This window comes from Rhodoferax sp. GT1R46 (assembly GCF_056521285.1).
The window spans coordinates 109,661-167,331 of record NZ_JBWMBC010000006.1 but is presented as its reverse complement, the minus strand read 5'-3'; the positions used below and the strand labels follow the sequence as shown (position 1 = coordinate 167,331).

The window sequence follows — 57,671 nt, the reverse complement described above, 5'->3', positions numbered from 1 at the left end:
CGCTGGAGCCGATGAAGGTCTCCACGCCCAGGCTAAGGGCCCATGCACGCACGGCGCTGGGATCAAAGCCATTGAGCAGGGACTCGATGGCCGTGCGCCGGGAGCCAAAGCGCTCGGCAAAGGCATCGGCACCTTCAGAGTGCGTGAGGTTGAGGCCGCCTTTGCCCGCCAACAGGAACTTGCGCCCGATGGAGGGCATGGCGTCATACAGGTGCACGGGCAGACCGGCATCGGCCAGGACTTGGGCGGCCATCAGGCCAGCGGGGCCGCCACCGATAACGACGACGGGGAGTTCAGAGTTCATGGATTCAGTTCTATCAAAGTGCCTTGGGCGGTCAAAAACGCAGCGCGGACGGGTTGTCCGGGTTGCGCCTGCGCTACCGCTGCGCGGTAGGCCAGAAGCTGCGCACGCAGCTCGGGTTGGAGGTGTGGCTGGGCGGTTGACTTGTAGTCCAGCACCCACCATTGTCCCTCACTGTGCTGCACCAACCGGTCGATGCGCAGCATGCGGCCCTGATGGACAAGCCCCACCTCGTTGCCCTGCCAGAGCAGTTGGCTAGCGTCCCACGCCCAGGCACCCTCGCCGCGCAGAATGGCCTGGGCCATGCCCTGGGCCACTTCGACCTGCGCTGGCTCCAGGGAAAACTCCCGCGCAACCGCATCCCGCTGCACCGCAGACCACAGGTGCGCAGCGGTGGCGGTACCCCGCGATGGCAGGCGTTCCAGCAAGCGGTGCATGGCCTGGCCGATGCGGGAATCGAGGCTGTCTTGCGCTGCATCCGGTTCGCCGGCCACGCCGTATTCCGCTATTGATTTAATAGCTTCTTGCGCATATTCCACGGGGGCTACAGGCATTTTTGGCAATGAAAGCAGCGTGTAAATGCCTTGAACAGGTGCCACCGCGCCTGCGGCACCCGGGTCGGCTCCGGCATGCAGCCCAGACTGCCACGGTGCGTCTTGCGCATGCTCCTGCAAGCGCTGCCACCAGCTCGCCGGGTTGGCCATGTGCGGCTCCAGGCTGGATACCACCAGCGTGCGCTGGGTACGGGTCAGCGCCACATACAGGGCGTTGAGTTCTTCCCGGCTGCGGGCCGTTTGCTCGATGGCCAGTGCATCGGCTACGCAGGCCGGTGGCTTCGATTCACTGGCCAGAAACACAAAACGCTGCGGGTACAGGGCTTCCCCAGGCCAATCCACCAGCACACCCATGGTCTGGGATTTGAGGGATTCGCTGTCGGTATCCAGCATCAGCACCAGCGGTGCTTCCAGCCCCTTGGCACCATGGATGGTGAGCAAGCGCACGGCATGGGCATCGGCCCGCACCGGTGCCTGGATGCCCCCCGCACGCAGCGCGCGCACCAAGGCATAGGCGGTAACGTATCGCCCACCGTCCACCTGCAAGGCGGCCGCCAGTAACGCACGCACATTGGCGAGCACGCCTTCGCGCTGGTTGGCGGGCGTGGCCGCCGCGTAGCGGGCCAGTACATCGCCCTGCTGGTAGATGGCGCTCAGCGCGTCGTGCGGCGGCAGCGTATCCACCCAGGTTTTCCAGAGAGTGAGCACAGCGCCCACAGAGGCTACCGCCGGTGGCAAATCGGTGGCGGTCTGCAGCACCTGCATCCATGGCACCGTGGGTGTGCGTTCGTCGATCTTTTCCGCGGCGCTGCGCAGGGCACGCTGGCGCAATACGATCTGCACCAGATCCGAATCGCGGATGCCGAACACCGGCGACTTGAGCGCGCGCGCCAAGGACAGATCGTGCGCGGGGGACACCAGTGCGTCGAGCAAGCCCACCAGATCCTGTACCTCCGCCATGTCGGCGAGCTCATTTTTTTCGGGCTGCTGGGCAGGGATGTGCAGCGCAGCCAGTTCGGCCTGCATCAGGCCCAGTCGTTCGCGCTTGCGGGCCAGCACCATGACATCGCGGGCTTGGAGCGCGCCGGACTGCAATTGCTGCGCAATCCAGCGCGCAGCCTGGCGGCATTCCATGACTTTGCGGGTTTCTTCCGCGATCAACCGCGGGGTGGTGAGCGAGTCACGCCAGCCAGCAGGGTCGGAATGGGGGGAAGGGTCGGAATCACCAGCCGCATCGTCTGCTGCTGCCTCACGGTGGATGCGGGGCAACTTCAAGATGCTCCCTCTTTCGTGCGACTCCGTGCTGTGTGCCCGAAAACCGTCAAACTCACCGGCCGTCTGGGCCTTCAGCATCACCTGGTTGACCAGTCCGATGATGTCCGGCGCGTTGCGCCGTGTGTGGTCGCAACTGAGCAAGTCACCGCCCAGACCCTGCGCCACAAAGCGCTGTGCCGCCTTGAACACCTGCGGCTCGGCCCGGCGGAATCGGTAAATACTCTGCTTGGGGTCGCCCACCAAAAACACGCTGGGCGCATGGCCCGCTCCGGCGTAGCCCGAAAGCCACGCGCTCAGGGCCTGCCACTGCAAGGGGTTGGTGTCCTGAAACTCGTCGATCATCAGATGGCGCACCCGCGCATCCAGGCGCTCCTGCACCCAGCCGCTGAGCACGTCGTCCGACATCAGCACCAGTGCGGCGCGCTCCAGGTCACCCATGTCGATCCAGCCTCTCTCCCGCTTGAGGTCGGCATATTCCACGACCAGCACGCGGACCAGGCGCGCCATGCGCTGCTGGTGCAGCCAGGCCTGGTGCTGGCCTTGCGCGGCCACGACTTCCAGCAACTGGTCCTGCGCTTGGCGCACGGTTTCGATGCCCTGCACCTTGTCGCTGAACTTGCGCGGTGTGCCGGCTTTGGTCATCATGGCGTCCACCATGGCGTTGGCATCGCCTGCTGTGACGGCCTGCTCCAGCGCCCCAGCCGCCGCGATGCAGGTGGCCTGAGAGGCGGCACCGAGCACGCGCGCGGCGTCCAGCAACAGGCTGCGCACAGCGGGCGTGGTCAGCAGCGCGTGGGGCGTGTCCACCCCGGCAAACGCCGGGTATTGCTGCCCAAAGGTTTGCACCGATGCGTCAACCACACCCTGGGCATCGGCCAGCGAAAATTCCACCCGCTTGTTGAGCGCGGCCTCCAGCGCCTTCTGGGTCTGGTGGCGGCCAAAGGTGGCGACCGCAGCCAGGTAGTCTTCGCGGCCCTGCGGGTCGCGAGCCACACGCATTTGAAAACGGGGCCAGGCTTGGGCCACGGCCCGCACATCGTTCTCCAGCAGCTCGTAGTTGGATGGCAGACCGAGATCATTCAACGCCGCCAGCGGTGCGCTGCGCACCAAGGCCGCAAACCAACTGTGGAACGTGCGAATCTGCACCGGCCTGCCGCTTTTCAGCAAGGTGTGGTGCAGGTGGCGCAGGGCATCCAGTTGCCCGGCTGTAGGCTCCTGGCTCAAACCCCGGTTGCGCAGTTCCTGGCGGAGTTCAGCATCACTCTGGGTGGCGAACTGCAACAGCCACTCGTGCAGACGCTGGCGCATCTCGCCTGCGGCTTTCTTGGTGAAGGTGATGGCCAGAATTTCGTGTGGCGCGCAGCCCTCCAGCAAGGCCCGCACAATGCGCGACACCAGCATCCAGGTCTTGCCCGCACCGGCACAGGCCTCAACCGCCACGCTGCGCCGGGGGTCACAGGCAATGGCGTAGAAGCGGCTGCGCTCCACCGTCGCGCCGTTGTGTTCAAAGGCCGCTACTTCGGACATGCTGGCTCGCTCCAAAAGTCTTTGCGGCAGAGGCCCCGTGCCTGGCAATAGTCACAGGCGCTGCCCTCGCCCAGCGCGGGTAAGGGCGCACCCTGAGCAATGCGCGCCATGTCATGCAGGATGCCTTCAATCAGCGCATCCCGCGCGTCCACCACATCCGGCTGGGCGTAGGTTTTGGTTGCATCGCGCTCGCCCACATTCACGTAAGCGGCTTGCAAAGTGTCTTGTGGCAACAGGGCCGCGTAGAACGCTATCTGGGTGTCCTCCAGTGGCTCTTTCACGCGGGCACTGGTTTTGGCCGTGGGCTCGGTTTTGTAGTCGAGCACCAGCAAGGTGCCGTCAGGCAGCTTGTCGATGCGGTCGATACGACCGACCAGTTTGAGGTCGCCCAGTCGCTGGGTCTGCGCCGATTCGGCACTGACAAAGACCGCGCCGGTGGCTTCGTGCTGTGAGAGCCAGCGCAGGTAACCGTCGCGCACGGCCGGCCACGCGGCAACAAAGGGCAAGAACTCGCCTTCGCCCAGGCCCATGGCATCGGTCGTGGCCGCGGCGGCATCATCGAGTAGCAGCTTCTTTTCAGTGGTGGTAGGGTCTAGCAAAGCCAATGTTTCATGAAAACGGGTGAGCACTTCATGCAGCCACAAGCCGAAGTCGCGCTTGCCGATCTCGGCGTCCAGTTCGTCCACCGATTTGAGGCCGAGCTGGCGCAGGGCGAAAAATCGGTACGGGCAGTGCCGAAGATCGTCATACGCACTGGCGGATAACTGACTCACGGGCACCAGCTCACCGATGGGCATTGGAGGAAGTACCGGACTGGGCGCAATGGAGCGCCCCGTGCGCGGGTCGACCGCCTGCACCGCTGACTCTGCATGACCCGCATGATCCGCGGCCCCCGATCGGGTCCTGGCCCATTGCATCAATTGCACCAACGGGCTTGGCAGCAAGGTTTCACCCGTATCGTCACTGCAGCGCCACAGCACATCGCAATACGGCGTAAGCAGTGCATGGTGCCAGGCGGACTCTGTCGCGGCCTGCAGCGCCTCACGCGATGGCAACGCCAGCGCTGCGCGCTGCTGCGAAGTCCAGCCGCCAGGGGGCTCTGGCGAGGGGTTGAAACGCACTTCATCACACCCGGCAAGCACCAGCGCGGCAAATGGACGCGCCAGCATCTGACTCATGGGCAAAATGACCACCTGTTCGTGATCCGGATAGGGTGGTGAAAAGCTGGCCCCCTCCAGCGCCTGGTTAACCCACCCCGTGAACTCAGCGAGGTCCATGCGCCGGGAGGCCCACAGAGCCTGACCCAGAAGATGCTCCCAAGCGGGCATGGGTGGCGTGGTCAACCGCAGCGCTGCCAGCACTTTGATACCTGCGCCATCGGTCTGCAGGCCCTCCCATAAACCACTGGACTGCAATGCGGTGCGCAGCACGTCCAGCCAGCCCGCCAGGGGACGGCTGCCGCGTAGCGGCTCCAGCACGGCAGCCACCTCCGCGCACGCCTGCAAAACGGCGGAGGATTTTTTGACGCTGGGTGCGTTGGCTGCACCGCGCCAGTCCCGAACCTGATCCTGGCGCACAGCAGCTTCCAGTCCACTCACCTGCGCAGCAAAAGCCGGAGCGCCCTTGAGCCAGCCCAGCACCCCGTCGGTCGACGCATTCCAGACACCCGCTTTCAGAAGCGCCACCACCTGGGCTGCTGCGTGACTGGTTGACAGCTTCCAGCCGTTTTCATCACGGATCTGCACTCCAGCGCCTTCCAACATGGAGCGCACGCGTCGGGTCAGGGCCCGGTCAGTGGAGACCAACGCCAGCGGAAAGCGCCCGGCAGCAATGTGCCCAATGGAGCAAGCTGCTGCGCGCTGTGCCTCGTCCTCAGAATCCCCGCAAGCGTGCCATGCGATGGCGCTTGCGCCGCCATCCGACTGGAGTGCCTGTTCGGATGCCAGCGACAAACCGGCCAGCTTGCTGCCCCAAAATTCCTGCAAAGCGGGTGTGAGTGCGTCGGCTGCAAAGCCTTGCACCACCAGCAGGCAATCCAGCCCGTCACGCACGGCTGTATCAAACAAGACATCACTGGCGTAACTCGACAGCGCGGCCCACTCCACCGCAATGCGGGCAACAGCGGCCTCCATCGCCAGCACAGGGCCGTCCATGCCCATGAGAGCCGACTGGCGGGCGACTTGCGCCCAGGCCATGCGTTCTGCAGGGCTTCGGGCCGCTGCCAAAGGGCCCAGTTGTTGTGCCGCCTGGACCAATAGTCCCGCCAACGCGTCTTGCTGGGCGCCAAGGCCTGCGCTGCGTAACAGGGCTTGCGCAGTCAGGGCGTCCAGCGCCATGTCGAAAGCGATATCTGTCGCGCCGGGGTTGAATGCGCCCAAGGCCGCGCTCCAGTTCATGGTGGTCTGAAACTGCGGCGCAAAACCATCGGGAAAACGCTGAACCCATAGACGCGTCGCCAACGGAATCAACTGCGCGTACGGCAACAAGACCACCGTGCGCGCAGGGTGCGCTGCGCGCTGGTTTATTTCAGCCGCAATACGTATCAGTAAACCGCTCGCCGAATCGAGCCACAGTGCCAGCGACGGATGTGCCAGAGCCTGCGGATCAACGAGTCCGGTGGAAAGATCAATTTTCGCTATGCTCTTCATAGCAACCGGCAGCCCGGCGGGTTCTTGGTTTCTGTCACAATGCCTCCAACTTTAGCTGTATCGCAAACTCCCAGAGGAATCACTATGGCCAGCGCCCTGATTAAACATGTAACCGACGCTACTTTTGAAGCGGATGTGCTGAAAGCAGCTCAGCCGATACTGGTGGACTATTGGGCCGAATGGTGCGGCCCCTGCAAGATGATTGCGCCGATTCTGGACGAAGTGTCCACCACCTACGAAGGCAAACTCCAAATTGCCAAGATGAATGTGGACGAAAACCGTGAGATCCCCGCCAAGTTCGGCATTCGCGGTATCCCGACCCTGATGTTATTCAAGGATGGGCAACTGGCAGCCACCAAAGTCGGCGCTTTGAGCAAAGCCCAGTTGGTCGCCTTCATTGATCAGCAACTGGCCTGATTTCGAGCACGCGACCGTGTCACCGCTACACGGTCGTTTTTTCCTGTCATAATTAACCCCGTTCATCAGCGCCTCCCAAGGGCTGGTCCCAATTGCCGGGTTAAGAACGCCGAGGCCGAGTCACTGGTCTTGCCTCAACCCCCTCTCCCTGTATTTCTCCAAAAACTCCGAATTTCGGTCAACTCCCCCACGGGACCATTTCCATGCACTTAAACGAACTCAAGGCACTGCACGTGTCGGAAGTCCTCAAGCAGGCTGAAGAGCTTGAGATCGAAAACACCGGCCGCATGCGCAAGCAGGAACTGATGTTCGCCATCATCAAGAAGCGCGCCCGCACCGGTGAGCAGATCATTGCCGATGGTGTGCTGGAAATTTTGCCTGACGGATTTGGCTTTTTGCGCAGCCCCGACACCAGCTACACCGCCAGCACGGATGACATCTACATCAGCCCGAGCCAGGTGCGTCGCTTCAATCTGCACACCGGCGACATGATCGAAGGTGAAGTACGCACCCCGAAAGACGGCGAGCGCTACTTCGCACTGAACAAACTTGACAAGGTCAACGGTGGTGGTCCTGAGGAGAACAAGCACAAGGTGATGTTCGAAAACCTCACGCCCTTGTTCCCCAAGGAGCAGATGAAGCTCGAACAGGACATCAAGGGTGAAGAGAACATCACCGGTCGGGTCATCGACATCATTGCCCCCATTGGAAAAGGCCAGCGCGCCCTTATCGTGGCGCAGCCAAAAAGCGGTAAAACCGTGATGATGCAGCACATTGCTCATGCGATTTCAGCCAACTACCCTGACAGCTATCTGATGGTGCTTTTGATTGACGAGCGCCCGGAAGAGGTTACAGAGATGCAGCGCACGGTCAAGGGCGAGGTGATTGCCTCCACTTTTGACGAGCCGGCAGCGCGCCACGTGCACGTCGCCGAAATGGTGATTGAGCGCGCCAAGCGTCTGGTCGAGCTGAAAAAAGATGTGGTCATTCTGCTGGACTCCATCACCCGCCTGGCTCGCGCTTACAACAATGTGGTTCCCTCGTCTGGCAAGGTCTTGACGGGCGGTGTGGACTCCAATGCCCTGCAACGCCCCAAGCGCTTCCTGGGTGCCGCCCGCAATGTCGAAGAGGGCGGCTCACTGACCATCATCGCCACCGCCTTGGTGGACACCGGTAGCCGCATGGACGAAGTGATCTTTGAAGAATTCAAGGGCACTGGCAACTCGGAAATTCACCTGGACCGACGCCTCTACGAGAAGCGCGTGTTCCCGTCGATCCAGCTCAACCGCAGTGGCACACGCCGCGAAGAATTGTTATTACAGCCAGAAATTCTGCAAAAGACCCGCATCCTGCGCCAATTCCTCTACAACATGGACGAAGTGGAAAGCATGGAGATGGTCTTGAAGCAAATGCGCGCGACCAAAAACAACAGCGAGTTCTTCGACATGATGCGTCGCGGAGGCTGAGACAGTCGAATTTGACGACTAAGCTATAATTGATGGTTTCGCGACAAGTACGCCGAGTTTTGAATTGCGCAATGGTTTGCCCAAGGGCTCGACGCGGCTGACGCATCTGATGGAGATAGTATGAAAGAAGGAATTCACCCCAATTACCGCGAAGTTTGCTTCCAGGACATGTCCAACGGATTCAAATTCGTGACACGTTCGTGCGCAAACACGAAGGAAATGATCGACATGGAAGACGGCCGTAAACTGCCGTTGTACAAGCTGGACACCACCAGCGAATCTCATCCTTTCTACACTGGCACACAAAAATCCGTGGACAACATGGGTGGACGTGTTGAGCGCTTCCGCAATCGTTTCGGCAAGACCGCGGTCAAAACTGAAGTCAAAACAGAAGCCGCATAATCCGGATTCAGGTTTTGGCCTGAACCGTCGCAAGAAAGCAGCCCGGAGCTCCGTGCTGCTTTTTTTTCGACCGCATTTCATTTCCTTTCTTTTCCGTGAACCACCCTAACCCAGCCATCGTTACCCAGGCGGCCGCCAGGCGCTTCCCCAGACTGGCTCTTCTGCTGTTTTGCTGCGCCTATGTGTTGCCGGGATTCCTGGGGCGTGATGCGTGGAAAAGTGCGGATATGACCGCATTGGGCTACATGGCTGAGTTGGTACATGGCACCTCAAGCTGGTTGGCTCCAACCTTGATGGGAGTCACTGCCGACAACCCTGCACTGCTGCCCTACTGGCTGGGTGCGTGGGCCATGCAACTCGCCCCACCGGGACTGGCGTTGGACTTTGCCGCGCGCGTACCCTTTGGCTTGCTGCTGGCACTGGCGATGGTATCCACCTGGTACGGTACGTATTACCTGGCACGCAGCCCCAGGGCTCAGCCCGTCGCCTTCGCCTTCGGAGGCGAGGCACTGCCTGCCGACTACGCCCGCGCCATGGCCGACGGTGGGTTACTGGCATTCATCGCCTGCCTGGGATTGGCGCAGCTGTCCCACGAGACCACGCCCGCGCTGGCACAACTCGGCTTCGCTGCGCTGTTTTTCTACGCCTTCGGAGCGTTACCTTATCATCGTGCCGCCCCAGCCATTGCGGCAACGGTGGGCCTGAGTGGCATGGCCCTTTCTGGCGCGCCGACTATGGCGGTACTGCTTGGGCTCGGTAGTGCCGTGGTTCACTACCTTGACCAGCTACGGGACCAGAAAAGCACACGGGAACCTGGCGCTGCAGCCAGAGAAAGTATGGCACTTTTGGTGGTGACTGCAGCAATCGGTGGCATGACCATGGCGCTGGGATTGTGGCGCTGGAAAATTGAACTGCCACACGCTCTCTGGGTCGACTGGAATGGATTTTCCCAGTTACTGCTGTGGTTCACTTGGCCCGCCTGGCCTTTGGCCCTGTGGACCACCTGGCGCTGGCGTCACCAACTATTCAGTCGTCAGGTCAGTCGCCATATTGCGTTGCCGGTCTGGTGGCTAGTGGTGTGTGTTGTCGCGAGCCTGACCACAGGCTCCTCAGATCGAACGCTGCTGCTGTCATTGCCCGCACTGGCGGCGTTGGCGGCATTTGCGCTGCCCACGCTCAAGCGCCCGGTAGCATCATTGATTGACTGGTTTACTTTGCTGTTTTTCTCTGGTTGTGGACTGACCATCTGGGTGGTATGGATTGCCATGCAAACCGGTTTCCCCAAGCAACCGGCCGCCAATGTGGCACGCCTCGCACCCGGTTTTGAGGCGAGCTTTTCAGTGTTGACATTTGCAATTGCCGTAGTCGCCACATTAGCATGGGCATGGCTGGTGAAGTGGCGGGTGGGGCGACAACGCGCGGCCATCTGGAAAAGCCTGGTTCTGCCGTCGGGCGGCGCGGCCCTGTGCTGGCTGCTGCTGATGACCCTGTGGATGCCCCTGCTCAACTATGCGCAAAGCTACACCGCCTTGGTGAAGCGCACCGTCAATCAGATGGGCAAGCCTGGATGCGTGGAGACCCGTGGGCTTGGGCAAGGCCAGATTGCCGCCTTCCAGTTCTATGGCCAGCTGCAACTGCGTGCTTCGCAATCGTCTCCGCGTTGTCCCTGGATGCTGCTAGAGCCAGGCCCCACCATGTCGGTTCCGGGCAGCGTCGATGCTCAACAGTGGGCGTTGAAAGCGAGCATCCGGCATCCCGTCGACGCCGGCGAATCCGTGCTACTTTTCCAGCGAAAGTAGGGGTCTGGCAGACTCTGGAAGCGCATCCAGCGAGGCACGTATGCGCGAAGCCGGGAAGGTCATCGAGAAGGTTGAACCCTTGCCCGGCACGCTCTCTATTGCCAATTCAGCGCCATGGCGTTGCGCCACGTGCTTGACAATGGCCAAGCCCAGACCGGTACCACCCGTTTCGCGGGACCGGCTTCTATCCACACGGTAGAAACGCTCGGTCAGACGAGGAATGTGCTCAGGTGCAATGCCTGGGCCCGTGTCCTTGACTGAAAAAACGGCGGTCCCGTCGGGCCGCAGCTTGAAGACGGCATCAATCCGCTGCTGGACCGGTGTGTAGCGGATGGCGTTGCCGATCAGATTGGACAAGGCACTGTGCAGTTCTGCAGCGGAACCAGCAATTTCGCACCCACCCCTCACCTCAAAGTGCAGGTCATGCGACTGCACCCACAAGACCTGTGACAGATCATGGGCGTCCTGCTCGCACTGGGCCATCAGCGTATCAACCGACGTCCATTCGTGTGATGGCGGCGGGGGCCGGCCTTCCAGCCGGGAGAGCGTGAGCAGATCGCTCACCAGCGTTTGCATGCGTTGCGCCTGCTGCGACATGAGACCTAGGTAGCGCTGGCGCTCCTGGTCATTCAGAGGCAGCGCCTGCAAGGTTTCCACAAACCCGGCCAATACCGTCAGGGGTGTGCGGATTTCGTGCGATACATTGGCGACAAAATCGCGCCGCATAGCTTCCGCCTGCTCGACCGACGTGATGTCAATCGACAACACAAGACTGCGCCCCTCGCCGTAGGGATGCAAATGCACCGACAGCTTGACCGGCTTTGAGCTGGAACTGTCGCGCCCCGGCATGATGACCTCGTGGCGAAAATCTCGCGCCGCAAAATAAGCGGCAAATCCCGGGTCACGCACGAGGTTGCCAAAGTGCTGCAGCATGTCACGCCGCGAATCAAAGCCAAAATGGGTGGCCGCGGTCTGGTTGAACCATTCAATACGCGCTTCCGAGTCCAGCAGCACCACGCCGTTGGGCGATGCCTGCAAGGCAGCCAGAAAGTCCTGGAGGCGCGTTTCGCTTTCAATCGTAATCCGCTCACGCGCACGGACGAGACGGCGAATGCGGTCCGACGCTTCACCCCACAGCCCGCTACCCAAGGCAATATCGGAGGTTGATCCCTCGCGCAGCCAACGCAACAAACGCACTCCGCGCACCGCGTCCACCAGCAACCAGAGGTAGCCGCCCAAAAGCGCCAAAACCAGTGATTCAACGACCTGGTTGGCCGTCGACGCCCAGTACCACCCGAAGCCTGCCGCTACAGCCTGGAACAGGACAAAAGAGAAAAACCGCCAGAGCATGCGCGCTTGCAAGATGTGTCAAACGCCCGCTTTTTCGGTCACCGGCACTGCGGACACAGGATTCGCCGTCAAACGGTAGCCTGCTCCCCGCACGGTTTCCACCATGGACCCGGCCTGGGCCAATGCTTCACGCAGACGCTTCACGTGCACATCCACTGTGCGCTCTTCGATATACACATGGTCGCCCCATACCTTGTCCAGCAGTTGCGCCCGGCTGTGCACGCGCTCGGAGTGCCCCATCAGGAAGTGCAGCAACTTGAACTCCGTGGGCCCCAGTTTCAAGGGCCGCTCTTCAAAGGACACGCGGTAGGTCGCGGGGTCCAGTACAAGCGCCCCAATGGTAATGACCTCTCCGACCTGCTCCGGGGTGCGGCGCCTGAGCACAGCACGGATTCGGGCCAGCAACTCTTTCGTCGAGAACGGCTTCGCTATGTAGTCGTCGGCCCCCGCATCCAGACCTGCCACGCGGTCGGATTCGTCGCCCCTAGCCGTCAGCATGATCAATGGCACCGCCTGGGTCCGCGGGTCGGCGCGCCAGCGCTTGGCCAGCACCAGGCCGCTCTCGCCCGGCAACATCCAGTCCAGCAAAATCAGGTCCGGTAGCGCAGCATTCATTTCGCGCTGGGCAGTGACACTGTCCATCGCCCAGATGGGACGAAACCCGTTGTGTCGCAGGTTCACGGCGATGAGTTCTGCGATTGCAGACTCATCCTCCACCACCAGAACCGTGGGCATGGTTCTCATTTCACCACCGATTCAATTTTTTCCATCGTGGTGTGCCGTATGTCTTCGCCCTTCACCACGTAAATGATGAACTCTGCAATGTTCTTGGCATGATCCCCGATGCGCTCAATGGCCTTGGCCAGGAACAGCAAGTCCAAGCTGGGTGAAATCATGCGCGGGTCTTCCATCATGTAGGTGATGAGCTTGCGCACAAAGCCGTCAAACTCGGCGTCGATCAGATCGTCTTCCTTCAGGATCGAAACTGCTGCCGCCGTGTCCAGGCGGGCAAATGCGTCGAGTGCCTTGTTCAATAGTCCGGATGCCAGATCCGCCGCAACACGCAGCTCCAGAGAGGGCAAGGCACGTGGCGCCCCGCTGTGAATGATCGAGCGCACCATGCGCGCAATTTTTTCGGCCTCATCGCCCACCCGCTCCAGGTTAGCGGTGGTCTTGGAGATAGCGATCAACAGGCGCAAGTCACGTGCAGTGGGCTGACGACGGGCAATGATGGAAGAGAGATCGCGATCGATCTCAATCTCCATGGCGTTCACACGTGCTTCGTTTTCCGAAACCTCGTTGGCAACTTCCACACTGAAATGCGACAGCGCGTAGATGGCGCGTCGAATCTGCGACTCCACCAAACCGCCAAGCTCCATCACCTGTGAGGAAACGGATGTCAGTTCGCTGTCAAACTGGGTGGATAAATGTTTCTCGGGCATGGTGCTTCCTCTTAGCCGAATCGGCCTGTTATGTAGTCTTCTGTTTCCTTGCGGGTGGGCTTGAAAAACATCTGTTCAGTCGCACCAAACTCCACCAGATCGCCCAGGTACATATACGCCGTGTAGTCACTGCAACGGGCGGCCTGTTGCATGTTGTGGGTCACGATCACTACCGTGTAATCGCTCTTCAACTCAACGATCAACTCCTCCACTTTGGCGGTGGAAATGGGATCCAGCGCCGAGCAGGGTTCGTCCAGCAACAGCACTTCCGGTTTGATCGCGATGCCACGCGCAATACACAAACGCTGCTGCTGACCGCCCGACAGACTGGAGCCGCTTTGGTGAAGCTTGTCCTTGACCTCACCCCACAGCGCAGACTTGCGCAAGGCCCACTCCACCCGCTCTTCCATATCCGTGGCGTTGAGCGACTCGAACAACTTCACACCAAAGGCAATGTTGTCGAAAATCGACATGGGAAACGGGGTCGGCTTCTGGAACACCATCCCGACCTTGGCACGCAAGAGGGCAACGTCCTCCTTGCTGGTCAACAGATTCTCACCATCCAGCAGAATCTGCCCCTCCGCCCGCTGCTCGGGATAGAGCTCGAACATGCGGTTGAAAACGCGCAACAAGGTGGACTTGCCACACCCTGAGGGGCCGATGAAGGCGGTGACCTTGTTTTCCGGAATTTCCAGATTAATGCCCTTCAAGGCGTGGAACTTGCCGTAATAGAAATTCAGGTCCTTGACCGAAATTTTGGTTCTTTCGGCTGCAGTAGAGGTGTTCAGCATGGAATGTCTTTTCAGATGAATGACTACAAAAGCGGTTAGATCTTGGTACGGGTGAGTACCCGGGCCAGAATGTTCAGACCCAGAACCGCCGCCGTAATAATGAAGACGCCCGCCCATGCCAGCTTCTGCCAGTTTTCATAGGGACTCATGGCAAACTTGAAGATCGTCACCGGCAAGCTCGCCATGGGCTCACCGAGGTTGCTGGTCCAGAACTGGTTGCTCAGAGCCGTAAACAGCAATGGCGCTGTTTCACCCGCAATGCGGGCCACCGCCAGCAAGACGCCGGTAATCACACCGGTTCTGGCGGCTTTGAGCGTAATGCTCAGGATGACCTTCCATTTGGGAGCACCGAGGGCGTAAGCCGCCTCACGCAGGCCGGGGGGAACCAATTGCAGCATGTTTTCCGTAGTGCGAATGACCACTGGAATCACCAGCAACGACAGTGCGAGCACACCGGCATAGCCAGAGAAGGACTTGAACCGCGAGACCACCACCGCGTAGACAAAGAGCCCGATCACAATGGAAGGTGCCGACAGCAGAATGTCATTCACAAAGCGCGTCAACGAGGCCAACCAGCTCTTGGTATCAAACTCGGCCAGATAAATGCCTGCCATGACGCCAATGGGGGTACCCAAACCGGTCGCCAGTGCCACCATGACGAATGAACCATAAATCGCGTTGGCCAGACCGCCTTCATCGTTGGGAGGAGGTGTCATCTGGGTGAAGGTGGCAATTGCCATGCCACCAATGCCCAGCCGCACCGTTTCCCAGAGAATCCAGAACAACCAGAACAGCCCAAAGGCCATCGCGGACAGGGCCAAGCCCGTGGCAACCTGATTGACGCGCTTGCGATGGGCGAATTTGGCAGCCCGGAGTTGGTGTGCGGACGCGCTCATGTTTTGGCTCCTTCGTTTTTGCGCAGTTGCGCAAGCAACAGCTTGGAAAGCGACAGGATTACAAAAGTGATGAAGAAGAGAACCAGGCCTAAATACATCAGCGAGGCTTGGTGCAGACCTTCGCCGGCCTCGGCAAACTCATTGGCCAATGCCGAGGTAATGCTGTTGGCGGCCTGGAACAGACTCAGAGAATCCAGCTGGTTGAAATTGCCGATCACGAAGGTCACGGCCATGGTTTCACCAATGGCGCGACCCAGACCCAGCATGATGCCGCCGATGACGCCGGACTTGGTATAGGGCAACACCACTTTGGACACGACCTCCCAGGTCGTGGCGCCCAGTCCGTAGGCGGACTCCTTGAGCAGCGGAGGTGTCACTTCGAACACATCCCGCATCACCGCAGCGATGAAAGGAATGATCATGATGGCCAGAATAATGCCAGCGGACAAAATACCGATACCGACGGGGGGACCGGACACAAAAGCGCCCAGATAAGGCACCCCCGCGAAGGCAGCTTGCAAAGGCTGCTGCACATAGGTTGCGAGCACGGGTCCAAAGACCAGCAGGCCCCACATGCCGTAAACGATGGAAGGAACGGCAGCCAGCAGCTCAATGGCCGTGCCCAGAGGCCGCTTGAGCCACGCGGGAGACAACTCGGTCAAAAACAGGGCGATGCCAAAACTGACCGGCACTGCGATCAGGAGCGCAATGAAGGACGTTGCCAGCGTTCCATAAATCATGACCAGGCCGCCAAACTCTTCCTTGACCGGGTCCCATGTGGTGCTGGTCAGGAAGCCCAACCCGTACTTGTCAATCGCGGGCCACGCGCTGATGGTCAGCGACCCCAGAATGGCGATCAGCATACCCAGGGTAATGAGCGCCGCACCCTTGGCCAGCAAGCCAAATATGACGTCAGCCAGGGGGCCCGACCGGGCCTTTTTAACAGGTGGAGGTTGGCTCATTGCGCGGGATGGCTGTTTTGCAGATTGGCTGGACGGCAAATCGCCGTGCACAAGTGTAGATGACATGGTTACTCTCCCGTCCAAAGCCATTCTGTGGTGAAACGATTTACTTGAACGCGACTGGCTTGCCAGCTGTGTCCTTGATCTCGCCCCACGACTTCTCGATCGCAGCAATCACTGGCTTGGGCATGGGCACATAGTCCAGATCCGCAGCAATCTTGTCGCCATTCTTGTAAGCCCAGCTGAAGAACTTGAGCACTTCAGTCGCGTTGGCTGGCTTGTCCTGCTTGGTGTGCATCAGGATGAAGGTCGCACCCGAAATGGGCCATGCATCTTTGCCGGGCTGATTCGTCAGGATCTGGTAGAACGACTTGTTCCAATCAGCACCCGCAGCAGCGGCCTTGAACGTATCGTCTTCCGGCTTGACGAAGTTGCCAGCCGAGTTCTGCACGATGGCGTAGGTCATCTTGTTCTGCTTGACATACGAGTACTCCACGTAACCCATGGAGTTGGGCAGGCGCGCCACAAATGCCGCCACGCCTTCGTTGCCCTTGCCGCCCGCACCCACTGGCCAGTTCACAGCAGTGCCCTCACCCACTTTGGACTTCCACTCTGGGCTTACCTTGCTCAAGTAGTTGGTGAAAATGAAGGTCGTTCCGGAACCGTCGGCCCGGCGGACCTGGGCAATCGCTGCATCAGGCAAAGGCAATGTGGGGTTCAGAGCCTTGATGGCGGGGTCGTTCCAGCGGGCAATTTTGCCCAGGAAGATGTCGCCCAGCACGGGGCCTGTCAGCTTCAGTTGCCCAGGCTCAATGCCTTTGACGTTGATCACGGGCACCACCCCACCCATCACCGTGGGGAACTGCATCTGGCCCTTGGTTTTCAGGACTTCGTCGGTCAAAGGCATGTCGGATGCACCGAAATCCACCGTCTTGGAGTCAATCTGCTTGATACCACCACCGGAGCCGATGGACTGGTAATTCACCTTGACGCCCGTTGCCTTGTTGTAGTCAGCGGCCCATTTGGAATAGATGGGCGCAGGAAACGTCGCGCCCGCACCGGTGATTTCCTGGGCGCTGGCAATACCAGCAAAACCCATTGTGGAAGCCATGGCCAATGTGAGCATCGGCAATTTGAACGAGATTTGCATTCGGAATCTTTTAGTGGTTGGTTAAGGAATGAGATGACTTTAAGAACTTTTTATGACATACATGTGACAAGACCACCTATTTTGCAGCACCCCTGCCCAAAAAAAATACCCAGAGCATCGCCAGATTTTCAAGAAAATGTCACAAACTTGACATAAAAAGTTTCTACGCTTGCATCTTTCAACTTGCGAGAAACGCCATGACAACGTTTACCTTCCTCTCTGCTACACGCCGCACCGTTTTGGCCGCTGCCTTCGCCGCGACCATGGCGGGCTGCGCAACCACGACTACACCGGTCAACCTGGCGGAAACCATCGCAAAGACCCCCACTTTGAGCACCCTGAGCAGCCTGGTCGCCAAGGCCGGCCTGACCGAGACGCTTAAAACGGGTGGTCCGTTCACCGTCTTTGCCCCTACCGACGAGGCGTTCAAGGCAGTGCCTGCCAGCACCATGGACGATCTGGCCAAGCATCCTGAGAAACTGAAGGATGTTTTGACCTACCACGTCATCCCCGGCAAAACCATGGCCGCTGATGTGAAAAACAGCAATGCCAAGACCGTGAATGGCGCCAGCGTGGCACTGTCCAAGGCCGGAGAGTTCGTCACTATTGAGAGCGCAGCGGTGGTTAAGGCGGACATTGGTGCTACCAACGGTGTCGTGCACATCATCGACACCGTCTTGCTGCCACCCAAGAAGTAACGCGGATTCCGTCCGGCGCCGCTGCCCTGCGCCGGACTTTTGAATGAAATTGGCATCTAGCCCTCGTGGATACTGCGCAAGCAGCTATTAAATTCATAGCATTCCAGCTTTCTCTCTGTGTCTCCATTTGCTCAATACCCTTTGAGCCGCAATCCATGCCTTTTCCCCAGAACCCGAATCGCCGTCTATTGATGGGTGCTTTGGCCACCATGTCCGTCGCAGGTGTCAGCCCGGTTTGGGCCCAGCCGTCGAAACCCTCCTCTCTATCGCGCCACACCACGGTAGCGCAAATCGCTGACATATCAGTGAGTCAAATTGATGTATCCAAAGATTTCCTGGTGGGCTCCCGGGCCGCCTGGCAGGACATCAACTCCCGGGGCGGGCTGCTCGGAAAACCCGTCAACCACCTGGTCATTGAGGTGGACGGTAGCGCAGCCAGCCTGCGTGCGGCAACGGAAAGTCTGAAAGCCCAGAGCCAATGCATCGCCCTCTTCGGCAGTGTGGGCGACCGGGCTGCATCGCAGCTGGCGGGCATGGTGGGCCGCGAGTTGCCCGACCTGGCCCACGTTGCGCCCTGGCTCCAGAATGTGGATTCGGATTCAAGCTCCAACACTTTCCCGATCTTCGCTTCGCGCCAGGACCAGATCGCCCATGCGGTCAAATCCCTTTCGGTCATGGGGGTGACACATGTGGGCGCGGTGTACGGTTCAGTTGCAGAACATGCGGCCTACCGCGAGGGTCTGGAACAAATTTCCAGAACCCTCAAGCTTCCGCTCACGTCCTACAACCCGGCCGCCGACTTGCAGTCCGTAGGCAAGTCCCTCGGTGCCACGAGCCCGCGGGTCCTGCTGTTTGTCGGCGGCACACCGGAACTGCTGCGGTTTACCCAAGGCATTGAAAAGCAGGCGACACAGCGCTACATCATTGCCATGTCCGACGTGAATCTGCAAAGTATTCAGCAAATGGGTGTCACGCGGCTCACTCCGGTGATTGCCACTCAGGTCGTGCCCATGGTGAACTCCAGCCTGCCGGTCGTGAAGGCTTACCGGGACACGCTGGGCCGCCTGTTTGACGAACCGCCAACGCCGCAGAGTCTGGCGGGCTACATTGCCGCGCGTTACACCTACGAAGTGCTGCAAGGCGTTGATGCTCCCCTTACCCGCCTCAGCGCCCTACAGGCGTTCCAACGACGCAGCACCGTGGATCTGGGGGGATTTCGCATTTCGCCGGATCCCAAGGGCCGCAACGCTGCCTATGTCACGCAAAGCATGATTTCTCCGGACGGCCGTCTGATCGGGTAAACCCTGTAAAAATACGGGCGGCGCATGGCCCAGTGCTATGCTCTCGCCCGACCTATCACTCTTACCAGAACACACCGATGCAAAACGGAATCCGCCTCGCTGCCGTGGACTTGGGGTCCAACAGCTTTCGCCTCGAAATCGGGCGGGTAGAACACGGCGACTTTCAGCGCACGGAGTATCTGAAAGAGACGGTGCGCCAAGGCGGCGGGCTCGACGAAGACCGCAATCTGACGCACGAGGCCATGCAAAGCGGCTGGGACTGTCTGGCGCGCTTTGGAGAACGCCTGGCCGGCTTCAAACCCGGTGAAGTCCGCGCCGTGGCCACGCAAACCCTGAGGGAGGCCCGGAACAGAGACGAATTTTTGATACGAGCCCATGAGGTTCTCGGCTTCCCGATCAACGTGATCTCGGGCCGGGAAGAAGCACGCCTGATTTACCAGGGTGTTGCCCACATGCTTCCGCAATCGGGCGAGCGGCGTCTGGTCATTGACGTCGGCGGCCGCTCCACCGAGCTGATTCTGGGCGAAGGGCTGACGCCCCATGTCATGGAATCGTTCCGGGTTGGCAGTATTGCCTGGTCCAAGCGCTACTTCCCGGACGGGAATCTGTCCAAAAAATCGTTTGAAATAGCCGAAATTGCAGCAAAAGCCGTCCTCGACGAGGCCCTGGAAGCGTATCGTCCGGATCGTTGGGACGTTGCCTATGGCTCCGCAGGCACGGTAGGTGCCATTGGCGATGTGCTGGTCGCCGCTGGCTGGCCAGCGGGAATCGTCACGCAGGATGGACTGGACTGGCTGCTTGACAAACTGGTCTCCGCCCAAAGCGTGGACCGCCTACGGCTGGCAGGCATGCGCGAAGACCGCAAGGCCATCATTGGTGGCGGTGTCAGTGTCATGCGTGCCCTTTTCAGTTTGTTGGGCATCCATTCCATGCAACACGCTGCCGGCGGTCTGCGCCATGGCCTGATTTGCGATTTGCTGGGAACAACCAACACCGAAGACGACTTGCGGACCAAAACCGTGCGACGCCTGGCGACCAAATTCGGGGTAGATACGACCCATGGCGAGCGCGTGGGCCGCGTAGCCACGCAACTGTTCGGCAAGCTGATGGCCGAACAGCCCAATGGGATGCACCCAGAGCACGACCGCCTGGTGCGCAAATTGATCTGGGCTGCGCAATTGCACGAGATTGGCAGCCATATTTCCCACAGTGATTACCACAAGCATGGCGCCTACATTCTGGACAATGCGGATGCATTGGGATTTTCGCTCTCAGAAATGCACCGCCTCAGTCTGTTAGTCCTGGGGCACCGCGGCAAGTTACGCAAACTGGAAGCTGCGCTGGAAGACGATGACCTGGTGACCCAGCTGCTGACCCTTCGGCTTGCCGTCATTCTGTGCCATGCCCGACGCGACCCCGACCTCAATGGCATGTCCATTGAGCGCCTGGATCCTTCGGGTCGCAATCTGCAGCTACGCTACCGACGCGGCTGGTCCGATGCGTTTCCGCAATCGGCCTATCTGCTGCGCGAAGAGGCATTGGCCTGGCAGAGAACCCCGTGGGCGCTGAGCATCATAGGTGACTAGACCTGGCGCTCGTACACGCCAGCCCGGGCCTGCTTTGCGTCGTGCTTGGCAAGCGCCGCCAAGTTTGCAACATCTTCCGCCCGTGAGAACCGGCTGCCATCAATTGCGACCGCACCGATAGACACGGTGGTGAATGGGAAAAACCGGTGTACGCCATGGCGATCCTCCGCCTCAATGCCGCCCACTGCCCGCACGGCCTCGTCATACATGCCCATGGCCCGGGTGTTGAAATCCAGAACAATCCGCTCACAGCGCACGCGCCAGTCGGGGCTCTGGAACAGGAGGATGAAGTCATCCCCTCCGACATGGCCCAAAAAGTCGAGCTGGGAATCGCAATGTTCCATACAGACCTGGGCAATCAGGCGAATCATTTCATCGCCACGCCAGTATCCGTAGTAATCGTTAAAAGGCTTGAAATTGTTGAGGTCTGCATAGCAGGCAACAAACCGCACATCCTTCCTGAGCAATCGCTCCATGTGCTGGCTGATGGGAATGTTGCCTGGCAGAAAAGTAAGCGGATTGGCATGGCGGGCCGCTTCAATGCGTGTCTCGGTGACGGAACGCACCAACTGATCTCCGGTACCCAGACCCACATACCGCCCATTTTCGGTCACGATAAAACCGTCGCTCAAATAGCGCTGGTCCTCTGAGGTCAGAATGCCCACCAGTTCATCCACGCTGTGGTCGCGCTCGATCAATCGTGGTCTGAAATTGGCGTTTACCGAGCAGGACCTTCGGCCCCACACTTCACGGTAGTACAGTTTGCTGTATTCGTTCATGAACTGCGCGCGGTTGATGATGGCCACGGGCCGGTCATCTTCCAGCATGGCAATGGCATGCAATGAAGGTGCTGCCAGAAAATGGGCGGCCAGCGCGTCGTTTGTGGAGTCCGTTGTCACCGTGGGCGCATGCACCAACGCAAGGCTGCGCAAATGCCCGCCGGCTTTGGCCCGGCTCAATTCCGGAAAGACAACAATCTGCCTCTCGGCCAACGTTCGCTGGGCATCTGTTCCCAGGTGCTGCAAAGGGGTTCGGTCGGGATGACCCAGGAAATAGCCCTGTCCATAATTGATTCCCAGATCCCTCAGGACCCGCAAATCTTCCTGGGTTTCAATGCCTTCGGCGACCAGTTCGGTACCAAAAATAGCGGCAATTTGCTGGAGCGCCTGAATGGTCTTCAGCTTGTCTCCATGCTCACTGATGTTCTTGGTGAAGTACTTGTCAATCTTGACGACCTCTGGCTTCAGTTGCGACCACAGGCGCAGGCTGGAGCGTCCATCTCCAAAGTCATCCAGCGCCAATGAAATGCCGGCAGACCGTACCTCCTGCACCACCGCGGCCAGCGCATCCATGTCGTCTACCCGTTCGTGCTCGGTGATCTCCAGAACCAGCATGCGCGACAGAACGCCCAGATTGCTGATGAGGTCCAGCAACTCGTCTCGTCCACGCGATGTGAACAACTGTGTCAACACTGCGGCACTCATATTGACGTACAAACGTCCAGGCGCTCGCAGCTGCCCCCAAGTCTTGAGTGCCGACACTACGCAAGCCAATTCAAAATCAAAGCCCAGGGCTTCTTGTGCCGCAGCACGCAGCAGGGCATCTGGCGTATGCAGGGCGGTACCCTGGGGGCCGCGAATCAAGGCCTCATGGGCATGAATGGCACCGTCAGCCAGATTGGCGATGGGCTGAAACACGGGATACAACAGCCCGTTCTGCAAAACCTTTTCAAGTGGACTCTGGCCCGCGGTGACGTAATTCGCGTGCGAGCCGAATTCCCATCCCGCCAATAGCGGCGTGCGGCCCATTGCCATCATGCCGCTCACGCAATGCCCCCTATTCGTTCCACGCTGGCTTGCGGGCAAAAAGCTCGTTTCAAAAATTGACGCAACATAAACACCATCCAAGAAAAGTCCAACGCCCTAATCTAGTGTGTCGCGATGACAGAGATGTGACAGAAGAATTACAACCGCATGACGACGTGCATTAAAACGTCCAAAGCGCGTCTTTTGCAGGGTGAATATTCAACGTTTTATCATTGATCCCACCATTTAAACGATATAAACTATATATATCAATACTCCAGGATTAAAGTCATGACCGTCACCGAAAAGAATGTTGTTCCAGTTAAAACTGCGGCGGCCGATGTACCCCAAGTAGCCGCACCGGCAGTGCTGGTCAAGCCTGTTGTGGCTAAACCCGTTGTTGCCAAGACTGCGACGCGCAGGCCCGTTGCCACAAAGTCCACTGCAGCCAAGCCCGCGGCAAAAGCAGCGCCCAAATCCGCGCCAAAGGCAAAAAATCCGGCTGCACCAAAACCTGCAACCAAGCCCGTTGTCGCGAAGCCGGTTAAAGCAAAGAAACCCAAAATGGTCCGCGACAGCTTCACCATGCCCAAACCCGAATATGTGGTGATGGATACACTGAAATTGCGCGCTGCAAAGTTGACTATTTCTGTCAAAAAGACCGAATTGTTGCGTGCGGGCATCAAAGCCCTTGCGGCGATGGCCGATGCGGCGTTTCTCGCGGCCGTGCAAGCTGTGCCGAACCTGAAAACTGGTCGCCCAGCCAAGTCAAAAGCAAAAGCAAACTAGGCTGCGTTACAGCACTTCGGGAGACTGGACGGTAACGACGACCGTCTGGGCTGTCGCTTCGCGCTCACGGTGGCGTAGCCACCACAGCGCGCCTTTCTTTACCGCGCATTCACTGGCATTCAGGCCGAGCAATTCTGCGATAGCCTGACCTAATAGAGGCTGGTGCCCAACCACCAGTACGCATCCCTTGGCTTGAGGCCATAGGACCAGTTGAAGCAACTCCTCCACGGTGCCGTGCGGGCCCAGTGCCGGGCTCGTTCTGAATTTGCGCCCCAGGGCGAGCGCAGTCTGTTCGGTACGTTTCGCTGGGCTCACCCATATGCGGGCACTGTCTGGCAACTGCCGGTCCAGCCACGCTGCCATACGGGCCGCCTGCTTTTCCCCTCGCGAAGTGAGGGCCCTGGCCATATCATCACCGCCCAGCGGGATCTCAACCGCCTCGGCGTGACGCCACAGAATCAAGTCCATATTCGCCTCAGCTTCCTTAATAACCTTCGCCGTTGAGTGAGTAGCGCGCCATGAGTGCCGCCTGCGCCCCATATGCAGCAGTCGTGCCGTCTCTCTGGATATGGGTATAAGTTCCATCTGCACCCATGTCCCAGGCGTCCACGCCATCGTGCAGATAGGCCACGAGGCACTCATCAACAATCCGCTGGCGTTGCACAGGGTCAGTGACAGGCCAAGCCAATTCCACACGGCGCACCATGTTGCGATTCATCCAGTCGGCACTGGAGAGGTACAGATCCTCGACCTCGCCCATGCGAAAATAAAACACCCGCGAATGCTCCAGAAACCGGCCAATAACGGAGCGCACACGTATGTTGTCGGTATGCCCGGGAACCTGAGCCGGAAGCATGCAAGCACCTCGCACAATCAAGTCAATTTTCACACCGCGCTGGCCAGCCTGGATCAGACCATGGATCAGCGCTTCGTCCGTCAGCGCGTTCATCTTTGCAACAATGCGCGTTGACTTCCCCCGGCTGGCTGCCAGCCCCAATGCGTCGATTTTGGACAGGAGGTTGCGTTGCAAGTGAAACGGCGCCATCCACATTTTTCGCAGCCGGGGGAGCTTGCTTTGACTGGCCAGATGCACAAAGACATGCTCCATGTCGGTAGTCAATGCTGCGTCGGCGGTGATGTGGCTCAAATCCGTATACAAGCGCGCCGTTCGCGGGTTGTAGTTGCCTGTGGACAAATGGCCATAGCGCTTCAGCAGCTTTCCCTCGCGCCGGGTCACCAGCATCATTTTCGCGTGGGTTTTGAGACCCACGACGCCATACACCACCTGCGCGCCAATGGACTCCAGCATTTCTGCCCAGTTGATATTGGCTTCTTCATCAAAACGGGCCTTGAGCTCCACGACCACCGTGACCTCTTTGCCACGTCGTACGCCTTCACGCAGCAAGTCCATCAGCGCCGAGTCCGCGCCCGTGCGGTAGATGGTCTGCTTGATCGCCAATACCTGCGGATCGTTCACCGCTTCGCGCAAAAATGCCAGCACGCCATCAAAGCTTTCAAACGGCTGGTGGATCACGATATCCCCCAACTTGAGCTGCTCGAAAATCGACTGTCCGGGGTTCATCTGCAAGGGATAGCTTGCCTTGTAGGGCGCAAACCCCAAGTCAGGCCGGTCCACCAGATCAATCAATTGGGTCAGGCGCACCAGATTCACGGGGCCCTGCACGCGGTACAGCGCCTGCGCAGGCAATTCAAACTGATTGAGCAGCAGTTCAGACAAATGCTCCGAGCAGCCCGCCGACACCTCTAACCGGACCGCCTGCCCATAGTGGCGGTGCACCAAGCCCTGGCGCAGGGCCATTCGCAGGTTTTTCACGTCTTCTTCGTCGACCGCCAGATCGGAATGGCGCGTCACCCGGAACTGGGAAAACTGTCCGACGTGACGACCTGCAAACAAATCCGCCAGATGCGCGCGAATGACACTGGACAGCGAAACAAACAAGGTACGACCACCCGACACCTTCTCGGACATGCGGATGAGCCGTGGCAGCACCCGCGGTACCTTCACGATGGCGATTTCGTTTTCTCGTCCGAATGCGTCGCGCCCACTCAAACGAACGATGAAGTTCAGCGACTTGTTGGCCACTTGGGGGAAGGGATGGGAAGGATCCAGCCCCACAGGAATCAACAAGGGGCGTACTTCTCTCTCAAAGTACAGCTTGACCCACTTGCGCTGTGCCAGGTCGCGGTCACCATGGGAAATGATCTTGATGCCTTCCCGCTCAAATGCCGGCATCAACTTTTCGTTGTAGAGGGCGTATTGCCGATCGACCAAGCTGTGCAAAGACGCGGCCAGCCGCTCAAAAGACTTGACCGAATAGGGACCCTTGCGGTCGTTGGCCTGGTTGGCCAGCAGATGCGGTTCGGCCCGCACCTCAAAAAACTCATCCAGGTTGGATGACACGATGCAGAGGTAGCGCAAGCGCTCCAAAAGCGGCACGTCATCGCGTACGGCCCAATCCAGAACCCGCTCGTTAAAAGCCAGCAGGCTGTGATCGCGGTCCAGCAGATCCGGCATCCCCAAGGGTTGCTGCATTGTTTGGCTGCGAAGAAGGGACAACATGGACACGACCTTGACTATGACACGACGGTGACGAATTGTTTACGAATTTGATGACATTCGTGTGACAACTCCATGAAGCTCATTCAATCGACCCAACGCAGCACCCGGTCGGGCAGGCACCAGATATCTCAAAAACTGCTGCGAGGCTTGTGTCCAGCTGAACTTCAATGCCCGCGCTCTCGCCTCGTGTCTGGGAATGGCCAGCGCTGCATACCAGGCAATGGACAGATCCGGATGGAGTGCTCCGCCAGTCTGGGGCGAGCCAATCACCTCCAGTGGTCCTTCAACGGGAAATGCTGCTACAGGCGTACCCGTTGCCATGGCCTCCAGCATGACCAGGCCGAAAGTCTCTGTCCGGCTCGGCATGACAAAGACGTCCGCCGCCGCATACACGCGCGCCAGGTCATCGCGCGGCAAGAGCCCTAACCAGCGTACGTGTGGATAGCGCGCACGCAGTGAAGACTCCAAGGGCCCCACACCACAGACAATCTTGGTACCGGGCACATCCAGCTGAAGAAACTCCTCAATGTTCTTCTCGTACGACACACGGCCGACAAACAGGGATACCGGTCTGCACAGAGTACCCAGCGCAGGGTAAACCTCTGGCAATTCCTGGTAGCTGAACAGCTGCACGTCGACGCCGTGAGTCCAATTGCGCAGATTGCAAAAGCCCCGCCCTTCGAGCATTCGCAGAACACTGGGTGTGGGAACCAGCACCCCGGATGAACGCTTGTGAAAGTGACGAAACAGCGCATAACCCATCCAGAGCGGCACCTTCAGGGCAGCCTTCAAAATCTCCGGAAATCGGGTATGAAACGCCGTGGTGAACGCCAAGCCGCGTTGCAGACAATACCGCCGAGCGGCCCAGCCCAAGGGGCCTTCCGTGGCGATGTGGATGGCATCCGGAGCAATGGCATCGAGTTGAAGCGCCAGAGACTTTGCGGGCCGCACGGCAAGGTGAATGCCGACATAGCCCGGGCATGGCCGGGTCGAAAACAGGTCCGGATGAATCACCTCCACCTGATGACCCAATGCCTCCATTTCCCGCACCAGCTCCACCAGCGTGGTCACCACCCCATTGACTTGCGGCTGCCACGCGTCTGTCACCAGCGCAAGCTTCACGCAGGGACCTCCTGCAGCGCCTGTGCAATGACAACCCGGGTGTTGGTGTCATTCCAGTACAGTATTTCCAGCCAGCCATCAAAATGCTCAACCAAAGCGGTGCGGCTTTCAACCCAGTCTCCATCATTGCAATACAGCGTCCCGTTGATCTCACGCATCTCTGCACGGTGAATATGGCCACACACCACACCATGGTGACCGCGGGCACGGGCTTCGTTCGCGACGGCCACTTCAAAATCGGTGACGTAATTCAGTGCTGACTTGACCTTGTCCTTGAGATAGGCCGAAAGCGACCAATACGGCAAGCCCATGCGCGCACGCAATCCATTCAGATAGCGGTTGAGCTTCAGTGTGAACTCGTACAGGTTGTCGCCCAAAAAAGCGAGCCATTTCGCACACTGGATGACACCGTCAAAGTAGTCGCCATGGGTGACCCAGAGAGTACGGCCATCAGCCGTTGTGTGAACAGCGTCTTCGCGCACCTCGATACCACCAAACTGGTGGCCCAAAAAACCACGTGCGAATTCATCGTGATTGCCTGGAATGAAGGTGACCTTGCAGCCCTTGCGCGCCGCACGCAGAAGTTTTTGAACGACATCGTTATGCGATTGCGGCCAAAACCAGCGACGACGCAACTGCCAGCCATCCACAATGTCTCCCACCAGATACAAGGACTCACAGGGGTGTGCCCTCAGAAAACCCAGCAGCGCATGGGCCTGACAGCCGGCAGTCCCCAAATGAATATCCGAGATAAAAATTGCACGAAAGCGGTGGGTTCGGTGCTCGTCTTCCTGATCGTGCTCTTCACTCGCTGGCACGCCACTCCAGAGCGGTGCGAAGGCGTCAAGAGCGGCTCGCATCACGCACCCAGAAAGTGCTTGCGGTAGCGCAGCGGCAGATCCGCAATGCGCATCAGCATGGGCAGATCAGCAGAATTGAAATCCGGGTCCCAGGCCGGTGCGCCCAGCACTTTGGCGCCCAAACGCAAATACCCCTTGATCAGAGCGGGTGGCTCCACGTTCAACGAAGAATCCAGGCGCTCAATGGGCAGCGGCAATCGGGGACGCACATGGTATTCAATGGGCGCCAGATGGGTTTCCTTGACCTGCCGCCAGATACTGGCGGCCAAATCACCACTGACCACGCCGTTGTGCATCATGGGAATGCTGGCACAACCAATCATGGTGTCGAGCTGGTTGCGGACCATGAATTCCGCCAGTGCGCCCCACAGCGCCATGATGACCCCGCCGTGGCGGTGGTCCGGATGCACACAGCTGCGGCCCAACTCCACCATGCGGTCACGCATGGTGCGCAAGCGGGTGAGATCAAACTCGGTGTCGCTGTAGGTGCTCCCTACCCGCTTGGCTTGCACCGGGGTCAGCACTCTGTAGGTACCAATGACCTGCTGTGTAGATTCGTCCCGCACCAGCAAGTGCTCACAATAATTGTCAAACAAATCAATGTCATGCCCGGCGATGGGTGTGTTGAGGCGTGCACCCATTTCACCTGCGAAGACCTCATGGCGCAGGCGTTGAGCTGCGCGCACTTCATCCAGGTGGCTAGCCCAGGACACCACAATGCCATGGCGTTCTGGCTGCGGCTTTGCCACGCCAGCGACCAGATTCCCGGCCCGCCGAGCGTCCGTCGCCGGGGCAATCGTCGTTTGCTCTTTCATGACAGACTCCCTATCGGGCCGTGTGACAGCGCATCCAGCCAGGGTCGGGTTCCCGCCTTGAAGCGAAAACCTCCCGGACTGTTGGCCAGTGCGAGAGCTGTGCAGCGCAGGACGCGCAGACATTGCTGCTCAAAATCGTGAATAGGGTTGCTGAAAGAAGGGTTAAATCCCTTGCTCAGTGCCTGTGTAGCGTCTGAATTGTTGACCATCGTGTTCTCCATCGTGCAAGACATGCAGCGATTCTGGGATGGTCAGATGACGCGATCACGTCATTCCGGTGGCATTTGTGTGACAGTCAACTTGTGCAAATAAGCATCAAATCGGCAAACAGCACTTGATTAACTAAGGGTTTACCCTTATCTTTAACATTGCGTTATTTTTGAAAGGACTCACCATGTCCAAAATTACCCCGTCCGCCGACTGGCCATCAGCTTCACCGGCGCCCGAATCTAACCCCATTTTTCAACCGGATCTCGCGCGGAGTGTGGCCGAGGCCACTGGTATCGCCATGGATGTTTTCGGCCTGCCTTTTGACGTTGCAAGGGCACAGTACGCAAGAGCCGTCCAGGCGGGACTCATCGAACGCTCCATGCTGGCATCCCGGGATTTCTCCCGGGTCCTCAGTTCGATGGAAAAGCTGACACTGGGGCCGTGGGCTCGCCATGTCTGATCCAAAACAAGACGATCAGTGACGACATCCAGAAAAGCTTTGGCCGGCATTGCCTTGGGAATTGCCGCAGTGGCCTGTTTCGCCACGTTGGACACCACCACGAAATGGGTCACCGGCGGCGTTCCGCTGTTGATGGCCTTGTGGTTCCGTTATCTGTTCCAGGCGTTGGCTACCACCCTCACGGTGCTGCCGCGCCGGGGACGGGCGTTGCTGCGAACCGAGCACCCTCGCTTCCATTTAGCCCGCGGCGTGCTTCTTTTGGCCAGCAGCTTATTCGCGTTTCTCAGTCTCAAGTACATGCCTGTGGGTGAGTTCACCGCGATCGTCATGATTACGCCGCTGGTCGTCACGCTGCTGTCAGCCCGCATGTTGGGCGAACGTGTTTCCGCGCTGCGCATGCTGTTGGTGGCGGGGGCCTTTGCCGGCACGCTGGTCATCGTCCGGCCAGGCGGCCAGGATTTCAACTGGACTCTGCTTCTGCCCTTGGCGCTGGTCGCAGTGAACGCCGCATTTCAGCTGCTGACCAGTCGCATGACCCGCACCGAAGACCCTATGACGCTGCAGTTCTACACCGGCTGGGTCGGTACGCTTATTGCAGCGCTTCCCCTGCCGTGGGTCTGGGCTGAAATTGGCAGCCCGCAGCTATGGCTTGGCTTGGCGGTAATGGGGGCCACTGCGACGTTAGGGCACTTTTTGCTGATTCTGGCCTTTCAACGCGCCCCAGCCGCAACCCTGATGCCCTACATGTACACCCAGATCGGCTTCGCCATGCTCGGCGGCTGGCTGATGTTCTCCCATGTGCCAGACCACTGGTCCGTGCTGGGTATCGCACTGATTGCCTTGTGTGGTGCCGCAGGCGCTTTTCTCAGCGTGCGGGAGAGCCGTAGCATCTCCCTTCGGACCTTACAACCCGCGGCTCAGTAGATTTGGGGCACCAGAATATCGTTGGGCACCGGCTGGCGCACATAGTCCTCGTGGCGTACGCGTTGCGGTAGCACGATGGCAGGGTGCGCAACTTCGTTGTAGTCCATCTGACCCAGCAGGTGGCCAATGCAGTTCAAACGCGCTTTCTTCTTGTCATCAGCCGGAACGACCCACCACGGTGCTTCGGGAATATGGGTGCGTTCCAGCATGATTTCCTTTGCCTTGGTGTAGTCCTCCCATCGGCGGCGGGACTCCAGATCCATAGGGCTCAGTTTCCACTGTTTGAGCGGGTCATGGATGCGGCCCAGGAAGCGCAGGTTTTGCTCGTCGTCTGAAATCGAAAACCAGTATTTGATGAGCTGGATACCCGAGCGCACCAGCATTTTTTCAAACTCGGGAACCGTGCGAAAGAATTCTTCATACTGGTCATCATTGCAAAAACCCATCACCCGTTCCACACCTGCGCGGTTGTACCAGGAGCGGTCGAACAGCACCATCTCGCCTGCAGCCGGCAAATGCGATATGTAGCGCTGAAAGTACCATTGCGTGCGCTCGCGGTCGTTGGGCGCTGGCAACGCCGCTACGCGGCACACCCGGGGGTTTAACCGCTGGGTAATGCGCTTGATCACACCGCCCTTGCCCGCCGCATCGCGGCCCTCAAAGACAATCACGACTTTCTTGCCGGTGGCAATAACCCAGTCTTGCAGTTTGACGAGCTCTCCCTGCAGGCGGAACAGTTCGCGGAAGTACTGCCGCCGTGCTTCCTTGTCTTGCGCGGTGAAATCCGGCGAGGCATCCCCCGTCAGTTCGGCCACGGTGCGGTCCTCGAACTCCATTTCCAGTTCTTCGTCGTAACCGTCGATCAAGTCTCGGTGGATGCGGCGCATCAATTCATCATCACTGGCGCTCACGGCTTTCTCCTGCAGATGTTTTCTGATTCGGGAGTTACCAGCTTACCCAGCTCCCATGACTTTTTTGTGACGCCAGCACTGCAATTTCGTGACGAAAATCAACACCGCTCACGCGTTGCAATTGCTGTACTCTTCCCCGGTTATGAATCAGGATTCACTGACCTCACCGCTGCGCGCGCGCTCCGACGTTGAAGCCCAAAATGTCGTTGCCCACTGCCGCGCATTGCGTTTTGCTTGAAAGCTTTTCCCAGTTCACCACCAACCTGCACCTTCTGCGTTTTTCAGATGACTCCGAGGTCGTGCACCAGGCCCGCATCGGTTGGCGACGGTTTCGCACGGTCTTGCGGCTCTTCAAAAAAATATCGGTGGTTCAGAGTGCCCCGCCATGGGAGCCACTGAAACCCATACTGGTTTCGATGGGCGGCTTGCGTGACCTGGACGTAGCCCGAGGGGAAACGCTCCCCCAGTTTGCGCATGACTATGCCGGCACAGACCCAGGGAAACAAGGAAAGTGGCGCGCGATGGAACAGGCCTTGTTACGCACCGCGGACGACCAGCGCCAGGCGGTGCGTATCGCTATGGACGATACGGCAGTGCAGAAAACCCTGCTGACTATCACGCAATGGCTGGAAAATAAGGCCGCTTGGAAGAAGTCCAGCGAATCAAAAAGATACCGGGACAAGTCGTTGCGGCAATGGGCCAAACGCCGGGTTGCCTGTGCGCATGAGCAGCTGCAGACTGCCCGCCGGGATTGCGGCACGTTTGAGCGGCAGCACCGCACACGGATCCTCGCCAAGCGACTGCGCTACAGCATCGAGGCACTGCGCCCGCTGCTACCCAAGCGCTGGTACCAGCAGGCCATAGACCTGCAAATGGACATTGGTACCACACGCGATGTCATGCAGGCAGCCACGATTGCTTCCACGCTGGGCGCAGATCCCGAACTCGTGGCTTTTCTGCGTAACGCTGCCGAACCGGGCTCGGCGCGCTGAAATCAGGTGCGCGCGCGCCAGGAGTGGTAGCGTGAGCGTTGTAGGGCAAAAAACTCAACGACGCCCCAAGCAACACTGCTGAGGACGACCACATGTCTTACCGCATTAGTTCTGCGCTTGTGGCGAGGTTGGCGCATGGGGAATACCACGGGATTGGGAGTGGGAGAGGCCGAGGCTGACCCAGCCATCGTCGAACAGGGAATCGAGCTTTCTTTGCAAGCCCAGGAATTTCCAGATCATGGTGCGCTCCAGTCAAGTCATTGAACGAGCCCCTAGGCTATCGCGGGAATGTGACGTTAGTGAGACAGTTGCACAAACCCTTTTCGCGCAGTATGGAATCATGCAACTCAGGGCTTTGGGCGCTATGCTTGACCGGGAACTCCCCTGCGACCCATACAAAAAAACATCTGTGCAGAAAAAACACCTACCGGAAATGGAAGCGCTGGAGCGGCTGATGGATCTGGGGGCGCAGCACCTCGATGTCAGAACCATGCGCCAGGTTTCAGTGGCAGCCGGGGCATCGCTGCCCGTGTATGCCATCGGTCTGGGCAACCCGAGCCCTGACGTCCCCGCGATCGGTTTTTTTGGCGGCGTCCATGGGCTGGAGCGCATCGGCGCGGAAGTGGTCATTGCCTTCCTGCAAAGCCTGGTGATGCGCTTGCAGTGGGACACCACGCTGCACCGCCAACTGGAGAGTGTGCGACTGGTGTTCATGCCGATCGTCAACCCGGGCGGCATGCTGATGGGCACACGCGCGAATCCCGGTGGCATTGACCTGATGCGCAATGCACCGGTCGATGCCATCGACAAAGCACCGTTTCTCATCGGTGGCCAGCGCATCAGCGCGGGTCTGCCGTGGTACCGGGGCAAGCCGGGCGAACCGATGGAGGCTGAAAACCAGGCGGTCTGTGAGGTGGTTGCATCGGAACTGTTGACGCGCAAGTTCAGCATGGCCCTGGACTGCCACTCGGGATTTGGCGCGAGTGACCGCATCTGGTTTCCCTACGCGCACACCCGAAAACCCATTGCCCATCTGGCAGAAATGCAGGCACTCAAGGATGTTTTCCTGCAAACCTACAGCCACCATCCCTACGTTTTTGAGCCGCAAAGCCTGCAATACCTGGCCCACGGAGATTTGTGGGACCACCTGTATCTGGAGGCCTGTGAAGACCCCGAACGCGTTTTCCTGCCACTGACACTGGAGATGGGATCGTGGCTGTGGATCAAGAAAAATCCCCGTCAGATGTTTTCCCTCAAGGGCATCTTCAACCCGCTGATTGAGCACCGCCAGCATCGCGTGTTGCGACGTCACCTGTCGCTCCTCGATTTTCTGGCGAGAGCCACCTGCAGCCATGAACGCTGGACACCGACACCCGCGATGCGCGCCAAACTGCATGCGGATGCGCTGCGCGACTGGTACGAATAATTCAGCACAAAAACCAGTGCTAGCCCACGTGGAATATGTGCAGGCAGCTATTGAATTGATAGCTGCATTTGAACTTTAGTCCAGCCACTTCTGCATGAACTGCGCATGCCCCATGGCGGGATCCAGCTCGTAGTTGGCAAATCCTGTGCGCTGATAGAGTCGTAGCGCGCCGGCGTTACCCTGCAGCACTTCCAGTGTGAGTTTGCAGGCACCTCGTTCGCGGGCAATGACTTCCGCCAATGCCAGCATGTGCGCGCCCACCCGTTGCCCACGGTGACTGGCCAGCACCGTGACATCGTGCACATTGACCAGCGGTCGGCACGCAAAAGTAGAAAAGCCTTCGATGCAATTCACCAGACCCACTGCCCGATCACCCTCAAAGGCCAGCACACTGAATGCCTGCGGACGCTGCGCCAAGGCGGCAACCAGATGGGCTTTGGCAAAGTCGCTCAGCGCATGGCCGCCGCCCATGGGATCCTGTGCGTAGGCATCCAGCAGTTGCACCAGAGCCGCAGCGTGGACCGGATTGGCATAGTCTGCGCGGACGATGTGCAGCGCCGCCGTAATGGAAGGGGTGGGAACAGGTGTCACGTGGAAGCCCGCTCAGGCTGCCAGCGTGTCGGCAATGCGTTGGGCACAAGCCTTGGCCTGCGCTGCATCACGCGCCTCCACCATCACACGCACCAGCGGCTCGGTACCGCTGGCACGGATCAGCACCCGACCCGTTTCGCCCAACTCGACTTCCACCGCCAAAGTCTCCCTAGCCAGCCCAGGGCTGGCTTTCCAGTCCTGACCGGGTTTCAGACGCACATTGATCAGCGTCTGGGGAAACAGTGTCACCTTGGCCAGCAGCTGCGCCATGGTCTGGCCACTGCGCTGCAAAGCCTGCAAGACCTGCAACGCGGATATCAAGCCGTCACCTGTGGTGTGCTTGTCCAGTGCCAGCAAGTGGCCGGAGCCTTCGCCACCGAGAATCCATTTGTGCTTTTCCAGTTCTTCGAGCACATAGCGATCGCCCACCTTGGCCCGAACAAACTGCACTCCACGGGCCTTCAGAGCCACCTCAACGGCGAGATTGGTCATCAGGGTACCCACGACACCCGGCACATGCTCATCGCGTCCCAGGCGGTCATCTGCCATCAGGTACAGCAACTCATCACCGTTGTACAGGCGGCCATCCGCGTCCACCAACTGCAGGCGGTCGGCATCGCCGTCAAGCGCCACGCCGAAATCGGCCTGGTTCGCCTTCACGGCTGCCACCAACGCCTGCGGATGCGTGGCACCCACTTCGTGGTTGATGTTCAACCCATCGGGTGCGCACCCAATGGCAATCACTTCGGCACCGAGCTCGTGAAAGACTTTGGGCGCGATGTGGTAGGCCGCGCCATGGGCCGCATCCACCACAATCTTCATGCCTTTGAGAGTGAGGTCATTGGCAAAAGTGCTCTTGCAAAACTCGATGTAGCGGCCTGCCGCGTCTTCCAGACGCCGCGTTTTCCCCAGCGAAGGCGAGTCAACCCACACCGGAGCTTCCTCCAGGACCGCTTCAACATCGATCTCCCACGCATCCGGCAGTTTGGTGCCCTGGGCACTGAAAAACTTGATGCCGTTGTCGGCAAACGGGTTGTGGCTCGCGCTGATCACGACGCCCAGCGAAGCCCGTTGCGCACGGGTGAGGTACGCCACACCCGGGGTGGGCAGCGGCCCCAGCAGCACCACGTCCACACCAGCGGAATTGAAGCCACTTTCCAGTGCACTCTCCAGCATGTAGCCCGATATACGGGTGTCCTTGCCAATCAACACGGTCGGACGGGATTCGGTCCTTTTCAGCACACGACCTACCGCGTGCGCCAAACGCAGCACGAAGTCGGGGGTGATGGGCGCCTGTCCGACCGTTCCGCGAATGCCATCCGTACCAAAATATTTTCTTGTCATGTACTCACCTGATTGATTGTTTGTTATCGACTGAATTCGTTGACTGTTAAGGCCTGCGCCCGCATGGCTACCAGCACCTTGAGCGCCTGCACCGTCTCTTTGACATCATGCACTCGCACAACGCTGGCACCCTGCTGAACCGCAAGCAAAGCGGCAGCCACGCTGGGCACCATTCGTTCGTGGGTATCCAGCGTCGCGACAGACCCCAAGGTCTGTTGAGTGACCGCGGCCAGAGACGATTTGCGTGACCACCCCGCGAGCACCGGGTAGCCCAAAGGCAACAGCGCAGTCTGCCGGGCCAGCAACGCGAAGTTTTGCTCCACCGTTTTGCCAAACCCGATGCCAGGATCAATACAGATACGGGCTCTATCGACCCCCAGCCCCCGCAAATCCTGCGCGAGCCGCTCTAAAAATGAGAGCACCTGGAAGACCACATCCCCTTGCATGGGCTTGACCTGCATGGTCTTGGGCTCTCCGTGCATGTGCATGAGGCAAACACCGCATGTGGCATGGGCAGCCACGACGTTCTGCCCGGACAAAACGTCGTTCGGTGCCTGCCAACGCAGCGCCCAGATGTCGTTGATGATGTCCGCCCCCAGATCCAGCACCGCACGCATGACGTGCGGCTTGTAGGTATCCACCGACACAGGAACACCCAGCTTGACAGCATGCCGGACCACCGGTAGCACGCGCGCCAGTTCTTCTTCCAGCGGCACGCCGGGGGCGCCCGGGCGCGTTGATTCGCCACCGATGTCCAGAATATCGGCTCCGTCGGCCAGCAACTGCTCGCAGTGGGCCTGCGCCCTTTGACTAGACCGGTACAAGCCGCCATCCGAAAAAGAATCAGGTGTGACGTTCACAATGCCCATCACTTTGGGCGTGTGAAGGTCAATCAAAAAGCGGCTGGTTTGCCAGAGCATGGGCTACTTCCAAAAAACAAAACGGGGCACAAGGCCCCGTCAGGTCATCAACCAGCCAATCAGGCCACGGTGGGCGCTGGATCTACGGCTACCGCTGGAGCGCCACCACCATCATTATTGCCACCGCCCGAACTGGGGGTACGGGGTGTCCAGTCCTTGGGCGGACGTGGCTCCTTGCCCGCCATGATGTCGTCCAGCTGGTCACTGTCGATGGTCTCCCACTCCAGCAAGGCTTTGGCCATGGCATGCATTTTGTCCTTGTTCTCTTCTATGAGCTTGCGCGCCAGAGAGTACTGCTGGTCGATGATGCGGCGCACCTCGGCATCCACCTTTTGCATCGTGGACTCGCTCATGGTCGTTGTCTTGGTGACCGAACGACCCAGGAACACTTCACCTTCGTTCTCCGCGTACACCATAGGGCCCAGCGCATCGGTCATGCCGTAACGGGTCACCATGTCGCGGGCAATATGTGTGGCGCGCTCAAAGTCGTTGCTGGCACCTGTGGTCATCTGGTTCATGAACACCTCTTCAGCAATACGCCCCCCAAACAGCATACTGATCTGGTTGAGCATGTATTCACTGTCATAGGAATAACGATCTTGCGCTGGCAGACTCATGGTTACACCCAAGGCGCGGCCACGGGGAATGATGGTCACCTTGTGGACCGGGTCGCACTTGGGCAGCATCTTGCCAATCAGCGCGTGGCCCGACTCGTGGTAGGCCGTGTTCCTGCGCTCGCCCTCGGGCATGACCATGCTCTTGCGCTCAGGGCCCATCAGGATCTTGTCCTTGGCCTTCTCGAAATCCTGCATTTCCACCACACGTGCACTGCGGCGCGCAGCCATCAGCGCTGCCTCGTTGCACAGATTGGCCAAGTCAGCACCCGACATGCCGGGCGTGCCGCGTGCGATCACACTGGGGCTCACATCCTGGCCCAGCGGCACCTTGCGCATGTGCACATTCAGAATCTGCTCGCGGCCACGAATATCGGGCAGCGTGACATAGACCTGACGGTCAAACCGGCCTGGACGCAGCAATGCGGCATCCAGAATGTCAGGACGGTTGGTGGCAGCTACCACGATCACGCCCACATTGGTCTCAAAACCGTCCATCTCGACCAGCATCTGGTTGAGGGTCTGCTCACGTTCATCATTGCCACCACCCAAGCCGGCACCCCGCTGGCGACCGACTGCGTCGATTTCATCAATAAAAATGATGCAAGGCGCGTTCTTCTTGGCGTTGTCAAACATGTCGCGCACGCGGGACGCACCGACACCGACAAACATTTCTACAAAATCCGACCCGGAAATCGAGAAAAAAGGAACCTTGGCTTCGCCTGCAATGGACTTGGCCAGCAGGGTCTTGCCGGTACCGGGAGGGCCGACCAACAACAATCCACGGGGAATGCGGCCCCCGAGTTTCTGGAACTTGCTCGGATCTTTCAGGAAATCTACGACCTCCTTCACTTCTTCCTTCGCTTCGTCGCAGCCTGCAACGTCGGCAAAAGTGACCACATTGGTGTTTTCATCCAGTAAGCGCGCCTTGCTTTTGCCAAAGCTGAATGCGCCACCCTTGCCACCGCCCTGCATCTGCCGCATGAAGTAGATCCAAACGCCGACCAGCAGCAACATGGGACCCCAACTGACGAGCAACGTCATCAGCAGTGAGCCTTCTTCGCGGGGCTTGACGTCAAACTTGACGCCATTGCTGATCAAGTCTCCGACCAAACCACGGTCGAGGTAGGTTGCGGTGGTGCGAACCTTGCGGTCATCCGTGGTGACGGCCAGAATCTCGGTGCCGCCCTGGCCCTCCTGAATGATGGCGCTCTTGATATGTTTGTTGCGCACCTCCTCCAGGAAGTCGGAATACCCGACCACATTGGCACCTGCTGTGCCGCGCGAGTCAAACTGTTTGAAAACAGTGAAGAGCACAAGGCCAACCACCAACCACACTGCAATTTTCGAAAACCACTGATTATTCAATCGAAGCTCCAATAGGGGCACAAGTAGAAACACCGTGCATATCTGGTACCCATTTTAGGCGTTTCAAGACGATTGACACGGTATTTTCACAATTTCGGCCACAAGAACAGCATGGACTTGGCAACGATTTCACGCTTTGAGGCCCGAATGTTTCAGGCCGGCACCGACCAGAAAGGTCTCCGAAGACCGGCCGCGTGAGGCCTTGGGCTTGACCGGCTTCACCACTTGAAAAGCGTCTTTGAACCGCTGAACCACGTCGTTGTAGCTGCCTCCATGAAAGACTTTGGCCACCAGCGCCCCTTGCGGCTTCATGTGGTTTTGCGCAAATTCGATTGCCAATTCGACCAGATGCTCAATACGGGCCGCATCGGCCGACGAGATGCCCGACAAATTGGGCGCCATGTCCGACACCACCACATCGGCCAGACGCCCCTGCATGGCCTTTTCCAGTTGCTCCAGCACCTCTGCTTCACGAAAATCGCCCTGAATGAAGGTCACACCTTCAATGGGTTCCATGGGCAGCAGATCCAGCGCAATAATGGTGCCATTGAGGTCCCCCACGGCGGCCCCCGATGGCGACATCTTTCGCCGTGCATACTGGCTCCATGCGCCGGGCGTGCTGCCCAGGTCGACAACCAAATAGCCCGGTTTGATCAGCCCAAATGTTTCGTCGATTTCCTTGAGTTTGTAGGCCGCACGCGCCCGATAACCCTCCCGGTGCGCCAATTTGACGTAGGGATCATTAATGTGGTCGTGCAGCCAGGCTTTATTGACCTTTTTGCCCTTGTTGGGAGTTTTCATTCTGACTTTCTGAGGAACCGGCTCTAGTGCGAGCCATCCAATCAACCGATAATAGCGGTATGCCTCTAATTCAATTGACACCCGCCCAACGCAAAGAACACCGCTCCGAAGCCCATCACCTTGATCCGGTGGTGTTGGTCGGAAGTGACGGACTGACCGAAAACGTAAAAAAAGAAATCAATGCGGCGTTGAACGCCCATGGACTTATCAAGGTCCGCGTGTTCTCGGACGACCGTGCCGCACGCGAAGCCATGTTCCATACATTGGCTGACGAACTCAGCGCCGCTCCCATTCAGCACATTGGCAAATTGCTCGTGCTATGGCGGCCCAAGGTTGAAAAAGAACGTGTTGTCGACGAGGACCGCAAGGCCGGACCACGCGAAGTCAAAGTGTTGAAATACAGCAAACGTGCGGGGCAGCGTCCCGAAGTCAAAACCTTGCGCGTTCTGGGCAACCAGCGCCTCACGGCCGGCGGCAACGTGCGGCGCGCCAAGCCGAAGAATCTGGTCAGCGTCAAGAAACGCAGCCAGACCTGAGTGGTTTCAGTGTTTGGCCAACTTGCCAAACACCACCGCGGCACACATCCACTGCGCCAAATACATCGCGCTGCCCACCTTGTGCCACAGCGCAAGGTTGTCGCGCGACACGATTCTGGGCGCCACACCGAACTCCACCAAGAGTGCCAACAGCACACCGGCTACTACAAAAAGTGTAGCTGCCTGCGCAGTATCCACGGGGGTTAGGACTCGTTTCGACCTAAAGGTCAGCAGTAGCAGCAGGCCACAGACCGTAGACACTGCCGTCTGAATTGAAAATAGTCGCGCAGCTATGGCACCCGCCATAGCCGGGCTTGGCAAATGCACAAACAGCATGGGAACCACAAAGAAACCCAGTGTCGTGAGGCTACCCCACCATACTGCAGCTACCCAAACTGGCAAAGCACGCATCAGATGTACTGCACCGCCACAATTTCGTAGGCTTTTACGCCCCCCGGGGCACGCACCTCGGCCGTGTCACCCTCTTCCTTGCCAATCAGCGCCCGGGCAATCGGGGAACCAATGTTGACGCGGCCAAACTTCAAATCTGCCTCATCCTCACCCACGATCTGGTATTTCACCCGCTCACCGGTCGCTTCTTCTTCCAGCTCCACGGTCGCGCCAAAAACCACTTTTCCGCCGGCATTGAGCTCTGACGGATCGATGATTTGCGCTGCAGACAGCTTGCCTTCCACCTCCTGAATACGGCCTTCAATAAAGCCCTGGCGGTCTTTGGCGGCTTCGTACTCGGCGTTTTCACTCAAGTCGCCCTGCGCGCGGGCTTCCGAAATCGCGTTGATCACCCAGGGACGCTCGACCGTCTTGAGCTTGTGCAACTCAGCCTTGAGGATTTCAGCACCGCGTTTGGTAATTGGAATGGTTGCCATATAAAACTGTAGGAACAGGTATCAAAAAACAGTCATCAGAAGTAACAAGGACAGTACGGCGCTTGCACGCAGCACTGTCCCGGAAAAGCAAGGCTGGATTATGCCAACACTTGAGGCACTGGCCAAACCCGCAATTTATGCGTGAAGCTGTGCATGCATTTCCTGCACCGAAATCACGTCAAGGTGGTCCAGATACTTCATGCCTTCGACCGCAGCTTCCGCACCGGCGATGGTGGTGTAGGTCGTAACCCGCGCAAGCAATGCGGAGGTGCGAATCTGACGCGAATCGGCGATGGCATTGCGGCGCTCTTCCACGGTGTTGATCACCATGGCAATGTCCTGGTTCTTGATGATGTCCACAATGTGGGGGCGGCCTTCGGTGACCTTGTTAACGACCGTGCAGGCCAACCCTGCGGCCACCATGGAGGCCGTTGTCCCCTTGGTCGCTACGAGTGTGAAGCCCATCCCAACCAGCTTGCGGGCGACTTCCACCGCGCGGGGTTTGTCGCTTTGCTTGACGGAAATAAACACCTTGCCAGAGCGCGGCAGCTTGGCACCTGCACCCAGTTGCGACTTCACAAACGCTTCACCAAAGGTCTTGCCCACGCCCATGACTTCGCCGGTCGACTTCATCTCAGGGCCAAGGATGGTGTCGACACCCGGGAACTTCACGAAGGGGAAAACTGCCTCTTTCACACTGAAATACGGTGGCATCACCTCTTTGCCGATGCCCTGGCTGGCCAGGCTCTGGCCCGCCATGCAGCGCGCTGCCACCTTGGCGAGTTGAATGCCGGTGGCCTTGCTCACAAAAGGTACGGTGCGTGAGGCGCGCGGATTGACTTCCAGCACATAAATCACGTCCTTGCCATCCACATTCTGGATCGCAAACTGCACGTTCATCAGGCCCACGACATGGAGCGCGTTGGCCATGGCGGAGGTCTGGCGTTTGATCTCGGTCACCGTCTCGGCGCTCAGACTGTAAGGTGGCAGGGAACAGGCGGAATCACCGCTGTGCACGCCTGCTTGCTCGATGTGCTCCATCACGCCGCCAATGAAGGTCACACCCGTGTTGTCGCGAATACAGTCCACATCGCATTCGATGGCGTCATTCAGAAAGCGGTCCAGCAGCACGGGGGAATCGTGGCTGACCTTGACCGCTTCGCGCATGTAGCGCTCCAGATCGCGCTGTTCGTGCACGATTTCCATGGCGCGGCCGCCCAGCACGTAGCTGGGGCGCACCACCAGGGGGTAACCCAGCGCAGCGGCTTTTTCCAGCGCTTCGGGTTCGGTACGGGCGGTGGCATTGGGCGGCTGGCGCAGCTTCAATTCGTGCAGCAGCTTCTGGAAGCGCTCGCGGTCTTCGGCTGCGTCAATCATGTCCGGGCTGGTACCGATGATAGGCACGCCGTTGGCTTCCAGATCCAGCGCCAGTTTCAACGGTGTTTGGCCGCCGTATTGCACGATCACGCCAACCGGTTTTTCCTTGTCCACGATTTCCAGCACGTCTTCGAGCGTCAGCGGCTCAAAGTACAGACGGTCCGATGTGTCGTAGTCGGTAGACACCGTTTCGGGGTTGCAGTTGACCATGATGGTCTCGTACCCGTCCTCGCGCATGGCGAGTGCCGCATGCACACAGCAGTAATCAAACTCGATGCCCTGGCCAATGCGATTGGGACCACCGCCCAGCACCATGATCTTTTTGTTGTTGGTTGGCTCCGCCTCGCACTCCGAACCTTCCGATTCGTAGGAGGAATACAGGTACGCCGTGTTGGTACCGAACTCGGCAGCGCACGTGTCTACGCGCTTGTAGACGGGGCGCACACCCAGCGCGCGGCGCTTGTTGCGCACAGCGGTGTCGGTCGTCTTGAACTGGCGCGCCAGACGGCGATCCGAGAAACCCTTTTGCTTCAGGCTGCGCAAGGTAGCCGCGTCAATGCGGTCCAGCGCAGTGCCACTGTCGGGCACTGGCAGGCGTTCAATCTCCAACTCAATTTTGACGATCTGCTCGATTTGCACCAGAAACCAGGGGTCGATCTTGGTCAGCGCAAACACTTCATCCACGCTCATACCCTGGGCAAAGGCATCGCCCACGTACCAGATGCGCTCGGGGCCGGGCTCACCCAGCTCCTTTTCCAGCACTTCGCGGTCCTGGGTTTTTTCGTTCATGCCGTCAACGCCCACCTCCAGTCCGCGCAGGGCTTTCTGGAAGGATTCCTGGAAGGTGCGGCCCATGGCCATGACTTCGCCCACCGACTTCATCTGCGTCGTCAAGCGGCTGTCAGCAGCCGGAAACTTTTCGAACGCAAAACGCGGAATCTTGGTGACCACATAGTCGATGCTGGGCTCGAACGATGCGGGCGTTGCACCACCCGTGATGTCATTGCGCAACTCATCCAACGTAAAGCCGACCGCCAGCTTGGCCGCAATCTTTGCAATGGGAAAACCGGTGGCTTTGGAAGCCAGCGCAGAGGAACGCGACACACGCGGATTCATCTCGATGACGACCATGCGGCCATCTTCCGGATTGATGGAGAACTGCACGTTCGATCCTCCGGTGTCCACGCCAATTTCCCTCAGCACCGCCAAAGAAGCGTTGCGCAGAATCTGGTATTCCTTATCGGTCAGGGTTTGCGCGGGCGCCACGGTGATGGAGTCTCCGGTGTGCACGCCCATCGGGTCCAGGTTCTCGATAGAGCAGACGATGATGCAGTTGTCCGCCTTGTCGCGCACCACTTCCATCTCGTACTCTTTCCAGCCCAAGAGCGACTCTTCGATCAGCAACTCATTGGTGGGCGAGGCTTCCAGGCCACGCTTGCAGATGGTCTCAAACTCTTCCGAGTTGTAGGCAATGCCGCCACCCGTGCCGCCCAGCGTAAAGCTGGGACGAATGACGGTGGGGAAACCCAACGTCTTTTGCACCACCCAGGCTTCTTCCATGCTGTGCGCAATGCCCGAGCGGGCCGAACCCAGACCGATTTTGGTCATGGCATCCTTGAACTTCAGGCGGTCTTCCGCCTTGTCGATGGCTTCCGGTGTGGCGCCAATCAGCTCTACCTTGTATTTGTCCAGCACCCCGTTGTGCCACAGGTCAAGCGCGCAATTGAGCGCGGTCTGGCCACCCATGGTGGGCAAAATCGCATCGGGCTTTTCCTTGGCGATGATCTTCTCAACCGTCTGCCAGGTGATGGGCTCAATGTAGGTGACGTCCGCGGTAGCGGGGTCGGTCATGATCGTGGCGGGGTTGCTGTTGATCAGGATGACCTTGTAACCCTCTTCACGCAGGGCTTTGCAAGCTTGCACGCCGGAGTAATCGAACTCGCAGGCCTGACCAATGATGATGGGGCCCGCGCCAATGATGAGGATGCTTTTGATGTCGGTACGTTTTGGCATTGTTACTGCTCTCTACTGGTCAAGGGCCGCGCGGCACACGCTGCCTGAATTACTGAAAAATAAATACTGAATCGCAGGGCTCAGTGCAAGCTCGCTGTGGCCAGCTTCGCGCCAAACCACATGAACAAACCACCCACGGCACCCGACAGACTCGACGACAAACGCTTTCGTTGACTAAAGCCCTGCGCCAGACGCGCACCGGCAAAAATCAATGCGGAAAGGTACACGGCACTGAACACCATGATGATGGCGCTCAAAATCAAAAACGGCACGGCAGGTGTGGGGTACTGCGGATCAATGAACTGTACAAAAAACGACAGCAAAAACAAAATCGCCTTGGGGTTCAACAGGCTGATCAGCAGGGCTCGCTTGAAGGGTTGCTGCAGGTTGGCGGTTGCTTGTGCAACAGCGGCGTCCACGGACACCTCAACGACGCTTTGACTGCGCCACTTGTTGACGGCCGCGCGAATCAGGTTGACACCCACCCAGGTCAAATAGGCCGCTCCCGCGTACTTCACCACCAGGAACAAGGTCGGGTAGGTTCGCAACAGTCCAGCGGCACCCAAGGCCGTGAGCAACAACAAAATGGTGTCACCCAAAAAAACACCGAAGGCGCCCTGGTAGCCGGCCTTGACCCCGCGCACGGTCGCCACCGACAGCACGTACAGCGAGTTGGGCCCGGGCAACAAAATAATGCCCAATGCGCCAATCACATACGTCCACAGGTCAGTGACACCGTAAAAGCTCATGCGCGCTTACCAACTGTTTTTGTCATCTCCTGGATGAAGCGGTCAAACAGGTAGCCGATGTCGTGCGGCCCGGGGGATGCCTCGGGGTGTCCCTGGAAGCAGAACGCGGGTTTATCAGTGCGCTCCAGACCCTGCAATGTGTTGTCGAACAGGCTGATATGGGTGGCACGCAGGTTGGCGGGCAATGTCTTTTCATCTACCGCAAAACCGTGGTTCTGACTGGTGATGCTGACGCGACCGCTGTCAAGGTCTTTGACGGGATGGTTGGCCCCGTGGTGGCCAAACTTCATTTTGAAAGTGCTGGCACCGGACGCCAGCGCCATTATCTGGTGGCCCAGGCAAATACCAAAGGTGGGGATGCCGGTTTCAATCAGGGTGCGGGTTGCTTCAATCGCGTAGTCGCAAGGCTGCGGATCGCCCGGGCCGTTGCTCAGAAAGATGCCATCGGGTTGGTGCTTGAGCACTTCCGCTGCCGGCGTCTGGGCGGGCACCACCGTGACCTTGCAGCCGCGCGCTGCCAGCATGCGCAGGATGTTTTTCTTGACGCCAAAATCATAGGCAACGACGTGAAACCGGGGTGCAGTCTGCTGGCCGTAGCCAGAGCCAAGTGTCCACTCGGACTCCGTCCAGCCATAGCTGGTGGTGCAGGAAACCACCTTAGCCAAGTCCAGACCGGACATGGAAGGCACCGCTCTGGCGGCAGAAATAGCTTTTTCCACCACCGCAGCCGTCACAGTTTCTCCCACTACCAGAGCCAGAATGCAGCCATTTTGCGCACCCTGGGTCCGCAATTGACGTGTCAGCTGGCGGGTATCGATATTGGCAATGGCCACGGTACCCGCAGCTACCAGATACTCACTCAAGGATGCCGTGCTGCGGAAGTTGGAGGCCACCATGGGCAGATCACGGATGATCAAACCAGCGGCATGGACCTTGTCGGACTCGATGTCCTCGGGGTTGGTGCCGTAGTTACCGATGTGGGGGTACGTGAGCGTCACGATCTGCTGGCAATAGCTGGGATCGGTCAGGATCTCCTGGTAGCCGGTCATGGACGTGTTGAATACGACCTCGCCAACCGTGGAGCCTGGCGCTCCAATGGAATTGCCAATATAGACCGTGCCGTCTGCGAGTGCCAATATGGCTGGGGGGGTGGTTCCCTTAAGAGACAAGAGCACTGGGTTCTCCGAGTGGGTTACGGTTACGCCCAAGCGCGCTCAAGAACAATACTTGGCTGCTGTTTTGAAGTAGGGAAAGATGCTAGAAAGGCGCTTGGGACGGCTGATTTCTGGGTAGCCTCTCATTATAACGGAGGGGTGGGCGTTTTCGGCCCCAGCGCCTCCAGAACCTGCTTTGGGATGCGTCGGGGCCGCAAAGTTGCACCCTCCACGCAGCCCACCCGTACCCGCGCGTCGGCCAGCAGCGTGTCGCCGCGCCAGGCCTGCTGCGCGATCAGCATGGAAGCCTGGCCCTGCTCCATCAACTGGACGCTGACGGTCAGCAGGTCATCCAGGCGCGCCGACGCCAGATAGCGCAGATTAACCTCTGCCACGACAAAAATGGCGCCTGTGTCTGCCTGCAAAGCCGCTTGCCCAAAGCCCAAGCCGCGCAGCCACTCGGTGCGGGCGCGCTCGAAAAACTTCAGATAGTTGGCATAAAACACCACGCCACCGGCGTCGGTGTCTTCCCAATAAACGCGCAGGGTGAAAGGGTTGGGCAAAGTCGGCATGGTGGATTATTCAATGGTGAGGTGGACGGGTGGCACGGTCTGCAGATCGCGCATCGCCCCTCATTTTCTTTGATTCGAGCCTGCCCCCCTATTTATGGATAGCTGGTCCTCCTCCGAGCAGAACTTCGATTCCATCACTGGCCAAGTCCTCCACCTGGGCCCTGCCAACCCAAAGCAACCACGTATTCATGACCATTTACGCCGCCAATGTCTCCCGCACCGCCGGTGCCCAGCTTCAGCTGTTCCAGACGGCTGCGCAACCTCAATTACCAAGCAAAAAGCCGCGCAGCCCCCAAGGGGATTGCGATTCCTACTATCAAATTAATAGCAATTTCAATATTCGTCTTGTACCCCGCTTGCAACGTCGTCGTCGGCAGCGGTAACGACGCAAGTGCCGAGGTAACCGCTCTACGGCTGAAGCTCCCCATCCAAGATGGATATTTCTTCAAACGCATCACCCACCCGTAAAACCAGCAGGACTGTCATGCCCCGCTGCTGCGCAAACTCGGTCGCAGCTGGTGCTCCCATGACGAGCAGAGCGGTGGCCCAGGCGTCGGCGAGCATGCAGGAAGGCATCACCACCGTGACCGATGCGATTCGGTTGTCCACAGGGCGTCCGCTCGCCGGATTCATAGTGTGGGCAAAGTGCTGGCCCGCCACCTCGACCCAATGGCGGTAGTCGCCCGAGGTGGCAATGGCCGCATCGACCAGCTCCATCACACCCATGACTTCACGCACGTGGCGCACGGGTTTCTCGATGGCCACGGCCCAGGCATGGCCATCGGGTTTGGTACCCTTGGCACGCATTTCTCCATCGATGCCAACCAGGTATCGGTGGATGCCCCAGCCGTCCAGAGCGCGGGCCAGGGCGTCCACACCGTAGCCCTTGGCGATGCCCGACAGGTCCAGCGCAATGGCTTCTTTTTTTCGCACACGTTGCTGGGCAAGGTCCACTTCCAGCACCTCGCTGGCGGCGCGGTGCGCATGCCGTCCCAAGGCGCGGATCTGCTGCGCATCGGGCTCCTGTCCGGTCGGCCCAAAGCCCCAGGCATTGACGAGCTCCCCCACGCCGATGTCAAATGCGCCCCGGGATTCGATGCCGACGCGCACCGCGGCATCCAATACGGCCAGAAGCTCGGCCGGTACGGCATGCCACTGGTGTGCTGGCGCCGCATTGAGACGGTTCAGGTCAGAATCGGGTTTCCAGGTGGACATCTGGCGGTCCACCTGATCGACGGCCGCCAACAAGGCCGCACCTATGGTGCCAAGGTCAGTGTCGGCCGGCGCAAAAAACACCGCGCTGTAGCGGGTGCCCATGGTTTCACCGTTCAAGGCATGGCGTTGCAATTCAGAAGACATCTTCACGGTAGCGCCCTTGCGCTTTGAGGATCGCCACACTGAGGTTCAAAGGGGCCAGGATTTCATCCAGCGCCTGGGCAATGCTCTTTGCCATGGCACGGCTGCCGCACACCAGCACCTGGCCTTCGCGCTCCAGCAGCTGGCGCAGTTGCGTGGCATCCGCCAGCACGCGGTCTTGCACATAGGCGCCATTTGCGACGCGCGAAAAAGCGGCGTGCAGACCTGTCAGGCGGCCATCGGCCAGATAGGTGTCAAGCTCGGGTTGGTACAGAAAATCGGATGCCGGGTCGCGCCCGCCCCAATACAGGAACATCGGGTGTTTGCCCGTGTTGTTGCGGATGAACCCGGCCAATGGACCAATTCCCGTGCCCGAGCCGATCAGAATCACAGGCGCCTTGCCCGCAGCGGGCCGAAAGTCGGGATGCAGCTGAATGAAGGCATCCATTTGGCCCCCTGGCTGCAGGCCATGCAGAAACTCCGAGCACAGGCCGCCTGGCAGCTTGCGCACACAAATCTCCAGGAACCCGTCGCTCGACTTGCTGGCCAGCGAATAAAACCGTGGAATGGCGCTGCCGGGCGGCACAACTCCGAGCAGATCACCTGCTTCAAAATGCGGCAGCCCATGGCCCCCGAAAAACCCCATCACACGGCTTTTGAGGTCCTGCTGCGGCACAGCCGCAAACCGCAAGATGCTCGTAGGCGCCTGCACGGCTTCGCCATAGTCGGCCCGTTCAATCAACGCAAAGGCATCGGTCCGGGGGCGCTTGGGGGTATGCGCAAGGTTCAGCGCGCGGCCGATCAACTGCCCCACGGCGTTGCCCCAGCGTGTGAACGCCTGCCCTGATTGCCGGTCGATGGTGCCGATCTCCAGGAGCCGGCCCCACCCCTTCGCGAGAAGGGCCGCGTCCACATCAAAGGCGAACTTGCAAAACTGCGGAAACTGCTGGTCACCAAAACCCAGCACGGCAAAGCCGGCTTTGGAAGGGGCTTTGACCTTGCCCAACCGCGCCAGAAATTGGTCAGCTGAGCTGGGTGCATCGCCATCGCCATAAGTTGCTGTGAGGATGAACAGGCGCTCGGCTTGGGGGTATTCGGTGGCCAACTGGTTCATCGCCGCCGTGTGAACACGCAGGCCGGCTTTGCGCAGGGCCTCATGCAGCGTATTGGCAAAGCCCCAGGTGCTGTTGCTTTCGCTGCCAACCAAAATGACGGTGTCCGCCAAATGGGCCCCGCTGTTACCCACCAGGCGCGGCATCGACTGTCGACGCTGCCACCACGTCAAGGCACCTGTGGCACTCAGCAGGGGCACGCTCAACGCGCACAAGCCCAATAACAACCCCAACCACCAGAGGCCTTCGCCGGTGTGGAGCTTATAGATGAGTTCGTAAACTTGGCGAAAACCAGCATACGGCTGGTACGACAGGAGTGCACCGCTGCTGGGGTCGACATAGCCCTCGCCCTGGTCTGTGGACAGCGAATAAACACCGGCAGGGTCGCCGGGGCTGGGGTAAACCAGTTCGCGCAGGTGATTCACATCGGTGGCGATGAGCGCCGGCATTGCAATCATCGGTGCGGCCCGCCCGCCCGCCACTACGGACGGAAAATCCGGCTCGTTCTGCATGCCATCGGGGACCAAGGCAAAAGTGGCCGCCGACATGTATATGCCTGTGAGGGCCGACAGCACTAAGCCCAGCACCACCACGCGCGCCACCTGGGTGTGCCAACGCTGGACAAAATTTCCACGCAGGGGGTCGGCAAGGTGCCGCCATCCGCCCACACGCCGGACCAGCAGCACGGCACCGGAAACTGACAGCACCAGCATGGCCAGCGCAATCAAACCCGAGACTACGCGCCCCGGGGTGTCGAGCAGCCAGGAGCGGTGCAAACGCTTCATCCAGCGCGTGAATGGCGAAACCGTATGGGGCGCAATTCCCTTGCCCGTTTGCGAGTCGACGCGGTCCACCCCGGGCTGCCCATCCCGGCTGTAGTACACGATGACCGACCCCGATGGGGTGCGCTGAATCTGCTCAACGCCTGGGTAATGCTGCGCCACCCGGCCGGCCAACGTAGCAACGTTGATCTGGCCGTCGGCAGGGAGGGTGTTGCCCCATTTTTCCAGCGCAGGATTGAGCGACAGGATCGCACCGCTGATGGCCAGAACCACGGCCAGCAAGGCGACCAGCAGCCCCAGAAATGAATGAAGCCTGCGCAAACCGATTACAGGTCGTAAGTGAAGGATTTGATGTATCCACGCCCTGCTACCGACTTGCTTTTGTCCTTGGTGGTCAGGGGAACGCGCACCTCGGCCGGGTTTTCGCGCTGGTCTTCGACGGCCGTGTCCACGCGGATTTCGTAACCCGCGTCAATCAACGCATCGGCCAGTTCCACCGTGACCTTTAACGTGCGGCCATTGCCCACGCTGGCACCGCTCACCCCGTCAAACTCACTGGCTTTCATGCCACTGCCGCGCGCCCAGTCCCGCAGATGTTTGTAATACTTGGTTTTCTTACCCGCGACCCAGAGCGTTTTTCTGTATTGACCTGCGGCATCGGTTACGTAAATGGCCAGATAGGCACCATTGCCAGAGTAGCTTTGCAATTGGGTCGTCAAAGTCACAGGACGTGCCTGCACGAGACCAGGCAATGCCAATACCCCCGCCAGGCAAAGCGCAGAAGTCAATTTTTTCATCATCCGTTCCTTGGAAAATTCGTATGTGAACATTGTGCTTTCGCTAGATGAAGGCCTGCTTAACACGAAATTTTTTATCTGGAATCTTGGGTGCGCTCGCGGCGCCGTTCACCGTGCTCGTCCTCTTTGGTTTCCATTTTGAGAGCCTTCAGGGAATCAGGCGCATATTTGGCGTTGAAGCGTTTTCCCTGTACGTCGACACCACGCACCTCATAGCAGCCGTCGTCCACCTTGATGCGGTGTACCAGCAAACCCTGCTGCTCCAACTGCTTGCGCAAAACTTCACGCGGCTGCCAAGCGCTCAGGGGCACGTTGCATTCGGTATCCGCCCACACCGCACCACTGGCCAACAGGCCGGCCAGCATGGCCACCGAAAACACAAGAGATTTCATGGTAATTGTCCTGACTTTTTCGCATGCGCAACACGTCCGTTGAGTGTGTTGTAACACCGGTCACTTTGTCCCACTTTGCGTTAGGACAAACGGCGACCTCAACGGTCTTTGTTGAACCAGGCATACCAAGATGGCGCCGCCAAGACCCAATACCCGCAATTTTGGAATTGACCGTCGGTGGTCCGGCCTCTTGGACAAGACTGGTTTGCAACCGTCCAGCTTATTTTCCGTTTGCTGATGTAGTTTCTCGCTTGCATTCAATCCGAGCCTGCCCGCTAAAGAAGCACCCTAAGGTCGCACCACCAAACTGCTCGCATGCAAACAAATCGCCGCCGCCGCCGCCACATTGAGCGACTCTTCGCCGCCCGGCTGGCCGATGCGCACGTGCACGCCAGCCCGGTTCATCAACTCCTGGCACACGCCCTGCCCTTCGTGGCCCATGGCCCATGCGCAGGGATTGGGTAACTGGAGGTTCTGAATCAGGTCACCCTGGTGCGAACTGGTGACCACAATGGGCACCTGCAGCGCCTGCAAGTCGTCCAGGGACACGCCTTCCAGCAGGGTCAAGCCAAAATGCGCACCCATGCCCGCGCGCAACACCTTGGGGCTCCAGAGTCCGGCAGTACCCTTGAGGGCAATCACCTGCCTAAAACCAAAGGCTCCTGCGCTTCGCAGGATGGAGCCCACGTTGCCGGCATCTTGCACGCGGTCCAGAATGACGCTGGCGGCCAAAGGTTGCAGAGTCACATCAGTGGGCAGTTCCAGCACAAAACCGACCCCCGCAGGCGACTCCAGACCACTCAGCTCACGGAACAAGGCCGCCGGAATCACTATGCTTTTGATAGCTGCTCGCGCATATTCCACGGGGGCTAGAGGCCAAAATTCTTCTGAAAATACGGCGACAGTGGGCTTTAGCCCGCGTGCCAGGGCGGCACTGCACAGGTGATCGCCCTCAACCCAAAAACGCCCGGCTTTGCGGTAGGCGGTGTTGTCCTGCGCGACTTTGCGCAACTCTTTGAGCAGCGGATTGTCGCGCGAAGTGATGGACGCGGCCTGTGCCGCAGGCTGGCTCATGCCAGCACCCGGGTCACCGGGCCAAACGTCTTGCGGTGCTGGGGACATGCGCCATGGGCTTGCAGTGCGGCCAAATGCTCTGCCGTGCCATAGCCTTTGTGGCCAGCAAAGCCGTATTGGGGGTATTGCACGTCCAGCTCGGCGCACCAGCGGTCACGAGTCACCTTGGCCAGAATCGAGGCGGCCGAGATTGCCTGCACCTTGCTGTCGCCCTTGACGATGGCTTCGGCCCGCACGTCCAGCACCGGCAGGCGGTTGCCATCCACCAGCACCAACACGGGCTTGAGGCGCAGCCCTTCTACCGCACGGCGCATGGCGAGCAGGGTCGCTTGCAAGATGTTGATTGCGTCGATTTCTTCCACACTGGCCTCGGCTATGGAACAGCAAAGGGCTTTGGCGCGGATCTCATCAAACAGTTGCTCACGGCGCCGGGCGGTGAGCACTTTGGAGTCGGCCAGGCCCGCGATGGGGTTACGCGGGTCCAGTATGACGGCTGCGGCAACCACCGGTCCTGCCAAAGGGCCGCGTCCGGCTTCATCCACACCCGCCGTCAAGCCAGGGGTGTCCCACGACAGGGGCGCTTGTTCAGCGTGCAAGAATTTTTTCGATCGCATCGGTAGCCAAAGTGGGAGTGTCGCGCTGCAGGCTGTGGTGCAGCGCCAGGAAGCGTTGTTGCAAGGCGGCCATTTTGGCAGGCTGGTGCTCCATGTCGTTCAGGCATTGCAGCAAGGCCGCAGCCAGCGCCACCGGGCTGGCCTGATCCTGCAGCAGCTCGGGCACGATGAATTCACCGCTGAGGATATTGGGCAATCCAACCCAGGGCTGCAATTGCTTGCGCCGCATGATTTGCCAGCTGAGCCAGCCCATGCGATAGGCGATCACCATGGGGCGCTTGAACAGCGCAGCCTCCAGCGTCGCCGTGCCACTGGCGATCAACGTCAGGTCGCACGCGGCCAGCACGGTGTGCGACTGGCCACTCACGATTTGCACATGCTCCCGCATGCCCGCCCGGGCTGCTGCCGCCTCAATGGCGGGACGCAGCGCAGGCACGGACGGCACTATGATTTTGATAGCTGCCTGCGCTTGTTGCACAAGCCTTGCAGCCTCAAAGAAGCGTTGAGACAGGTGTTTGACCTCGGATACGCGGCTGCCGGGCAACAGCGCCAGCACGCGGTCACCGGGCAGCAGGCCGAGCGCTTGTCGGGCTGCGGCTTTGTCGGGCTCGATCGGAATAACATTGGCCAAGGGATGGCCGACGTAGGTGGAGCTGATGCCGTGGCGGGCCAGCAACGCGGGTTCGAACGGAAATATGCACAGCACGTGGTCCACGCTGCGACGAATCTTTTCCACCCTTTCGGCCCGCCACGCCCATATGGACGGGCAAACAAAGTGGACGGTCTTGATACCCTGCTCACGCAGGTTGCGCTCCAGATCCAGATTGAAATCCGGCGCATCCACACCAATGAAAACATCCGGCCGCGACGCCAGCAGCCGCGCCTGCAGTTGCTTGCGAATACCCACGATTTCACGATAGCCTCGCAGCACTTCCCAACCATAGCCATGCACCGATAACTTGTGGTGCGGCCACCAAGCGGCAAAACCATGGCGCTCCATCCTGGGACCACCAATGCCCCCCGACACCAGAGCGGGCCAGCGGCTGCGCAATCCCTCCAGCAGCAATCCGGCCAACAGGTCGCCGGACGTCTCACCGGCAACCATCGCAACAAAGGGTGGGGTTTGCGGCGCTGGGGCCGCGGATTCGGGCAGCGCAGCGTGCATGACCGGGGGGCTAGCGAACGATGCCGCGTTGCGGAGAGGTCTTGTCCAGAAAGGACTGCATCATGGCCACGTCGACGGCCGTATCCGGGTGGCTCAACGCCAGCTCGGCAATACGGGTTCGCGCCTGATCCAGTGTCAGGTCGTCGCGATACAAGGCCTTGTGCATGGCCTTGACACCCGAAATGCGTTCCGGTGACCAGCCTCTGCGGCGCAAGCCTTCGAAATTCATCGACCGTGCCGCTGCCGGTTGGCCCTGGCACATGACAAACGGTGGCAGATCGGCAAACAGCAGCGAACACATGGCCGTCATGCTGTGCGCACCCAGCCGAACAAACTGGTGCACGACCGTAAACCCACCCAAAATGACCCAGTCATCGACCTGCACGTGTCCCGCCAGCTGGGAATTGTTGGCAAAAATAGTGTTGTTGCCCACCAGGCAATCGTGCGCCAGGTGCACATAGGCCATTATCCAGTTGTCGTTGCCGATCTGGGTCACGCCGGTATCCCCGGGTGACCCAATATTGAAGGTACAGAACTCCCGGATCGTGTTGCGATCGCCAATGCGCAACTCACACGGCTCACCCGCGTATTTTTTGTCCTGCGGAATGGCGCCCAGCGAATTGAACTGAAAAATACGGTTGTCGCTGCCAATCGTGGTGTGTCCCTCGATGACGCAATGGGGACCAATCGTTGTGCCCGATCCTACTTTCACATGCGGACCAATGACTGTGTAAGGGCCCACGGAAACCGTGCTATCCAGTTCTGCCGCTGAATCAACCAGGGCCGTCGGGTGAATCAACAACACCTTGTCCACCTTATGCACCTTGTGGGATGGCGCGCATGGCGCAGGTCAACTCGGCTTCCACCGCAAGCTCACCTGCCACGGATGCCCTGCCCTTGAACTTGAATATTCCGGCTTTCATGCGCAGCAATTCAACATCAATAATCAACTGGTCACCGGGTTCGACCGGACGCTTGAAGCGGGCACCATCGATACCGGCGAAGTAGTACACCATCTCGTCGTTCGGAGTGGTATCCAGCGCGTCGAAGGCCAGCAGCGCTGCCGCTTGCGCCATGGCTTCGAGCATCAACACACCTGGCATGACCGGACGGTGGGGAAAGTGCCCTTCAAAAAACGGCTCATTGATCGTGACATTCTTGAGTGCCTTTATCGTTTTCCCCTTGTCCAGTTCCAGAACACGGTCCACTAACAGGAAGGGATACCGGTGCGGCAACTGCTTGAGAATTTTGTGAATATCCATCATGATTTGATCTCTTTTTCTATCGTTTTTATTCGGTCGCGCAAGGTGTGCAACTGCTTCAGTGTTGCTGCATTGCGCTCCCATGACGCGTTGTCATCAATGGGGAAGATTCCGGTGTAGTGCCCGGGCTTCGAAATCGACTTGCTGACAACAGTAGCGGCCGAAATATTGACATGGGCACCAATCGTCAGGTGGCCCAGAATAATGGCGCCGCCACCCACTGTGCAATTCGGGCCAATGGTTGCGCTACCAGCGACACCCACACAGCCTGCCATCGCGGTATGCCGACCCACGCGCACGTTATGACCAATCTGAATGAGGTTGTCCAACTTGACGCCCTCTTCAATCACCGTATCTTGCAGTGCCCCACGGTCAATACACGTATTGGCGCCAATTTCCACGTCATTGCCTATCTGCACGGCACCGAGCTGCTCAATTTTTTCCCATGCTTCGCCATTGGGAGCGAAACCAAAACCATCCGCTCCGATGACAACTCCAGGATGCAGGATGCAACGCTCGCCGACCACGCAGTCTTCTCCCACCGTCACTCTGGATTTGAGCACGGTGTCCGCACCAATATGTGCGCCGCGCTCTACTACGCACAAGGGGCCAATGGAGGCGGTGGGATGAACCACGGCAGCGGGGTCGATGACCGCACTGGAATGGATCGCAGGACCAGCCAATGGAAGGATCCTGCGCTTCCAAAGCTGGGTGAGTCTGGCGAAATACAGATAGGGCTGATCACTGACGATGCAGGTGCCACGTGAGAGGGCCGCAGACAGCAATTGCGGACTCACAATGACGCACCCCGCCTGGGATGCCGCCAATTGCTGTTGATAACGCGGATTGCTGAGGAAACTTAGGTCATTGGCCTTAGCCGTCTCGAGCGACGCCAAGCCCGTTATTCGTATGGAAGCGTCTCCGTGAAGTGTGCCACCCAAGGCTTCCACCACAGAAGCCAGATCAAGCTCCATACTGCAACCTCTATCGACCGATGCCTACTTGCTGGCGCCGTTGAGAATCTTCAGCACTTTGTCTGTGATGTCGTGCTTGTTGTTGCTGTACACCACACCCTCGGAAAGCACCATGTCGTATTTCTCCGCCTCAGCCACTTGCTTCATAGCCTTATTAGCCTTGTCCAGTACTTGTTGCAACTCTTCGTTGCGACGACCATTCAGGTCTTCCTGGAACTCGCGCTGCTTGCGCTGAAAGTCACGATTCAATTCAGCGAACTCCTTTTGACGGCTCAAGCGCTGGCTTTCCGTCAAAGTAGGAGCATCGCGCTCAAACTTGTCGCTAAAGGACTTGATTGATGCTTGCTGATCGTTCAACTCTTTTTGGCGCTTGGAAAACTCCTGCTCAAGTTTGGTTTGCGCAGCTTTTGCCGGACTGGATTCGGTGATGATGCGCTGATTGCTGATGTAGGCGATTTTCGAATCCTGGGCCATCGCTCCCACCGCAGCCAGAGTCAGCAGCAAACCCACCCACAATTTTGTTTTGAATGTCTTCATTAGAAAGTTGTCCCAATCTGAAATTGCATACTTTGAATTTTATCGCCATCGAACTTGCTGATCGGTCTGGCAAAAGCAAGCCGCAAAGGGCCTACAGGAGAAATCCAGCTGATACCAATGCCAACGGATGTCCGCAGGTCGCCGAACTGAATGCCCTCGTCTGCGCCAAAAATTCCGCCCGCGTCAAAAAACCCATACATGCGTAAAGTACGGTCATTACCCCCCCCCGGAAGAGGTGACAGTAACTCGGCATTGAAGTTGATCTTCTTCGATCCGCCCGTTGCGGTTTGTCCCGCTGCCCGCTGTGAAGCTGTAGTCAGGCTTCCCTGCTCGAAACCACGCACCGAACCCAATCCGCCGGAGTAGTAGTTCTTGAAGACGGGATACGACAAACCATCAGTGCCCGCTCCCAACGACAACTCGCTATTGAACGCAGCGGTCACCTTCTTGGAAACAGGGAAAAACTGCTGATATTGAACGGTTCCGCGCACATAGCGCAACTCCCCGCCCACGCTCCACTCACCATTGGTTCGAATCAGTTTGCCTGCACTCGGGACCAAAGCGCTGTCACGCGTATCGCGCGCCCAGCCAACCGTCAACGGGACCGCATTGGTGGTATATCCAAACTGATTGGCGAAGTCCTGGTACACGGTGGGCAACAAGGTTCCCGGCACGATGGTGGTTCGGTCTACTCCGGCACCTATGTATACCGTATCTGTGTCGGTAAAAGGCACGCCAAATCGCAAACTGGCCCCGGTTGTCTCGATGGAGTAGCTGTCAATGTCGGTATAGGGCTTGGAATTCCTTTGGTACACATCAATCGTGCGGGATATACCATCCTCTGTGAAATAGGGATTCGTCGTATTGAAAACAACGGTTCGGTTGTATTTGCTGGTATTCAACTCCACGCCCAACGAGTTGCCGGAACCGAATGCATTGTCCTGCTTGAATCCAAAGGTAAAGCCCAATCCCTCTCCGCTGGACAGACCCGCTCCAAGACTCAGGCTGCCAGTGGGCTTCTCCGCTACAGATACCGTCAGGTCAACCTGATCGGGTGACCCCGCAACCTCTTGCGTTTCGAGCGTTACTTCCTTGAAAAAGCCTAATCGGTCCACCCGGTTGCGTGACTGGCGAATTTTCTCGCCGTCGTACCATGCCGCTTCCAGCTGCCTGAACTCACGCCGTATGACCTCGTCCCGAGTCCGGTCATTGCCAGCAAC

55 protein-coding genes and 1 pseudogene (2 of these 56 running past the window's edge) are annotated in these 57,671 nt (G+C 59.0%); 14 read left to right on the top strand and 42 right to left on the bottom strand.

Annotated elements, in window-relative coordinates:
* The 3 genes in view from AC097W_RS14460 to AC097W_RS14450 are tightly spaced (each overlapping or abutting the next) and all read right to left on the bottom strand, a layout consistent with a single transcriptional unit that may run on beyond the window.
* A protein-coding gene (locus AC097W_RS14460; RefSeq protein WP_479603314.1) for a TIGR03862 family flavoprotein crosses the window boundary here: on the bottom strand, positions 1-304 show its 5' portion. It extends 956 nt beyond the left edge of the window; the window shows 304 of its 1,260 coding nt (coding positions 1-304); its start codon is at positions 302-304; its stop codon lies beyond the left edge, outside the window.
* Complete coding sequence (locus AC097W_RS14455) at positions 301-3,657, bottom strand: UvrD-helicase domain-containing protein (protein WP_479603313.1); 3,357 nt, start codon at positions 3,655-3,657, stop codon at positions 301-303. The genes AC097W_RS14460 and AC097W_RS14455 overlap by 4 nt, the downstream gene beginning before the upstream one ends.
* The gene (locus AC097W_RS14450; protein WP_479603312.1) at positions 3,645-6,305 is read right to left on the bottom strand and encodes a PD-(D/E)XK nuclease family protein; all 2,661 of its coding nucleotides are present in this window, start codon (positions 6,303-6,305) and stop codon (positions 3,645-3,647) included. Before AC097W_RS14450 ends, AC097W_RS14455 begins: the two co-directional genes overlap by 13 nt.
* Positions 6,306-6,389: 84 nt before the next feature.
* Between AC097W_RS14450 and trxA the strand changes: the two genes are divergently transcribed.
* The 4 genes from trxA to AC097W_RS14430 all read left to right on the top strand — a co-directional run bounded on the left by trxA (position 6,390) and on the right by AC097W_RS14430 (position 10,389).
* On the top strand, positions 6,390-6,722 hold the full coding sequence (gene trxA, locus AC097W_RS14445; protein WP_479603311.1) for a thioredoxin TrxA: 333 nt from the start codon (positions 6,390-6,392) through the stop codon (positions 6,720-6,722).
* 203 nt (positions 6,723-6,925) lie between these two features.
* Positions 6,926-8,188, top strand: a complete 1,263-nt coding sequence (rho, locus tag AC097W_RS14440; protein ID WP_479603310.1) for a transcription termination factor Rho — start codon at positions 6,926-6,928, stop codon at positions 8,186-8,188.
* Positions 8,189-8,308: 120 nt separating this feature from the next.
* Positions 8,309-8,590: a type B 50S ribosomal protein L31 gene (locus tag AC097W_RS14435; protein WP_479603309.1), complete on the top strand. Its 282-nt coding sequence runs from the start codon at positions 8,309-8,311 to the stop codon at positions 8,588-8,590.
* A gap of 95 nt (positions 8,591-8,685) precedes the next feature.
* Complete coding sequence (locus AC097W_RS14430) at positions 8,686-10,389, top strand: hypothetical protein (RefSeq protein WP_479603308.1); 1,704 nt, start codon at positions 8,686-8,688, stop codon at positions 10,387-10,389.
* Here the strand turns inward: AC097W_RS14430 and phoR are convergent.
* The 7 genes from phoR to pstS form a co-directional block, all read right to left on the bottom strand.
* Complete coding sequence (gene phoR, locus AC097W_RS14425) at positions 10,369-11,739, bottom strand: phosphate regulon sensor histidine kinase PhoR (RefSeq protein WP_479603307.1); 1,371 nt, start codon at positions 11,737-11,739, stop codon at positions 10,369-10,371. The two genes, AC097W_RS14430 and phoR, sit on opposite strands and share 21 nt — an antisense overlap.
* An 18-nt stretch (positions 11,740-11,757) precedes the next feature.
* Positions 11,758-12,483, bottom strand: a complete 726-nt coding sequence (phoB, locus tag AC097W_RS14420) for a phosphate regulon transcriptional regulator PhoB (protein WP_479603306.1) — start codon at positions 12,481-12,483, stop codon at positions 11,758-11,760.
* Complete coding sequence (phoU, locus tag AC097W_RS14415) at positions 12,480-13,181, bottom strand: phosphate signaling complex protein PhoU (protein WP_479603305.1); 702 nt, start codon at positions 13,179-13,181, stop codon at positions 12,480-12,482. The genes phoB and phoU overlap by 4 nt, the downstream gene beginning before the upstream one ends.
* 11 nt (positions 13,182-13,192) lie before the next feature.
* Positions 13,193-13,972, bottom strand: coding sequence for a phosphate ABC transporter ATP-binding protein PstB (gene pstB, locus AC097W_RS14410; protein ID WP_479603304.1), 780 nt, complete (start codon positions 13,970-13,972; stop codon positions 13,193-13,195).
* 35 nt (positions 13,973-14,007) lie between these two features.
* Positions 14,008-14,868 carry a phosphate ABC transporter permease PstA gene (pstA, locus tag AC097W_RS14405; protein ID WP_479603303.1) on the bottom strand — a complete coding sequence of 287 codons (861 nt, stop codon included), beginning with the start codon at positions 14,866-14,868 and terminating at the stop codon, positions 14,008-14,010.
* Entirely contained in the window at positions 14,865-15,830 is a 966-nt protein-coding gene (gene pstC / locus AC097W_RS14400; protein ID WP_479603422.1) for a phosphate ABC transporter permease subunit PstC, read from the bottom strand. The genes pstA and pstC overlap by 4 nt, the downstream gene beginning before the upstream one ends.
* 106 nt (positions 15,831-15,936) lie before the next feature.
* Positions 15,937-16,980, bottom strand: a complete 1,044-nt coding sequence (gene pstS / locus AC097W_RS14395) for a phosphate ABC transporter substrate-binding protein PstS (RefSeq protein WP_479603302.1) — start codon at positions 16,978-16,980, stop codon at positions 15,937-15,939.
* Positions 16,981-17,177: 197 nt separating this feature from the next.
* Between pstS and AC097W_RS14390 the strand changes: the two genes are divergently transcribed.
* From AC097W_RS14390 to AC097W_RS14380, 3 genes are all read left to right on the top strand, one after another.
* Positions 17,178-17,678 (top strand): fasciclin domain-containing protein, encoded by a 501-nt coding sequence (locus AC097W_RS14390; protein WP_479603301.1) that lies wholly within the window; start codon positions 17,178-17,180, stop codon positions 17,676-17,678.
* 155 nt (positions 17,679-17,833) lie between these two features.
* The gene (locus AC097W_RS14385) at positions 17,834-18,979 is read left to right on the top strand and encodes an ABC transporter substrate-binding protein (RefSeq protein ID WP_479603300.1); all 1,146 of its coding nucleotides are present in this window, start codon (positions 17,834-17,836) and stop codon (positions 18,977-18,979) included.
* Positions 18,980-19,056: 77 nt separating this feature from the next.
* A complete protein-coding gene (locus AC097W_RS14380; protein ID WP_479603299.1) occupies positions 19,057-20,565 on the top strand; it encodes a Ppx/GppA phosphatase family protein in 1,509 nt (502 codons plus the stop codon).
* Here AC097W_RS14380 and AC097W_RS14375 read toward each other — a convergent pair.
* On the bottom strand, positions 20,562-22,382 hold the full coding sequence (locus tag AC097W_RS14375; RefSeq protein ID WP_479603421.1) for an EAL domain-containing protein: 1,821 nt from the start codon (positions 22,380-22,382) through the stop codon (positions 20,562-20,564). The two genes, AC097W_RS14380 and AC097W_RS14375, sit on opposite strands and share 4 nt — an antisense overlap.
* A gap of 279 nt (positions 22,383-22,661) precedes the next feature.
* On the opposite strand from AC097W_RS14375, the gene AC097W_RS14370 reads away from it, so the two are divergent.
* Positions 22,662-23,159, top strand: a complete 498-nt coding sequence (locus AC097W_RS14370) for a hypothetical protein (protein WP_479603298.1) — start codon at positions 22,662-22,664, stop codon at positions 23,157-23,159.
* Between the two features lie 6 nt (positions 23,160-23,165).
* Here AC097W_RS14370 and AC097W_RS14365 read toward each other — a convergent pair whose 3' ends face one another.
* The 6 genes from AC097W_RS14365 to AC097W_RS14340 are packed head-to-tail and all read right to left on the bottom strand — an operon-like array spanning position 23,166 to position 28,746.
* Positions 23,166-23,627 (bottom strand): SixA phosphatase family protein, encoded by a 462-nt coding sequence (locus AC097W_RS14365; protein ID WP_479603297.1) that lies wholly within the window; start codon positions 23,625-23,627, stop codon positions 23,166-23,168.
* Positions 23,628-23,643: 16 nt separating this feature from the next.
* The gene (gene ppk1 / locus AC097W_RS14360) at positions 23,644-25,740 is read right to left on the bottom strand and encodes a polyphosphate kinase 1 (RefSeq protein WP_479603296.1); all 2,097 of its coding nucleotides are present in this window, start codon (positions 25,738-25,740) and stop codon (positions 23,644-23,646) included.
* A 39-nt stretch (positions 25,741-25,779) separates the two neighbouring features.
* Positions 25,780-26,862, bottom strand: coding sequence for a glycosyltransferase family 4 protein (locus AC097W_RS14355; RefSeq protein ID WP_479603295.1), 1,083 nt, complete (start codon positions 26,860-26,862; stop codon positions 25,780-25,782).
* On the bottom strand, positions 26,859-27,722 hold the full coding sequence (locus tag AC097W_RS14350) for a UDP-2,3-diacylglucosamine diphosphatase (protein ID WP_479603294.1): 864 nt from the start codon (positions 27,720-27,722) through the stop codon (positions 26,859-26,861). The genes AC097W_RS14355 and AC097W_RS14350 overlap by 4 nt, the downstream gene beginning before the upstream one ends.
* A complete protein-coding gene (locus AC097W_RS14345; RefSeq protein WP_479603293.1) occupies positions 27,722-28,537 on the bottom strand; it encodes a GNAT family N-acetyltransferase in 816 nt (271 codons plus the stop codon). The genes AC097W_RS14350 and AC097W_RS14345 overlap by 1 nt, the downstream gene beginning before the upstream one ends.
* On the bottom strand, positions 28,534-28,746 hold the full coding sequence (locus AC097W_RS14340) for a hypothetical protein (RefSeq protein WP_479603292.1): 213 nt from the start codon (positions 28,744-28,746) through the stop codon (positions 28,534-28,536). The genes AC097W_RS14345 and AC097W_RS14340 overlap by 4 nt, the downstream gene beginning before the upstream one ends.
* A gap of 185 nt (positions 28,747-28,931) precedes the next feature.
* On the opposite strand from AC097W_RS14340, the gene AC097W_RS14335 reads away from it, so the two are divergent.
* Together AC097W_RS14335 and AC097W_RS14330 are read left to right on the top strand one after the other, a co-directional pair.
* Positions 28,932-29,207 (top strand): hypothetical protein, encoded by a 276-nt coding sequence (locus AC097W_RS14335; protein WP_479603291.1) that lies wholly within the window; start codon positions 28,932-28,934, stop codon positions 29,205-29,207.
* A gap of 18 nt (positions 29,208-29,225) precedes the next feature.
* Positions 29,226-30,131 (top strand): DMT family transporter, encoded by a 906-nt coding sequence (locus AC097W_RS14330; RefSeq protein ID WP_479603290.1) that lies wholly within the window; start codon positions 29,226-29,228, stop codon positions 30,129-30,131.
* Here AC097W_RS14330 and ppk2 read toward each other — a convergent pair.
* Entirely contained in the window at positions 30,125-31,018 is an 894-nt protein-coding gene (gene ppk2, locus AC097W_RS14325) for a polyphosphate kinase 2 (protein WP_479603420.1), read from the bottom strand. The two genes, AC097W_RS14330 and ppk2, sit on opposite strands and share 7 nt — an antisense overlap.
* A 224-nt stretch (positions 31,019-31,242) precedes the next feature.
* Here ppk2 and AC097W_RS14320 point away from each other — a divergent pair, with 224 nt between their 5' ends.
* Complete coding sequence (locus AC097W_RS14320; protein WP_479603289.1) at positions 31,243-32,034, top strand: CHAD domain-containing protein; 792 nt, start codon at positions 31,243-31,245, stop codon at positions 32,032-32,034.
* Between the two features lie 105 nt (positions 32,035-32,139).
* On the opposite strand, the gene AC097W_RS14315 is transcribed toward AC097W_RS14320, so the two are convergent.
* Entirely contained in the window at positions 32,140-32,274 is a 135-nt protein-coding gene (locus tag AC097W_RS14315; RefSeq protein ID WP_479603288.1) for a hypothetical protein, read from the bottom strand.
* Between the two features lie 169 nt (positions 32,275-32,443).
* On the opposite strand from AC097W_RS14315, the gene AC097W_RS14310 reads away from it, so the two are divergent.
* A complete protein-coding gene (locus AC097W_RS14310; RefSeq protein ID WP_479603287.1) occupies positions 32,444-33,460 on the top strand; it encodes a M14 family zinc carboxypeptidase in 1,017 nt (338 codons plus the stop codon).
* 75 nt (positions 33,461-33,535) lie between these two features.
* Here AC097W_RS14310 and AC097W_RS14305 read toward each other — a convergent pair whose 3' ends face one another.
* From AC097W_RS14305 to AC097W_RS14285, 5 genes are all read right to left on the bottom strand, one after another.
* The gene (locus AC097W_RS14305; protein ID WP_479603286.1) at positions 33,536-34,051 is read right to left on the bottom strand and encodes a GNAT family N-acetyltransferase; all 516 of its coding nucleotides are present in this window, start codon (positions 34,049-34,051) and stop codon (positions 33,536-33,538) included.
* 12 nt (positions 34,052-34,063) lie between these two features.
* Positions 34,064-35,395: a phosphoglucosamine mutase gene (gene glmM, locus AC097W_RS14300; RefSeq protein ID WP_479603285.1), complete on the bottom strand. Its 1,332-nt coding sequence runs from the start codon at positions 35,393-35,395 to the stop codon at positions 34,064-34,066.
* 23 nt (positions 35,396-35,418) lie between these two features.
* Complete coding sequence (gene folP / locus AC097W_RS14295) at positions 35,419-36,315, bottom strand: dihydropteroate synthase (RefSeq protein WP_479603284.1); 897 nt, start codon at positions 36,313-36,315, stop codon at positions 35,419-35,421.
* Between the two features lie 59 nt (positions 36,316-36,374).
* Complete coding sequence (gene ftsH, locus AC097W_RS14290; RefSeq protein ID WP_479603283.1) at positions 36,375-38,297, bottom strand: ATP-dependent zinc metalloprotease FtsH; 1,923 nt, start codon at positions 38,295-38,297, stop codon at positions 36,375-36,377.
* A gap of 129 nt (positions 38,298-38,426) precedes the next feature.
* The gene (locus tag AC097W_RS14285; protein WP_479603282.1) at positions 38,427-39,098 is read right to left on the bottom strand and encodes an RlmE family RNA methyltransferase; all 672 of its coding nucleotides are present in this window, start codon (positions 39,096-39,098) and stop codon (positions 38,427-38,429) included.
* Positions 39,099-39,157: 59 nt separating this feature from the next.
* Between AC097W_RS14285 and yhbY the strand changes: the two genes are divergently transcribed.
* A complete protein-coding gene (gene yhbY / locus AC097W_RS14280) occupies positions 39,158-39,634 on the top strand; it encodes a ribosome assembly RNA-binding protein YhbY (protein WP_479603281.1) in 477 nt (158 codons plus the stop codon).
* Between the two features lie 6 nt (positions 39,635-39,640).
* On the opposite strand, the gene AC097W_RS14275 is transcribed toward yhbY, so the two are convergent.
* From AC097W_RS14275 to ybgC, 6 genes are all read right to left on the bottom strand, one after another.
* Positions 39,641-40,048: a DUF4149 domain-containing protein gene (locus tag AC097W_RS14275; RefSeq protein WP_479603419.1), complete on the bottom strand. Its 408-nt coding sequence runs from the start codon at positions 40,046-40,048 to the stop codon at positions 39,641-39,643.
* Positions 40,045-40,521, bottom strand: a complete 477-nt coding sequence (gene greA, locus AC097W_RS14270; protein ID WP_479603280.1) for a transcription elongation factor GreA — start codon at positions 40,519-40,521, stop codon at positions 40,045-40,047. Before greA ends, AC097W_RS14275 begins: the two co-directional genes overlap by 4 nt.
* A 135-nt stretch (positions 40,522-40,656) precedes the next feature.
* On the bottom strand, positions 40,657-43,911 hold the full coding sequence (gene carB, locus AC097W_RS14265; RefSeq protein ID WP_479603279.1) for a carbamoyl-phosphate synthase large subunit: 3,255 nt from the start codon (positions 43,909-43,911) through the stop codon (positions 40,657-40,659).
* Positions 43,912-43,991: 80 nt separating this feature from the next.
* On the bottom strand, positions 43,992-44,660 hold the full coding sequence (leuE, locus tag AC097W_RS14260) for a leucine efflux protein LeuE (RefSeq protein WP_479603278.1): 669 nt from the start codon (positions 44,658-44,660) through the stop codon (positions 43,992-43,994).
* Positions 44,657-45,835, bottom strand: a complete 1,179-nt coding sequence (gene carA, locus AC097W_RS14255) for a glutamine-hydrolyzing carbamoyl-phosphate synthase small subunit (protein WP_479603277.1) — start codon at positions 45,833-45,835, stop codon at positions 44,657-44,659. The genes leuE and carA overlap by 4 nt, the downstream gene beginning before the upstream one ends.
* Before the next feature lie 125 nt (positions 45,836-45,960).
* Complete coding sequence (gene ybgC, locus AC097W_RS14250; RefSeq protein WP_479603276.1) at positions 45,961-46,386, bottom strand: tol-pal system-associated acyl-CoA thioesterase; 426 nt, start codon at positions 46,384-46,386, stop codon at positions 45,961-45,963.
* A 116-nt stretch (positions 46,387-46,502) separates the two neighbouring features.
* On the opposite strand from ybgC, the pseudogene AC097W_RS14245 reads away from it, so the two are divergent.
* A pseudogene (locus tag AC097W_RS14245) lies at positions 46,503-46,643 on the top strand (IS701 family transposase); the annotation flags it as partial.
* A gap of 151 nt (positions 46,644-46,794) precedes the next feature.
* Here AC097W_RS14245 and AC097W_RS14240 read toward each other — a convergent pair.
* The 12 genes from AC097W_RS14240 to bamA form a co-directional block, all read right to left on the bottom strand.
* On the bottom strand, positions 46,795-47,745 hold the full coding sequence (locus AC097W_RS14240; RefSeq protein WP_479603418.1) for an FAD:protein FMN transferase: 951 nt from the start codon (positions 47,743-47,745) through the stop codon (positions 46,795-46,797).
* A complete protein-coding gene (locus tag AC097W_RS14235) occupies positions 47,735-49,963 on the bottom strand; it encodes a PepSY domain-containing protein (RefSeq protein WP_479603417.1) in 2,229 nt (742 codons plus the stop codon). Before AC097W_RS14235 ends, AC097W_RS14240 begins: the two co-directional genes overlap by 11 nt.
* Positions 49,963-50,433, bottom strand: a complete 471-nt coding sequence (locus AC097W_RS14230; protein WP_479603416.1) for a DUF2271 domain-containing protein — start codon at positions 50,431-50,433, stop codon at positions 49,963-49,965. Before AC097W_RS14230 ends, AC097W_RS14235 begins: the two co-directional genes overlap by 1 nt.
* Positions 50,434-50,507: 74 nt before the next feature.
* Positions 50,508-50,825 carry a PepSY domain-containing protein gene (locus tag AC097W_RS14225; RefSeq protein WP_479603275.1) on the bottom strand — a complete coding sequence of 106 codons (318 nt, stop codon included), beginning with the start codon at positions 50,823-50,825 and terminating at the stop codon, positions 50,508-50,510.
* A gap of 288 nt (positions 50,826-51,113) precedes the next feature.
* Positions 51,114-51,899, bottom strand: coding sequence for a TrmH family RNA methyltransferase (locus tag AC097W_RS14220; protein WP_479603274.1), 786 nt, complete (start codon positions 51,897-51,899; stop codon positions 51,114-51,116).
* Positions 51,896-52,513: a ribonuclease HII gene (rnhB, locus tag AC097W_RS14215; protein ID WP_479603273.1), complete on the bottom strand. Its 618-nt coding sequence runs from the start codon at positions 52,511-52,513 to the stop codon at positions 51,896-51,898. Before rnhB ends, AC097W_RS14220 begins: the two co-directional genes overlap by 4 nt.
* The gene (gene lpxB / locus AC097W_RS14210) at positions 52,485-53,618 is read right to left on the bottom strand and encodes a lipid-A-disaccharide synthase (protein WP_479603415.1); all 1,134 of its coding nucleotides are present in this window, start codon (positions 53,616-53,618) and stop codon (positions 52,485-52,487) included. Before lpxB ends, rnhB begins: the two co-directional genes overlap by 29 nt.
* Positions 53,619-53,688: 70 nt before the next feature.
* The gene (lpxA, locus tag AC097W_RS14205) at positions 53,689-54,483 is read right to left on the bottom strand and encodes an acyl-ACP--UDP-N-acetylglucosamine O-acyltransferase (RefSeq protein WP_479603414.1); all 795 of its coding nucleotides are present in this window, start codon (positions 54,481-54,483) and stop codon (positions 53,689-53,691) included.
* A 10-nt stretch (positions 54,484-54,493) separates the two neighbouring features.
* Positions 54,494-54,943, bottom strand: a complete 450-nt coding sequence (gene fabZ / locus AC097W_RS14200) for a 3-hydroxyacyl-ACP dehydratase FabZ (protein WP_479603272.1) — start codon at positions 54,941-54,943, stop codon at positions 54,494-54,496.
* Positions 54,940-55,914, bottom strand: coding sequence for a UDP-3-O-(3-hydroxymyristoyl)glucosamine N-acyltransferase (gene lpxD, locus AC097W_RS14195; protein WP_479603271.1), 975 nt, complete (start codon positions 55,912-55,914; stop codon positions 54,940-54,942). The genes fabZ and lpxD overlap by 4 nt, the downstream gene beginning before the upstream one ends.
* 24 nt (positions 55,915-55,938) lie before the next feature.
* A complete protein-coding gene (locus AC097W_RS14190; protein WP_479603270.1) occupies positions 55,939-56,451 on the bottom strand; it encodes an OmpH/Skp family outer membrane protein in 513 nt (170 codons plus the stop codon).
* Positions 56,451-57,671, bottom strand: partial view of an outer membrane protein assembly factor BamA gene (bamA, locus tag AC097W_RS14185; protein ID WP_479603269.1) — the 3' portion only. The gene runs 1,077 nt beyond the window's last position; 1,221 of the gene's 2,298 nt are visible here — the last part of the coding sequence; its start codon lies off the right edge, out of view; it ends in the stop codon at positions 56,451-56,453. The genes AC097W_RS14190 and bamA overlap by 1 nt, the downstream gene beginning before the upstream one ends.

Coding starts and splice junctions, on each gene's coding strand:
- AC097W_RS14375 (WP_479603421.1), bottom strand. CDS start 22,382: ATGATGGCAATGGGCCGCACGCCGCTATTGGCGGGATGGGAATTCGGC.
- AC097W_RS14340 (WP_479603292.1), bottom strand. CDS start 28,746: ATGGTCAACAATTCAGACGCTACACAGGCACTGAGCAAGGGATTTAAC.
- phoB (WP_479603306.1), bottom strand. CDS start 12,483: ATGAGAACCATGCCCACGGTTCTGGTGGTGGAGGATGAGTCTGCAATC.
- leuE (WP_479603278.1), bottom strand. CDS start 44,660: ATGAGCTTTTACGGTGTCACTGACCTGTGGACGTATGTGATTGGCGCA.
- AC097W_RS14370 (WP_479603298.1), top strand. CDS start 22,662: ATGACCGTCACCGAAAAGAATGTTGTTCCAGTTAAAACTGCGGCGGCC.
- AC097W_RS14365 (WP_479603297.1), bottom strand. CDS start 23,627: ATGGACTTGATTCTGTGGCGTCACGCCGAGGCGGTTGAGATCCCGCTG.
- ppk1 (WP_479603296.1), bottom strand. CDS start 25,740: ATGTTGTCCCTTCTTCGCAGCCAAACAATGCAGCAACCCTTGGGGATG.
- phoR (WP_479603307.1), bottom strand. CDS start 11,739: ATGCTCTGGCGGTTTTTCTCTTTTGTCCTGTTCCAGGCTGTAGCGGCA.
- pstA (WP_479603303.1), bottom strand. CDS start 14,868: ATGAGCGCGTCCGCACACCAACTCCGGGCTGCCAAATTCGCCCATCGC.
- rnhB (WP_479603273.1), bottom strand. CDS start 52,513: ATGCGATCGAAAAAATTCTTGCACGCTGAACAAGCGCCCCTGTCGTGG.
- pstS (WP_479603302.1), bottom strand. CDS start 16,980: ATGCAAATCTCGTTCAAATTGCCGATGCTCACATTGGCCATGGCTTCC.
- AC097W_RS14345 (WP_479603293.1), bottom strand. CDS start 28,537: ATGAAAGAGCAAACGACGATTGCCCCGGCGACGGACGCTCGGCGGGCC.
- AC097W_RS14335 (WP_479603291.1), top strand. CDS start 28,932: ATGTCCAAAATTACCCCGTCCGCCGACTGGCCATCAGCTTCACCGGCG.
- AC097W_RS14285 (WP_479603282.1), bottom strand. CDS start 39,098: ATGAAAACTCCCAACAAGGGCAAAAAGGTCAATAAAGCCTGGCTGCAC.
- AC097W_RS14220 (WP_479603274.1), bottom strand. CDS start 51,899: ATGAGCCAGCCTGCGGCACAGGCCGCGTCCATCACTTCGCGCGACAAT.
- pstC (WP_479603422.1), bottom strand. CDS start 15,830: ATGAGCCAACCTCCACCTGTTAAAAAGGCCCGGTCGGGCCCCCTGGCT.
- AC097W_RS14455 (WP_479603313.1), bottom strand. CDS start 3,657: ATGTCCGAAGTAGCGGCCTTTGAACACAACGGCGCGACGGTGGAGCGC.
- ybgC (WP_479603276.1), bottom strand. CDS start 46,386: ATGCCGACTTTGCCCAACCCTTTCACCCTGCGCGTTTATTGGGAAGAC.
- AC097W_RS14450 (WP_479603312.1), bottom strand. CDS start 6,305: ATGAAGAGCATAGCGAAAATTGATCTTTCCACCGGACTCGTTGATCCG.
- yhbY (WP_479603281.1), top strand. CDS start 39,158: ATGCCTCTAATTCAATTGACACCCGCCCAACGCAAAGAACACCGCTCC.
- ppk2 (WP_479603420.1), bottom strand. CDS start 31,018: ATGCGCCGCATCCACCGAGACTTGATCGACGGTTACGACGAAGAACTG.
- lpxD (WP_479603271.1), bottom strand. CDS start 55,914: ATGGAGCTTGATCTGGCTTCTGTGGTGGAAGCCTTGGGTGGCACACTT.
- AC097W_RS14315 (WP_479603288.1), bottom strand. CDS start 32,274: ATGATCTGGAAATTCCTGGGCTTGCAAAGAAAGCTCGATTCCCTGTTC.
- AC097W_RS14350 (WP_479603294.1), bottom strand. CDS start 27,722: ATGCGAGCCGCTCTTGACGCCTTCGCACCGCTCTGGAGTGGCGTGCCA.
- lpxB (WP_479603415.1), bottom strand. CDS start 53,618: ATGGTTGCCGGTGAGACGTCCGGCGACCTGTTGGCCGGATTGCTGCTG.
- AC097W_RS14390 (WP_479603301.1), top strand. CDS start 17,178: ATGACAACGTTTACCTTCCTCTCTGCTACACGCCGCACCGTTTTGGCC.
- phoU (WP_479603305.1), bottom strand. CDS start 13,181: ATGCCCGAGAAACATTTATCCACCCAGTTTGACAGCGAACTGACATCC.
- fabZ (WP_479603272.1), bottom strand. CDS start 54,943: ATGATGGATATTCACAAAATTCTCAAGCAGTTGCCGCACCGGTATCCC.
- AC097W_RS14190 (WP_479603270.1), bottom strand. CDS start 56,451: ATGAAGACATTCAAAACAAAATTGTGGGTGGGTTTGCTGCTGACTCTG.
- pstB (WP_479603304.1), bottom strand. CDS start 13,972: ATGCTGAACACCTCTACTGCAGCCGAAAGAACCAAAATTTCGGTCAAG.
- rho (WP_479603310.1), top strand. CDS start 6,926: ATGCACTTAAACGAACTCAAGGCACTGCACGTGTCGGAAGTCCTCAAG.
- AC097W_RS14230 (WP_479603416.1), bottom strand. CDS start 50,433: ATGAAAAAATTGACTTCTGCGCTTTGCCTGGCGGGGGTATTGGCATTG.
- AC097W_RS14385 (WP_479603300.1), top strand. CDS start 17,834: ATGCCTTTTCCCCAGAACCCGAATCGCCGTCTATTGATGGGTGCTTTG.
- AC097W_RS14380 (WP_479603299.1), top strand. CDS start 19,057: ATGCAAAACGGAATCCGCCTCGCTGCCGTGGACTTGGGGTCCAACAGC.
- greA (WP_479603280.1), bottom strand. CDS start 40,521: ATGGCAACCATTCCAATTACCAAACGCGGTGCTGAAATCCTCAAGGCT.
- folP (WP_479603284.1), bottom strand. CDS start 36,315: ATGCTCTGGCAAACCAGCCGCTTTTTGATTGACCTTCACACGCCCAAA.
- AC097W_RS14225 (WP_479603275.1), bottom strand. CDS start 50,825: ATGAAATCTCTTGTGTTTTCGGTGGCCATGCTGGCCGGCCTGTTGGCC.
- AC097W_RS14240 (WP_479603418.1), bottom strand. CDS start 47,745: ATGTCTTCTGAATTGCAACGCCATGCCTTGAACGGTGAAACCATGGGC.
- AC097W_RS14435 (WP_479603309.1), top strand. CDS start 8,309: ATGAAAGAAGGAATTCACCCCAATTACCGCGAAGTTTGCTTCCAGGAC.
- carB (WP_479603279.1), bottom strand. CDS start 43,911: ATGCCAAAACGTACCGACATCAAAAGCATCCTCATCATTGGCGCGGGC.
- glmM (WP_479603285.1), bottom strand. CDS start 35,395: ATGACAAGAAAATATTTTGGTACGGATGGCATTCGCGGAACGGTCGGA.
- AC097W_RS14320 (WP_479603289.1), top strand. CDS start 31,243: ATGTCGTTGCCCACTGCCGCGCATTGCGTTTTGCTTGAAAGCTTTTCC.
- trxA (WP_479603311.1), top strand. CDS start 6,390: ATGGCCAGCGCCCTGATTAAACATGTAACCGACGCTACTTTTGAAGCG.